Here is a 54557-nt window from a genome sequence, read left to right on the forward strand (position 1 = left end):
CGACTGGAGAATTCATCTTATTGCACCGCTCAGTGAGCGTCATTATCAGCGACAAGGTGAAGGGCATTGGGTGCTTTATGAAAAAGGTATGGGGTTTGCTTAACACCACACCTGTAGAGGCTGGAACGAGTGGATTAAATGACATTACCCACGGATGAAAACGGTTCAGTCTCTTCAAGTGCGGCGGCGCTGAAAGCAGAAGCGCATTAAAAAGCGACTAGCCAACCCGCGTAAGGCTTTGATAGCAGCGGCGGGGTCTCGCATAGCCGGGGTAGCGTCCGGCCCGCACTACAGACAAGTTGAGCAATCAACGCGCTTAGCGGTTTTCTGTTATCCGCTGTCTGGAAAAACCGAACTTGAAACAGGAGAACTTAAATGCTGCACATGCTGATAACAATGGAGATACACGAGGTTATAAAACTGGAAGTTCCAGAAGAAGTAAACGGCTTCAATAAAATAACCCGTGTTCCTAACGGCTGGATATACAGCACGAATAGCTATGGCGTCTTTGTTCCTTTTAATAGTGAATGTAACATGGAGCGGCGTAAAGATGCTCTTCAAGGCTAAGAAGAAAAAGCCAAAAATTGATAAAAGCCAGTTGGCTATAGGGCTACCCAAAAAGTTTGGGATAATAGACAAGACTAAGCTCTTTGTTGATTGCGTCGTTCGCTTTAGAGACCCGGCATACCTAAAGAGCTTTAAAGGTGCAGCCTGCTTTGCATGCGGGATTATCGATGGGACTATAATAGCAGCCCACATACGCCCCGGCTGGTACGCAAGAAGCAAGCCGCACGATTTTTGGACGATTCCACTTTGTAGCCGCTGCCATGCAATTGAAGGCAAAAACCCTACAAAATTTTATGCCGCTTTAGGCTACACGATTAAGCAGATCAAACGGATTGCATACAGTCGTTATAGGAGTTGGTTAAGTGGCTAAGATTTTTCTAAAAAAAGACCTCGGCATACTACGCCCTGCTGACAGCATAGCAGAAGAATATATCCAGGGTATTGGTTTTGGGAAGCTTCTTGAATGCGCCATAACACAGCCCCGAAACATTAAACACCACAGAAGATACTGGTCAATGGTGGGCCTGATTTTCAAGAACCAGAGATATTTCCAGACGAAAGAAGATCTACATAACGCCATCAAAATCAAAACTGGATATAGCACTGTATATCAGTTCAAAGACGGCACTTACTGGCATAGCCCCGGTTCAATTAAATTCAGGAGCATGGATCAAGTCGCTTTTGAGATTTTTGAAAACAAAGCGGTCAACTTTATCACATCAGAAGTAGTTCCGGGCCTATCGAGTGAATTACTTAAAGCAGAATTGGAGGGCTATTTATGAATAGGAAATTCAGAGAAGGGCTTCAACGCCAAGCCGAAATCGCCAACATGACTAACGACCAAAAGGGCTTTTATCTTTTGAATGCTGTCAGGCAATTATCATTTCAAGGCGGCGACCCAGAAGAAGAACTTATTTGGATGCTGGTGGATCGGGGCGGCATTTTGCAAGGCATACTTGCGGCGGCTCAACTAGAAAATGAAGGCACTTTACAATGAGTGACATACACCCAAAGCAATTAGAGAATGTGAAGGCGGATATTCTGGCAGTGCTTGAGAATGGGCCAGAGGTAACGAAAGGGAACTTCACGGAGCGACTCGAGGCGGTTGCAGAGGCAGCCACTCGGGCTGCGTTTAGGGTGCTGCCGATTGAGGATGCACCGAAGGATGGAACTAAAGTTCTGGCTTTTCAAAAAGGTAACGAGAATGCTCGAAACTTTAACGCTCGCATTGATACGTTTAGAACGGATACGTTTGTGGCAAACAGAGGCGTTTGGTGGAGGGAACTTCCAGAAGCACCTTATGCTGGTTTTATCCCAATACCAACACAGGAGAGTGAGTGATGGGTGACTGTGTGCAGTTTTTAATGGATTCCGTTGAGTACGCCAAGGATTCTGAGCAGGTTCAAGCCCTCCAGCAAGAAAACGCTCAGCTAAGAGCATTCTTGTTTACACTGTTCAAAAGAAGCCATCTTCACTGTCAAAAAGGCACAGACAGCTTCCTAATGAAACAGGCACATTTTGATAATTGTATGGATATTGAGATGATTTTAAAAGGTGGTGGTGATGACGACTAAAGTTTTTCTTAAAGGTGAAGCGGGAGAGGTTGAGGTATCCGATTGCAAGGATTTTTCAGGTGACCTTGGCGCTGATAGTCCCAAAAAATTAGTTGACGAAGCTATAAGAGCTTACAAGGCGCTCCAGCCGCAGCCAGATTATGAAGTAACTTACACCCCAGAGGAATCATGGATAAAAAGATAAAAGCCTATCTGGATAGCTTGCATCCATCAGAGTTGAAATTTTGTTCAGCAATAGATTGCTGGTGTACAGGCTGTATCAGAAACAGAGAAGTAACCCCCCAAGACCTTACTGATTACATGAGAGAACGCGGGTTGCAGATGGAAGTGCAAGGGCCTGATGTGTCGCAAGAGGCCCAAGCGGTAATATCAGAGAAACTATGGAAAAAGAAGAAAGGAGAGTAGATGGACACCCTAAAAGCACTCAACAAAATGGAAACCAAGCTTAGCGGCTATCAAACCACCTTGAGGCAAGCAGCCGAAGAGATTAAGCAGCTTCGCGAACTTCTGGGTGAGGCGGTTGAAATTGTCTCCGAGGATGACCCAAACAGAGACCATCCAACATACTCTAATGTCATTAGGAGAGCTGAATTACTTCTCAAGAGGAAGTTTTAGAAAGGAGAGTAGATGAAAGCACGTATCGAGCCGCGAGGCTTGCCTATTGAATTAGCTGCCCAATATGTCGGATTATCACTTTCGACATTCTCTGCAGAGGTAAAGAAAGGGCTAGCACCAGAACCGACATGGTTGACCAAAAACCGCAAGGTGTGGTTGCGTGAAAAGCTGGATGATTACTTAGACCGTAAAGATAAGGGTATGGAGGTATCTGAAACATGGTCAGACAGGATAGCAAAACTTCGCTCAAATACATCTGGCGCCCAAAAGCAAAAGGCAAGCAATACACATACTACCGCAGGGACAAGCAAACGATCCGTATAGAAGGTGAGTTTATGTCATATGAATTCCTGTGTAACTATCAGGATATTCACGCCACATTTGAAGATCCAGGCAAAGCACCCGCAGCCAAAGGCACTTGGGCAAAACTGATAGAGCAGTATAAAGAATCCCGTTATTTCGAAAATCTGTCTGAGCAGTCCAAAAGCAGTTACCGAACATATCTCTCTTTGCTTGAAGAATATTTTGGCGACATCCCTGTCGCGCTCCTGACAACACCTGAAGTCTATGACCTCCAAGAAGCCCTTCAGGATACACCCCGCAAAGCAGATTATGTTATTTCAGTATTGAGCCGCCTCATTACATACGGAATAAAAAAGGGATACAGAAACGATAACCCTGCCCTAAAGGTTGAGAAGATCAGCAAGCCGGAAGGCCACCGCCCTTGGGAAGATTTTGAAATCACCGCATTCAGAAAGAAATGGAAGCCTGATACGGTTGAGAGAATCGCCTTTGAGCTCCTATTATCCACCGGACAACGCGGCGGCGATGTTATAAAGATGACCCGCCAGTTTTACCGTAAAGGCTGGATAAAGGTTAGGCAGGAAAAGACAGACGAGCTTGTAGATATCCCCGCGGCAAAAGCCCTAGCAGACATCCTTGACCCTTGGCTGGAAAATCACCCCCACATGATGCTGATAACAAACAGCAGAGGTGCACAATTCAAGAAACGTAACTTCCAAAAAATCATGAGGGACGCATATAAGGAGTGCGGATTTGGTCTGGATGTAACCACACACGGCCTCAGATACACCGCAGCTACTATCCTCCATGAATTGGGTCTGGATTGGGAAGTTATCGCCTCAATTACAGGCCACTCAACCATGCAGATGGTGAAGAAATACACCCGTAAAAAACGACTCGCTGCAAGGGCAATTGCCAAGCTTGACGAGAACCAAATAGGAACCAAACTGTAAAACCGCTTTCGAAAAAGTGTAAAACCGGATTTTTCGGAAAAAACAAAACCCCCGAAATTACTATGAATTTCAAGGGGTTGTATGGGGCGAATGACCGGGATCGAACCGGCGACCTCCTGAGTCACAGTCAGGCGCTCTAACCAACTGAGCTACATTCGCCATAAATGAGGCGCCCTATTTAGCCCCCATCCGCTGGTGGGTCAAGGCGATTTCTTCAATTTGCTTTAAAAAATTGATCCAGCCTTTCAATCGCTTCGCTCAAGACTTCCTCTCGCTTGCAAAAACAAAAGCGCACAAAATTGGTTTTCGCCCCCTCTGATGCGTAAAATGCGCTGACCGGAACTGCCGCAACACCAGCTTCGGTCGTGATCTTCTTGCAAAATTCTTCGTCAGTTCCCTCAAAGCCAATAGAATTGATATCAGCATTGATAAAATAGGTGCCGTCGCAATCTGCTGTCTCGAACCCGATGGATTGCAGGCATTTTTGATAAAGTCCCGCTTATGTTGCATGCTGTCTTTTAAATTCTGATAAAATTCATCATCCTTACCAAGCCCGAAAGCAACAGCGTTCTGAAGTGCCGGCGGTGTCGTAAAGGTAACGAACTGGTGCGCTTTGGCAATTTTGGCTATCAACTCCTCAGCCCCGGTCACGTAACCTACTTTCCAGCCTGTCAGGGAAAAGGTTTTACCGGCGGATCCAATACGCACGGTGCGATCTCCCATTCCCGGTAATGTGGCGAGAGGAATATGCCGGTTCAAACCGAAAACAATATGCTCATAGACCTCATCACAGACTGCATAGGCGTCATATTTCTGAACATATTCAGCGAGCAATTCCAACTCTGATAGTGTGAAAACCTTTCCAGTCGGGTTCATCGGATTGTTCAGAAGAACCAGTTTGGTTTTTTCTGAAAAAGCAGCATCGAGCCTGTCTTTTTGCAGCCCCCAGTGAGGCGGGTCCAGCCGGACTGATTTGACAATCCCTCCCGCCCTTAGGACCAGCGGCAGGTAACAGTCATATAAAGGCTCCAGCAGGACAACTTCATCCCCCGGATTTATCAACGCCATCAGACAGTCATTAAGAGCCTCAGTAGCACCAGACGTGACCAATACACCACTGTCGGGCTCAACAGCAATTCCATAGAAACGATGATTTGCATCCGTTACAGCCTGGCGGAGCTCTGCTGTTCCCATCATCGGAGGATACTGGTTAGGACCGTCCATCAAACCTTTTGCTGCCATCGCACGTATATCTTCGGGCCCATCTTCATCGGGAAAGCCCTGACCCAGATTTATTGCTTTATGCTGTATGGCAAGCTTGGACATGACTTCAAAAACAGTCGTTCCAAAACCCGATAACACGTCATTTGATTGCTTCACCATTGCCTGTCCCAATCTTTCCTTGCAGTCAATCTGCTAACAGGCATATCTTCACATTCAAATTGAAGCAAGCAATTAGGATAAGGATGAAATGACAGTTTCTTCCAAAATGTCAAAACTGGGCACAGAAAGCGCATTCGATGTGCTGGCCCAAGCGGCTCGACTTGCGCAAACAGGGCGAAATATTATTAATCTGGGCATTGGTCAGCCTGACTTTCCAACGCCAGATCATATCGTGGAAGCCGGAATAAAAGCGCTGAAAGACGGCCATCATGGTTATACTGCCGCCAATGGAATTCCCGAGCTCAGAGAAGCTGTCGCCGCGGATATTCTGAAACGTCGCGATGTTGAAGTTTCACCTGAGAATATCCTCATCATGCCGGGCGGCAAGGTCACCATGTCATTTGCCATCGAAATTTTTGGAGAGAGTGGCGCAGAAATACTGTATCCAAACCCGGGCTTTCCAATATATGAAAGCATGATCCGCTACTCCGGTGCACAGCCGGTACCCATCCCCCTTATCGAGGAGAAAGGGTTTTCGTTCGATGCGGATTATGTACTCTCAAAAGTAAATGACAGAACACGGCTCATCATTCTCAACACGCCGGCCAATCCAACAGGCGGCGTCATCCCGCCAGAAGAACTTTCAAAACTGGTAACTGGGCTGCAAGACTGGCCAAATGTCTATATTCTTTCTGATGAGATTTATAGCAGGATGACCTATGACGGGCTGCAGCATCACAGCCTTCTTTCCCATCCGGAAATTCGGGATCGTCTGATTATTCTCGATGGCTGGTCAAAAACTTACGCCATGACAGGATGGCGCCTTGGATGGGGATTATGGCCCGACTCCCTGATTGAATATGCCAAAAGGCTGTGTATCAACTACCACTCCTGTGTGAATGCTGCTGCGCAGTATGCGGGTATTGCTGCCCTGAGCGGTGATCAGTCGCCTGTCGATCACATGATGACTGCTTTTGATGCGCGCCGACATTTGATCCATGAGCGGCTGAACGCGATGGCTGGTGTATCCTGCATTATGCCAAAAGGCGCATTTTATGCCTTTGCCAATATCAGCAAAAGCGGACTGAGCTCAAAGGAATTTCAGAATAGACTCCTTGATGAAGAAGGGGTTGCCGCAATCGCGGGTACAAGTTTCGGCAAGGATGGAGAAGGATATATACGCTTTTCCTATGCCAGCTCCATCGAAAATATTGAAGACGCGATGGGGAGAATGAACCGATTTATGGATAGAGTAAAAGCCTGAAATGACTGAAACCGAATTTGACAAGCGGCTGACCGCACTTGAGCTGAAATTGATGGATCAGGATCAAATGATCACTGACCTCAGTGATATGGTCAATCGACAGTGGCAGGAAATTGAAAGTCTGCAAGCGAAACTCAAAACCGCCCATAGCCGGATTGTCTCTCTAGAAGACAGCCTTCCCGCACCCGGCGCATCAGCAGAAAAGCCGCCGCATTATTAAAAATTCCGAAAAGTTTTTCCAAAATATTCTCAATAATCAAAGATACAATTCATGACATCTGACCAATTGAAACAAGCTTGCAAAATATACGTTATCAATCGGCAGCAGGACACAGAGCGAAGAGAAAGGGTGACTTCAGAACTTCGCTCGTTGGGTTTGGATTGTGAGATTGTTAGAGCTATTGATGGATATGCAATTGATGCGCATAAAGCCCCGGAATATGACGCTAAAAAACGATTGAGATATTTTGGGCGGCATATGACCGAAGGGGAAATCGGTTGCCTGATGTCACACCGTAAAGTCTACAAGACCATGCTCGATCAATCGGTTTCCCATGCTCTGGTCCTTGAAGATGACGTTCATTTTGAAAGCGATCTGCCGCAAACTCTCGAGCAACTTATCAACAATGCGGATAACTGGGACATAGTGCGTTTCATAAACAAACTTAAAGTGCTGAAAAGTTGGCACACCACATTCGACAGGCTTGAAAATAAATATGCGCTCGAATTGCTACAAGCCGCACCGGGAGCCGCATATGCCTATATGATCAATGAAAAAGCAGCCAAACGTATTCTGGACGTTACTCAGACAAACTGGCTGCAAATAGATGTTACACACAGCCGTTATTGGAAAACGGGGCTAAAGACACTTTGCCTGATACCGGCACCTGTTACGCATGACTACGAAATCCAGTCTACGATCGGCGAGAAAAGATTTGATAAAAACCTGCAGATCACTGGTATTGCCAAACTTACACATATGCTGCACCGGTTCTGGTTCAAAGTCAGCAGTAGTTTTCTAAAGCGGGCGCACTATATATTCCAAAAATCGACATATCGCTATAAACCTTCACAGAAATAGGCTTGCACAGACCAAGGGGGCTCTATACAAGCTGCAAATCCTCAACCTCACGTGAATTGACAGGAACCAACCATGTCTGAAAAGACCAAAAAAGAAGCACCCGAAGATGATCCGGTCGCTATTTATATTCTAGAGGCGCTAGAATTTGGCGATGAAGTGTCCCCAAACACCATCGCGCAAACAATCGCCCGCGATAAAGCCAAAGAGACTTCTCCCCCTGATTTCTGGCGAAAATTCATGACAGCTGTTCGCCAGCAGGCAATCCATCTTGCTCGCAATGGCCGGATCGAAATTGTTCGTAAGGGCCAGGCTGTCGATCCCAACGACTTTAAAGGGCTCTACAAACTGAGATTGCCTAGAAAATGATCAACAAGGCAGCCTGATAGCGGGTTATTTCATTTTCATACCTTCTAATATTGAGCAAAAAATATACATTTGCCTATTTTTTATACACAAATTTTGTGCAATAAATTGGCATATAGTAATTAGTCGGTCCAAAAACCTACGAATTCTGTGCTGTAAAAAAAATTGTCGCTTACCTGAAAACTGGCACGGCTCGTGCTATATACAGTCACAGGCGCTGGTGCCGTAATTTGACGCAACTACCGAAGAAGTGACAAATGAAGAAAATCGAAGCTATCATCAAGCCTTTTAAACTGGACGAAGTGAAAGAAGCCCTTCACGAAGTCGGCCTTCAAGGAATTACCGTGACAGAAGCCAAGGGCTTTGGTCGTCAGAAAGGTCATACAGAGCTTTATCGCGGCGCCGAATATGTCGTGGATTTTCTACCAAAGGTGAAAATTGAAATCGTTCTGGAAGACGAGCTTCTGGAACGCGCAATTGAGGCCATTCAATCGGCTGCACATACGGGACGCATTGGGGATGGAAAGATTTTTGTCTCTTCCGTTGAAGAAGTCATCCGTATTCGCACCGGAGAGACAGGCAAAGACGCCGTCTGATTTGAACCCACCACCCTTGAATGGGACTAGTCGTAATAATTCTTAACAGAGAGACACAAACCAATGAGCACAGACGATATTTCAAAAGTTCTTGATATGATCAAGGAAAACGAAATCGAATATGTTGACCTTCGTTTTACAGACCCCAAGGGTAAGTGGCAGCATCTTGCAATGCATGCTGATGCCGTTGAAGAAGAAACATTTACGGACGGTATCATGTTTGACGGCTCTTCCATCACTGGCTGGAAAGCAATCAACGAGTCTGACATGACATTGAAGCTGGATCCAACTTCCGTAGTTGTTGATCCTTTTGCTGCGCGCCCGACAATTATTATCTTCTGCGATATTGAGGATCCAACAAGTGGTGAAAGCTACGAGCGTGACCCACGTTCTGTTGCCAAAAAAGCAGAAGCTTACCTTGCCTCTACAGGTATCGGCGACTCAGCATATTTCGGACCTGAAGCTGAATTCTTCATGTTTGATGACGTTCAATTCGCAAATGACAGTCACCACACATTCTACAAACTTTCAGATTCTGAAGCACCATACATGTCCGGTGAAGACATGGAAGGCGGCAACACAGGTCACCGTCCAGGCGTCAAGGGTGTTACTTCCCTGTACAGCCAGTTGACAGCGGTGCAGACATTCGCTCGGAAATGGTTTCAGTCGCCAAAGAAATGGGCCTGCGCGTAGAAAAACATCATCACGAAGTAGCACCATCTCAGCATGAACTGGGCTTCAAGTTCAATTCACTGGTAGGCGCCGCGGATGACATTCAAAAGCAGAAATATGTGATTCATAATGTTGCTCACGCCTATGGTAAAACAGCTACCTTCATGCCAAAGCCTGTCTCTGGCGATAATGGCTCCGGTATGCATGTGCATCAGTCAATCTGGAAAGAAGGCAAGCCTGCTTTCGCCGGTTCTGGCTACGCGGGTCTGTCAGAGTCCGCACTTTATTACATCGGCGGAATCATCAAACACGCCAAAGCAATTAATGCGTTCACAAACGCCTCCACCAACTCTTACAAGCGTCTGATCCCAGGGTTTGAAGCACCAGTTCTTCTGGCATATTCCGCACGGAACCGCTCAGCGTCCTGCCGTATTCCTTACTCTGGCAGCCCGAACGGTAAACGTGTTGAAATTCGCTTCCCTGATTGTACAGCCAACCCATACCTCGCCTTTGCTGCGATGATGATGGCCGGCCTCGATGGTATCCAGAACAAAATCCATCCTGGCGACGCGATGGACAAAGACCTGTACGATCTTCCAGCAGAAGAGCTGAAAGACATTCCAACAGTAGCAGGTTCACTGCGTGAAGCTTTGGAAGCACTTGATGCGGATCGCGAATTCCTCACAAAAGGTGACGTGTTCACGAATGACATGATCGACGGTTACATTGCCATGAAATGGGAAGATGTTTACCGCTTTGAACATGCCCCACATCCTGCTGAATTCGACATGTATTTCAGCGTTTAATACAGGTTGATATCTGAAATATTTAAGGCCGCATCTGTGTATGCGGCCTTTTTTATGACGTGCAACCTGTCACATTTCCATGAATATCCGAATGACAGCCGACTGTCCCCCGAGTAATCTTCGACTTCGTAGCGGGAGACATAATGTGAATTCTGAGGAAGAAGAATTTAAGGCAGCTCGTCGGAAGGTGAGAAAACTCAGGCATTTCTATAGCCACCTGAGCACATATGCCGTTGTCATAACATTTCTGCACATCATTAATCTCCTGACATCATCCTATTACTGGGCCATATGGCCTGCGCTTGGTTGGGGGTTTGGCCTCGCGATGCATGCCATAGGAACCTTCCAGTGGGCGCCGTTTTTGGGTCCCGAATGGGAAGAGCGACAAGTACAGAAATTGCTCGATCAAAAAAGACGGCAAAAAGAAAATGAAGGACCTGCAACCGATTAAGGCTTGGGAACTTCTCTTGGATTACCGTTCTCGTCAATGGCGACGAAAATGTACGTCCCCTCGGTCACTGTTATTTCTGTAGGGTCCAGCTTCCGTTGCACGATCGTTGTGAGTTTCACATGCATTGAAGTACGACCAACTTTTTCAATATAGCCATATATACTAACGATATCACCAACCTTGATCGGCTGCAGAAAAGTCATGGCTTCAACTGCAACAGTCACCACCCTGCCCTTTGCACGCCGCGCTGCCATAATGCCGCCGGCAATATCCATTTGCGAGAGCACCCAGCCCCCGAATATATCTCCGTTATTATTCACATCCCGTGGCTGAGGAGCAGTTCGAATGATAGGATCGCGTTTGTCTGTACTCATAAATGCAAATGTCCTAAAAAAATTAGTCTGTCTGGAAATTATACACTTTAATTGCTATCACATAACAGTATTCTAGGTCATCAACGTTTCAGTATCTTGATTAAGTGAAATTCAAAAATGTCTGATCTCTTTCAGCAGCCAAAATCCGAATCCAATGACTACTCAGCCAAGGACATTGAAGTTCTTGAAGGGCTGGAGCCAGTTCGTAAACGCCCCGGAATGTATATCGGTGGCACGGATGAGCGCGCACGCCACCATCTGGCCGCTGAAGTGCTCGACAATTCAATGGACGAGGCTGTTGCCGGATTTGCCAGTCGGATTGATGTTGAGCTTTTTGCCGATGGGTCAATTGCCATTCGCGACAACGGTCGGGGCATCCCAATTGATCCACACCCAAAATTTAAAGATAAATCTGCGCTGGAAGTCATTTTGACCACCCTGCATTCAGGCGGCAAATTTTCCAACAAAGTATATCACACAGCAGGGGGATTGCATGGTGTGGGTGTTTCAGTTGTAAATGCGCTTTCGTCAAGAACTGTCGTTGAAGTTGCCCGAGACAAGGAACTATGGCGGCAGGAATATTCACGCGGCATGCCAACAACTCCCCTTGAAAAGGTGGGCGCCGCCCCAAATCGGCGCGGAACCATGATTCATTTCCGCCCAGATGATGAAATATTTGAAGAAGGCACAGCGCTTCGTCCCGCCAAGCTCTATAAAATGGTGCGATCGAAAGCGTATTTGTTCCGCGGCGTTGAAATCCGCTGGAAAGCAGCACCTGAACTGATCAAAGATGACACCCCGGCAGAGGATAACCTGCATTTTCCCGGTGGACTGTCTGACTTTTTGGCAGCCACTTTGGAAAATCGGCAAACCGTTACAGCTGAACCTTTTGCCGGACGTGTTGAAATCGAAGGCGATAAAGGCCGTGTGGAATGGGCCATTGCCTGGCCGGCTGATAATCTGACTTTTCTGAATTCATATTGTAACACGGTTCCAACTCCCGAAGGTGGTACTCATGAAGCAGGTTTCCGATCTGTATTGCTAAGAGGCTTAAAAACCTACGGTGATATGATCAACAACAAAAAAGCCGCTCAAATTACAGCAGAAGATATTATGAGCGGTGCTTCCGCAGTCTTGTCAGTTTTTATTCCAGAACCTCAGTTTCAGGGGCAGACGAAAGAAAAATTGGCTACCCCGGAAGCAGGACGATTGGTAGATGCAGCTCTCAAAGATCATTTTGACAACTGGCTGGCCTCTGCACCAGATCAGGCAAATAACCTGCTGAACTGGATCATATCCAAATCCGAAGAACGACTGCGCCGTCGGGCTGAAAAGGATACGAGCCGCAAAACTGCGACAAGCCGTCTGCGCCTGCCCGGTAAACTGGCTGATTGCTCCAATAGTGGAACCGAAAATACTGAACTTTTCATCGTTGAGGGTGACAGTGCGGGCGGTTCAGCCAAACAGGGGCGCGATCGAAAAACACAGGCGATCCTTCCGTTGCGCGGTAAAATTCTGAACGTTGCTTCTGCTGGGTCCAGCAAAATCAAGGCTAATCAGGAACTCAGCGATCTAATTCAGGCACTTGGCTGCGGAACACGAGATAAATACAACCGAGAGGATCTGCGTTACGATAAAGTCATTATCATGACCGATGCGGACGTTGACGGGGCTCATATTGCGACCCTGCTGATGACATTTTTCTATCAGGAAATGCCTCAACTTATTCGTGATGGTCACTTGTACCTGGCGCAACCTCCGCTCTACAGAATCACGCAAGGCAGCAAAACGGCATATGCGATGGACGACAAGCATCGCGAACAGCTACTGGCCGAAGAGTTCACAGGACGCGGTAAAATCGACATTAGCCGATTTAAAGGACTTGGTGAAATGCCGCCTGCGCAGTTGAAAGAAACAACCATGAACCCTGAAAAACGCGTACTGCTCAGAGTTCAAATTCCAATGGAAGAGTTTGGCGAAACGGCAGATCGCGTAGAAAGCCTGATGGGCAAAAAGCCAGAGCTGCGGTTTTCATTCATTCAGGAAAATGCACGCTTCGCCGATAATCTGGATATTTAGAAACGACAGCTGTCTACCAGCTTAACCATTCACGCATGATTTTATTTGTCTCCATGGGGCGCTCCATGGTTGGCAGATGTCCACAATTATCAATAATGTGAAATTCCGAATCCGGAATTTTCTCTGCCATTTTCTGCTGGACAGGCGCTGGAATCAGAGCATCTTCGTTACCGCTCAGGACAAGCGTCGGACAGGATATACTGGATAGCTCAGCATTGCGGTCTTTGCGGTTAAGAATAGCTGTTTCCTGACGGATAAACCCGTCCCGACCGATATCCTGAGCCATTTTATAGATCCGCGAAGTAAGATCGGTATCCTGAAACCTGTCTGGATGTATCAGCATCGGCAGCAGGCTTTCCGTCACACCTTTAAATGTGCTCCCGCGTTCAACAAGCCTGATAAAATCCAGTCGCCGTTTTTTATCCTTTGGACTGTCTGCATCCGCACGGGTATCCATCAAAGCAAGCCGCTGGACCCTCTCAGGTGCGCGAAGGACAATTTCAAGCGCGATGTACCCGCCCATCGACAATCCGGCCAGTGAAAATTCATCCGGTGCCTGCTCAAGAATAGAGGTTGCAATTTCTTCAACTGTTTCGTGCTGATCATGACGGGCAACCGTGATTTCAGCCATGTCGCCAAGGGCCTGAATCTGATCACGCCACAAATCTTTCGTGCATAACAGTCCAGGAACCAGAATCAGCGGCGTTTTATTTGTCATTGTTACTCTCTTTTTGCATCACGTGAACTAACAACTATCACGCTTGGACCAAAATATTCTAGGGGCGACTCTAGAATATTTTCTGACTACACAAATTAGCAACATTTTGACGATATATTGCTCAAAACACTAGGAAAACCCTGAAAAAGGCAGGAAATGTTTGACAGAGCAACATATTTCACTAAATTGCCCAATGTTTTTACGTAGAATTAGATTATTGGTGGTAGTTTTTAACGCATGACATTTGCTGATCTCGGCCTTAGCCGGAAGTCCTCAAAGCAGTGGACGATTCTGGATACACCACACCGACCCCAATTCAGGAAAAAGCTATACCAACGGTACTGATGGGGCGCGATGTTTTGGGCATTGCCCAGACCGGAACCGGTAAAACGGCCAGTTTCACATTACCCATGATTGATATTCTTGCCTCCGGTCAGACAAAAGCCCGGATGCCTCGCTCGCTCATTCTTGAACCAACTCGTGAGCTTGCAGCGCAGGTTGCCGAAAATTTTGAAAAATATGGCAAATACAACAAACTCTCGATGGCTTTGCTTATCGGTGGTGTATCGTTCGCAGACCAGGAAGCCAAGCTCGATAAAGGGGTAGATGTTCTGATTGCCACGCCTGGGCGTCTTTTGGATCATTTCGAACGGGGTAAAGTTCTGCTAAACGGTGTAAAAACTCTGGTTATTGATGAAGCCGATCGCATGATGGATATGGGGTTCATTCCCGATGTTGAGCGCATCGTCTCTCTCATGCCACCCTTGCGTCAGACCCTGTTTTTCTCGGCAACCATGTCAAAAGAAATGCGCAAATTGGCGGACGCATTCCTGATGAACCCCAAAGAAGTGAAAGTCGAAGCGGTCTCACGCGCCGCGGAAACTGTCACACAAGGGTTGGTCAAAATCAAAAAACGTGAGAAGCGCCCTGCCCTGCGTCATATGCTCAAAGACGAGGCTGTCAAAAACTCGTTCATTTTCTGCAATCGAAAAAAAGACGTAGATATTCTGCTAGGCTCGCTGAACAAGCACGGTTTTAACGCCGGCGCCTTGCATGGCGATATGTCACAATCCCACCGAATGGAAACACTGGCCAAATTCAAGTCTGGTGAAATATCTCATCTGGTCTGTTCTGACGTCGCTGCACGTGGAATTGATATTTCAAATGTCAGCCATGTTTTCAATTTCGATGTTCCGATACATGCTGAGGACTATGTTCACAGAATTGGGCGTACGGGCCGCGCAGGTCAGGAAGGTCATGCCTATACATTGACCTGTAAAGGTGATGAAAAACATCTTGCTGCTATCTATAAAACCATCGGCCGGGAAATTCCTGAAATCCAACTGGATAATGCCTATGAAATTGCCGAAGAAGGCAAGGAAATCGAGAATCGCAGCAAATCCGCAGGAAAAAACAAATCTGAAGGCCGTGGCCGAAATAACTCTCGCAGCAGACATTCTGAAAGCTCGGTGGAAATGGAAAAACCAGCACGCAGTACGGCTTCAAAATCGCGTAATCAGTCAAAATCACGCAAGTCACGCTTTGCCAAGGATGAAGATGATACGCCGGTTATGGGACTTGGAGATCATGTTCCTGCATTTTTCCACATTGCTTTCCCAAAAACGCCGAATAATCTGAATTCATGAGCATTTGTCGAGACAGCATTCGTGCTGTCTTTTTCGTTTTTGCCTCCCTGTCCTGAACGTGCTAACACAGTGTAAAAGGCAGATTAAAGGATACTGGAATGCAAACAATTTTTATCATGGTCAAATGTGATCTGGGCAAAGCCTATGTCGTTGCCAATAAGGCAATTGAAATGGTGGAAAATGTTTCTGAAGTTTATTCCATCTCTGGAAAATATGATCTCATGATGAAATGTTATTTATCCGAAGATATGGATATTGGTCATTTTGTGAATGAGCAGATCCAGACACTGCCTCATATCAAGGACACATTTACAATGATAACGTTCAAGGCTTTTGCCTAGATTGCATTGTGCTCCCTACTCTTATTCACATCAATGATCGGAGTTTCAACTAACGCCAGATCATAACTTCAGGCATAAAAGTTACCAGCATCAATACAGCCAGAATGATTGCAGCAAATGGCAAGACAGATCGGCAGATCAATGCAAATGGTTCTTTGAAAGCTGTCATGGCGACCATCAGATTTATACCGATGGGTGGCGTTAAAAACCCGATTTCCAGATTGATGACCATCAAAATTCCCAAATGAACCGGATCAATACCAAATCCCGATGCAATGGGTAACAAAATCGGCGCGAGCACGAGAATTCCGGCATTGATGTCCAGAAAACAGCCTACGACCAGAAGCAGAACGTTAATGGCGACGAGAAATGCAAGTGGACTGTCCACATGTTGAGTTACCCAAGCCGTTAAATTCTGGGGGACTTCCTCTGCTGTGAGCAGAATATTCACACTCATAGCCATGGCGAGAAGCGGGTAAAGAGCACCCAACAGCTTTGCCGTAGATAATGAAATCTCATAAAAGTCAGATAATTTCATATCCCGATGGATGAAGATTTCAACAACAAGTGCATAAGCGAGTGCCACTGCAGCGGCTTCTGTTGGGGTAAAATATCCGGAATATATTCCCCCTAGCAAAATAATCGGCATCAATAGCGACCAGATACCATCCTTCAGGGCCGAGAGCAGTTCTTCCAACCGAACGGAAACTTTGGGCATATTTCGGTTTCGATAAAGCGCATAACCACTCATGATTACAGCCAGCACTATACCGGGAATTACACCTGCCTTGAACAGGTCCGTGATTGAAGTTTCAGTGACGATGCCAAATAAAATCAAAGGGATAGACGGCGGAATTACAACACCAAGCGTTCCGCCCGCGGTTAAGGCACCCAGGCTGAACCGTCTATCATAGCCCGCATCTTTCAATGCCGGATACAGAACCGCCCCCACGGATAGGAGCGTCACTGCAGAAGACCCTGAAATAGCTGCAAAAACGGTGCAGGAAATGATGGTGGCTACCGCAAGCTCCGGGAAGTGGTGCAGTCACAATTCGAACAACTGATATGAGCCGCTGGGCAATCTGTCCCTTGGACATGACATTGCCGCACAAAATAAAGAGCGGCACCGACAAAAGGACTTCCTTATCAAGTCCGATCCACATGTCCTCGATAATATATTCAAGAACACCATCCCCATAAAAATAATGGACATAAGCCGCCACTGCGAACAAGAGAATAACCAGATTCTGCCGCAGCAGTAAAAGCAGCAGGATCAGTAAAATCAAAACAGCTTCAAGCATACAACGCCTTTCCAACCCTGTTCATGAACTGCTCTTTAAACTCGGGGGAGATGGCGAAAGCAAAATACCGAATACCCACCGCCAAAAAGGCATAAGGCAAAATCATCTGAATTGGCCAAAGCGGCCAGTCCAATACAGCGGCTATTTCCTCATTTTCATAACTTGCCTGAACAAAACCAACAGCCAAATAGAATAGAATCAGATAAATCCCGCTGGACACAAAATCAGCCAGACGATCCACAAAAGCGTTCATTGACCGCGGAATGATACTATCCAGTATCTGGGGACGGATATTTTCGCCCTCTGCTGCGGCCAAAGACATTCCCAGAAACCCGGCAACAATCGCGGCATAAACGGCAAATCTTTGCGCCCCCCAAATGCCTGTATCAAACAGCTCTCTTCCCACAACATCACCCAACAGACTGATTGCCGTTGCACCGTAAGCAACCATGGTCAATGTCGCTTCCATCCGGTGATGGAGAAGACTTAATTGCAGCAATTTCATAAAGGGAAACACCCACTTAGAGGAGTTAAAACCCTAAACACCACAAGCCTGCTTGGCTTTTTCGATCTGTGCCTGAATATCCGCAGCATCACCGCCGATTTCCTCAATCAATTTTTGGCGTGACTGGGCGGAGCGATTGCGCCATTCCGATACCTCCGTGTCGGACAATTTTATGATTGTCCCTCCCTCGCTCGCGAATTTGTTCAACAAAGCGGCTTCAGCTCCCCTGACCTGCTGCCTCAGCTTTTCGGGCTTAACAACAGCATTTTCAAATGCGTCTCGCCCCTGTTCATCCAATCGATCCCATACCTTTGTACTCATCAGGACAAGACCGACCTGATGAGAGTGGTTGGACTGGACCCAATTACGGGCAATCTTTGACAGGCCCAGCGATGTAAAAGCCAGTCCCGGCAGATCAGCACCTTCGACAAGGCCCGTCTGCAGTGCTGCTGCAACTTCTGTAATGGGTAAAACGACGGAATTGGCACCGAAGCCATCTGCTGTGATTGAGGAGGCTTTGGTTGGTGCTACCCTCAATTTCTTGCCAGAGAGGTCCGCAAGGCCGGATACCTGAGAGGTAAAGGCGTATCCCATATTCCCAACTTCGCTCCACCCCAGAATTTTCAACCCCTTCTCTTCAAAACGGGTCTGAAAAACGGGGATGAGATGATTATCCAGTGCGCAGTCAGCCTGCTTTATACTATCCCAAAGATAGGGTGCGGCAAGCAATGCAATTTCCGGCACCATCAAGCTGGCTGCCGTATTGGAAAACGAGCCCATTTGAATGCGTCCTTTTGCAACCTGACGGATCACATCCTGCTCATTTCCCAACTGGCTTCCTGGAAACACCCTTACATTGATACCACCATTTGTAGAGTGAGAAACCTTTTCGGCAATTTCGTGGGCATAAGCGGCCCAAGGTGTTTTCTCTGGCGCTGCAAGGGCGAATTTTAACTTCGTACTGGCATTTACTTCCTGATTTGAAAATAAAATCACACATCCCAACAGTGCATAAGACAGTATGCTTAGTTTCATAATTGCGCCCCTTGTAATGCTGTTGAACCATTTTTTGGAAAGGAAGTTGGCTCCAACAGGGTTATTTTATTCAATCTATAGTTTTATTCGCTCATATACGCTCGCTACTATTTTTCACCTTTTTATGATTTGATGATTCAATTGATTTCTGTCGGTGAGTTAAGTTTCAATTGACATTCTTAAATTTCCATATCCATAATAATAGTTATCATTCGTATATTTTTCAAGTTTTTTATTATATTTGAATTCGCATTTACTCCCTTACAAATTGCGACTAGAGTTACCAGGCTTTTCAAGTTGTATTTTAAATTTAATGGAACGCGATATGTCATCTACTCATGAAGGCCAAATTTCTTCCCCTGCTTCTGATGGGATAAAACCAGCCCACCAAAGCCGCAGCAAGCAACGTCGGGACGAATTGATTAATGCCGGCATGGAGCTTATGTGTCATAAAAATTTTGCGGATATTTCAATCATAGAGCTAACGGCCAGTTGCGGTTATTCAGTCGGAACTTTCTATAGCCGCTTTCATGATAAGGACAGTTTCTTCAAAGCCGTTCAAAGTGAAGCAATCTCGCGTTGTCATGCTGAGCTACGCAAAAGCTACTCTGGCGAGTTTTGGAAGACCATGTCAAACGAAGACTTCTTTCGCAAAATGGTAGATGTTTTGATTGATGGCCTTTCCGGACCTTTTCGCGGTGTCGTTAAGGCTTCAATCATTATGTCAGCGTCAAGCCGTGAAGCCTGGGAGCCAATCCGGCAATCCGGCCTTGTCATCCGTAACTTAATTATTGACCTGGTTAAGGATCGGTTTTTAAAGGATGATCCAAACAAAAGTATTCGATCAATCGAATTTGCCTTGCAGATGTTCTTTGGAACCATTGTTCAGGCAATCCTCAATAATCCCGGCCCTGTTCATCTTGAGGACGAGGAGATGCGCGAAAATCTTACACGTATGCTTGTCAGATATACAGAACTTGAGGAACGGTAAAGCCGCTCCTCTTTCAAAAACACATGTGAATTTATATAACCATAGTTATTATTAGGAAATCAGGATGACCTATACCCATTTTACAGTTGAAACAGCTACACCTAGCATTGGCGCTTATATAGCTGGCATTGATTTGAACTCGGAACTGCCAAAACAGGCGTATGATGAGCTCAAACACGCGCTTGCGACTTACAAGGTGATTTTTTTCAGGGATCAGGACTTGAGCAATAAAAAGTTTCATGAATTGGGGGCCAACATGGGTAATCTGGAAATCCATGAGTTTTTCCCGCAACTTGAGGAATTTCCGGAAATTCATGTTATTCAAACCAAAGGCGGAAATACAGGCACAGACCGCTGGCATACAGATGTGACCTTCAGAAAGGAACCATCCTACGCCAGTATCCTTCGTGCAATCGATATTCCCACTGACGGCGGCGGCGATACCATGTGGTTAAGTACTCACGCCGCATTTGAAGATTTATCCACCCCCTTGAAAGAACTGCTCCTGCAGGTACAGGGTGTACACGACATGAGATACGGAATGACAGGATATCTCGACACCGAAACCGTGGAAAAGAACGTAGCAAAAAATCCCCCTATGTTGCATCCAGCAGTAATTTCCCACCCTATTACCGGCAAACCCCATCTTTTTATCAACTCAATCTGGACCCCTGCCATAAATGGTTTGAAGCGCGAAGAAAGTGAGGCGTTGATTAAATTTCTGCATGAGCATGTCAAAAAGCCAGAGTTTCAGGTGCGGTTCAAATGGCAAAAAAACTCCATCGCGATTTGGGACAACATCGCAACCCAACATTACGCGGTTGGTGATTACAATTATCCAAGAGTGATGAACAGAATGATCGTCAACGGAACAAAGATTGAAGCGTACAAAGCATAAAATAACGCGGAGCAGTATGCCAAATCAAATATTACAAAACATTACATTTTAACTGTGTTATGCTCAACATTAAGTGAATCGGAGCTGTCAAAAACCTCAAAACAGAGCTTAAAAAGTCGATTGTAATCTGGCTTTTGACGAATTCAATCAGCTCATACGTATTTTTTCGGTGAGATTTTAGAAAAATAATCTCTTCAGAGGAATTCCCTCATCCCTATTATAAATAGTAATACTTATTTCCCCTCTGATTGATCTCAATTAGAAGTTTGTGACTGTCATCCACAAATTTTTCAGCCCCTTTTAGACTTGAGAAAAGCAGTATTTTTTAGGATTTAACTAATAAAGTACTTATAAGAAGTACAAAAACACACTATAAAACATACGCTTATTGGCGTCCCGCTTTACAGTGCTTGTGAAAAATTTCCGCTATTGGCTTTTTTGCGAAACCCAAACGATAAAATTTTAGATAAAAATTAATCATATTTTTCCAGAAGAACTGACCTGCACTACTTAAGTTCTAGTCCGAGACCCATTAATATTACTTAAATGTAATTTTTTGTTACATTAGTATATTTAAATTAACTTATTGGTAAGAAGTATAGGCACATATTCGCGCATCGGGATTTGCAGCCAATCATAAGGTAGCACCCAACCCAATTTTGCTTATTAAATGAGGTAAGCCGTGACCACAGCCGACTGCTTTGAAAAAGCGTCTCTAAATGCCCAGAAGACTATGGCATTGCTGGAGGACCGCCAAATTAAACCAATCCCCCAGAATTTTACCATATGGTTTGAATATTTGAGTGGGGACAACCCTGCGATAAACGAGCTGGTAAATCGGCTCATTTCTGAACAGGGCAAGTTTACGGAAACAGTTGCGAAACAGATTTACAACGAGTTTTTCTCTCATGAAAAAGAAAGTCGGGAAATCCGCGAAACCAACAGGCTAATCCAGCAATCAATGGAAGCAGCCTTGCAGGAAATCAGAAGTTCAACCAGCGGGCTTGAAAATTACGGAGAAAGACTGGAAATTTTCGCAGATACAGCAGATGAGCTGAGTGTCAGTGATTTGCAGGAAACTGTTAAAATTGTGGTTGCAGAAACCCGCGCCATGTCAGAACAGTCAAAAAACCTGAATAAAAGCCTGCAAAAAGCGTCAGACGAGATTGAAGACTTAAAAGCAAGGCTGGAGCAGGTTGAAAATGAGAGCTTGACCGATCCGCTCACAGGAATTGCCAATCGCAAGAAGTTCGACAGGGAGCTTCTTCGGGCAACTTCCAAAGCCAAGTTTAGCAACGAGAGCCTGTGCCTTGTGATGTCGGATATAGATCACTTCAAGAAATTCAACGACGAACATGGCCATGTTTTCGGCGATCAAGTGCTTAAGCTGGTGGCCACAACACTGGATAGTGGATTGAGCGATGCAGGTATTGCTGCACGATATGGCGGTGAAGAATTTGGAATTATCCTTCCCAACACATCGCTTGCCAAAGCCAGACAGTTCGCTGAAAAACTCAGACAAAATGTATCTGCCAAAAAGCTGGTGAAACGCAATTCTGGTGATGACGTTGGCAAAATAACCATGTCTTTTGGAGTTGCAAAATATGTCACCGGTGAAGACATGGACAAATTTGTAGCACGGGCAGATACAGCCCTATATTGCGCCAAGCACAAGGGCAGAAATCAGGTTTCTGTTGATCAGGAAGCTATGGCCCTCACCGCCTAACCCACCAAAACTATATCTTGTACATTTTTAAGCGGCATTGATTTCAGTGATGCCGCTTAATCTGTATTTATGATACAAAAATTCCTGTTTTTTGAAAATAACTGTGTTATTTTAATCCAAAATAACTGCAAAACTCGGGAGCGAAATAATGACACTTGAAACGATCCTATTTGAAATCAACGATGGCGTTGCAACTGTCACGTTAAACCGTCCCGACAAGATGAACTCATTCAGTGAGAAAATGCATGAAGAGTTGCGTTTAATTAGAGACGATATCGAAAGCGACAAGGTACGCGCCGTTCTGATCACTGGTGCTGGCAAAGCATTTGGTGCAGGTGCGGATTTAACGGAAACATCCCCAGCAGATGGACCATTTGACGCTGGCGAAACACTGGAGAGAAATTACAATCCTTTGATCCTGTTTCTTAGAGATCTGGAAAAACCGGTTGTTTCTGCCGTAAATGGGGTCGCCGCTGGGGCTAGTATGAGCCTTGCGCTGGCTGCAGACATCTGTATAGCAGCCCGTTCTGCCTATTTTCTACAAGCCTTTTGCCATATTGGACTTATTCCGGATGCTGGAAGCACGTATTTTCTGCCAAGACTTGTTGGTTCCGGAAAAGCGATGGGCCTCGCTATGCTTGGAGATAAAATTCCCGCGGAAGAGGCTGAAAAAATGGGGTTGATCTGGAAAGTGGTTGATGATGATCATTTACTCACAGCAGCTACAGAACTCGCTCAGAAGTTGGCAAAAGGTCCGACAAAAGGTCTTGGCAAAATTAAGAAAGCAATGAATGCCAGCCTCGTCAATGATTTGCGCACTCAACTAACTGTGGAAAGAGACCTGCAGCGCGAAGCCGCCAGAACAGAAGATTTCATTGAGGGCGTTCAAGCATTTGCCCAAAAACGAAATCCACAATTCAAAGGCAAGTAAATTGACAGAAGTCTCATCCACCCCGTCACCAGATGAGCTGGCGATGCAAGTTGCCCGCAAAATGTATGAAGAAGATAAAGCTTCGCAGCATTTGGGAATGGCGCTTAAAGAAATAGCACCTGGTAAAGCGGTCATGACCATGCGTGTAACCGAGCAGATGCTTAATGGTCATAAAACCTGTCACGGAGGGTATATCTTCACCCTGGCAGATTCCGCATTTGCCTTCGCCTGTAATTCCTACAATCAAAACACCGTGGCTCAGGCAGCGCAAATAAACTTCCTCCGCCCGGTTCCCGTGGGTACCTTGCTAAGGCTCAAGCCAAGGAAATTAATAGAACAGGGCGAACCGGCTTATATGATGTTGACGTTTTTAACGAAAAAGACGAACTTGTGGCTTCCTTTCGTGGGAATTCACACACAATAAAGGGGCAGATTTTGACGCCTCCTGACCAAGAATAAAGAAGAAAAGATATGAACAACGCTTATATTTGTGACGCAATCAGAACCCCCATTGGCCGTTATGCCGGTTCATTATCTGCAGTGCGCACTGATGATCTTGGAGCCATTCCAATCAGCGCCCTGATGAAGCGCAACCCTCATGTCGATTGGACCAAGGTTGACGATGTCATTTATGGTAATGCCAATCAGGCAGGTGAAGACAATCGAAATGTTGCCCGCATGAGCGCCTTGCTGGCAGGTCTTCCGGACACCGCCCCCGGATCAACGGTAAACCGCCTTTGTGGTTCTGGACTGGACGCAACAGCAACTGCAGCCCGCCAGATCATGACCGGTGAAGCCAACCTGACCCTGTCTGGTGGCGTCGAGAGCATGAGCCGGGCCCCATTTGTGATGAGCAAAGCAACAAGTGCTTTTTCAAGAGATGCAAATATTTTTGATACAACCATTGGCTGGCGGTTTGTCAATAAACTGATGAAAGAACAGTATGGTACGGACAGCATGCCCGAAACCGCTGAAAATGTGGCTGACGATTATGGCGTAAAACGCGAAGATCAGGATCTGTTTGCGCTGAGAAGTCAGGAAAAAGCATCAGCTGCTCAAGCAAACGGAAATTTGGCCGAAGAAATTACAGCGGTCACCATTCCCCAGCGAAAAGGCGATCCCATTGTTGTAGACAAGGATGAGCACCCCCGCGCTACATCACTTGAAAAACTGAGCGCGCTTCGCCCGATTGTACGGCCAGATGGAACTGTAACGGCCGGCAACGCTTCAGGCGTCAACGATGGTGCCTGTGCCCTTCTTCTGGCATCCGATCAAGCCATTAAGGATTATCAACTGACGCCTCGGGCTCGTGTGGTAGCGGCTGCTGTCGCTGGTGTACCGCCACGGATTATGGGTATCGGACCAGTTCCGGCATCGCGAAAAGTTCTGCAAATCGCCGGTTTGAGCATCGAAGATATGGACATCATTGAGCTCAACGAAGCCTTCGCAGCGCAAGGACTTGCTGTCACACGGGAACTGGGTATTGCCGATGATGATCCCCGCGTTAATCCACAGGGCGGTGCCATTGCACTGGGTCATCCACTTGGCATGTCCGGAGCGAGACTGGCGACAACGGCAACCTATCAGTTACAACGCACAGGCGGTAAATACGCGCTATGCACCATGTGTATTGGTGTTGGGCAAGGTATCGCCATGATTATTGAGCGTGTCTGATTAAGTACACGCATAAAACAGGGAGGGAAAATGTCACGCTTAACACCCCCTAAGAAGGAAGAGCTTGACCCAATAGAAATCGCGAGCCGAGATGAAATCTCGGCTCTACAACTGGAACGACTACAGTGGTCTGTGGGCCATGCCTACAACAATGTTCCGCTATTCAGGTCACGCTTTGACGAAGCTGGCGTTCATCCCTCCGACCTTAATAGTTTGCAAGACCTGGCCAAAATGCCGTTTTGCAACAAACAGGATCTTCGCGACAATTACCCATTTGGAATGTTTGCGGTTCCCCGCAAAGACATCGTGCGTCTGCATGCGTCTTCGGGGACCACGGGCCGGGCAACTGTTGTCGCTTATACTCAAAAAGATATTGATAATTGGGCGGACCTTGTAGCGCGCAGTATTCGCGCTTCCGGTGGCCGAGCAGAGCATATGGTACATGTCACATATGGCTATGGTCTGTTTACCGGTGGATTGGGCGCTCATTATGGTGCTGAAAGACTGGGATGCACCGTTGTTCCGTTTGGCGGCGGGCAAACTGAACGCCAGGTACAACTGATCAATGACTTCAAACCAGACATCATCATGGTGACCCCCTCTTATATGATGGCCTTGGCAGAAGAATTTGACCGACAAGGATTGATCCCCGAAAATCTTCACTTAAAGCAGGTATATTTGGTGCTGAACCATGGAGCGAGGCCATGCGCACCAAAATTGAAGACCGATTTGATATGGATGCGTTGGATATCTATGGCCTTTCAGAAGTGATGGGACCGGGTGTTGCCAATGAATGTATTGAAACAAAAGATGGTCTAACCCTGTGGGAAGACCATTTTTACCCTGAGATCATAAATCCGGAGACAGGTGAAGTTTTACCGGATGGCGAAAAGGGTGAACTTGTCTTTACAACCCTTACCAAGGAAGCCTTCCCCGTTATCAGATATCGCACGGGTGATTTGACCCGCCTTCTGCCCGGGACGGCAAGATCGATGCGCCGCATTGAAAAAATCACAGGTCGCGTGGATGACATGTTGATCATTCGGGGCGTGAACCTGTTTCCAAGCCATGTCGAAGATTTGGCCGTTGCCACCGATGGACTGACCGCGCATTACGTGCTTGAAGTAACCCGCGAGGAATTATGGACGAATTGACGGTCAAGGTGGAACGAGACCCTCAGTCAGCGACCAGTGAGGCGACAAGCAAAGAATTGCAGCATAAAATCAAGTCCATCCTTGGCGTTACTGCGAAAGTCGTGATTTGCGAACCGGGTAAACTGGAACGGTCTGGTGGTAAAGCCAAGCGCGTCATTGACCACCGAAAACTTTAACAGTACAGGTGTTGAAATGGGCAATGAATTCAATGGGTTTTCAAAAGAACTTGTTACCTTTTATGAAGAGCTGGCCCAAAATAATAATCGCGACTGGTTTCAAAAAAACAAGCAGCGTTACAGGGATGTAGCGTTGCACCCCATGTGCGATTTTATTTCTGATTTCGCCGATCATCTGGAGGAAATTGCACCCCGCTATATCGCTGATCCTCGCCCCAATGGGGGGTCTGTTTTTCGTATTCATCGTGACGTCCGCTTTGCGAAAGACAAAAAGCCCTATAAAGAACATTTGGCCTGCCAATTCAGGCATCAGGCGGGCAAGGATGCACATGCACCCGGTTTCTACCTGCATATAGATCTTGAGGGTATTCGGTATGGCGGCGGTGTCTGGTTGCCTTCGCCTCCAAAGCTGGCATTAATCCGGCAGTCAATTGACGAAAATCCGGGAAAATGGCGAGCGATCAGAAATGATCCGGACATTTTAAGTGAATTTGGAGGTGTTCAAGGGGATGGGCTGAAAACTGCCCCTAAAGGATATGCAAAAGACCATCCTGATATTGAAGACCTGCGCCGAAAGACCTTCTTTTTAATGAAGAGAGCGCCAATTTCTGCCATTCACAGCAGATCTCTCATTGACGAAGTGGCAGACACTTATCGCAAAGCCATCCCATTTATGAAGTTTCTGACCAACGCCGTTGAACTGCCTTATTAGGCAAAACAGATGCAATTCAGGTCGAACTTACGAGTTATTAACATTTACGCACTAGACTCATGACTAGAGTTAAAGAGTTCCAGCAGGAGCAGTGCCATGATGAATGTTATTGAATTTCAGCCAGATTCCACGGTAGATCTATACAGCACTGCGCATTTCATGATTATGCAGCAGGGTGAAAACGCGGTGGATCTATTGGATACCGAAGCTCGCTCACTCCGCGAAAGAGGAGCCACTGAAGAACTCAGCGCGTGTCTGCATCTCCTTCGGGTCGTAAAAGAACTCATTGAAATGGAATATAAGGGGCCCATTCACTAACAGGCCCTCTGCCTCCATAAAATATGAGATCAGTTTTTCAGGACCACCCGGCCCAGAACATTCCCTTTTGCAAGATCTTTAAGCGCGGTATCCGCTTCGTTCATGGGTCGCTCATCAAGTTTGAGGGACTGCAATTTTCCGCTTTTCGCTAAATCGAGCAACTCGTTCATCTCATCAAGGCTGCCAACAAAAGAGCCTTCCACAGCGATTGCTTTCATGGGAAAGAGCGGTACCGGCATGGAAAAACCACCACCAAATAACCCTACGATGACCAGCTTACCGCCTTTTGCAAGAACACTGGTTCCGAATTTGGCACTGCTTTCTGCCCCTACGAAATCAATCGCTGCATTTACACCGCCACCTGTCAGCGCCATTAACTCTTTGAACTGGGCACGATCGGACGGATCGAAAGCCGCCTCTGCTCCTGCGTCCAGACCCAACTGACGTTTATCCGGATCGATATCGGCGACATATACAGTTGCATCGGTTACAGACTTTACCATGGACATGGCAGCAAGCCCAACGCCCCCACAACCGATAATCAGTAAAGACCCTCCGTCGGCGCGCCGTTTTGCTTTTTTAAGTGCACCATAGGCTGTAAGCCCCGAACAGGTATAGGTACAGGCAAGTTCATGTGGAAGGTTTCCATAATCAAGCAGGTATTTTTCATCGGGCACCCGAACGTGATCGCTATACCCGCCATCGACATCAACACCAAGCGCCTGCGGTCGGTTGCACAAATGACCATTTCCGCTTTCACAAGTGGAACAGGCGTCACATCCGATCCATGGATAAGCTACCCGTTTATCGCCAACTTTAACGCCGGATACATCACCGCCGACAGCAACAACCTCCCCTACGATTTCATGACCTAGTGTAAAGGGCAGCTTGCGGCCACCGGTAATATCCAGCTTATGACCGCCGCCCATGTCGAAATATCCTTCCCACAGATGAACATCACTGTGACAGACCCCACAGGCTGATATTTTAAGCAAAACCTGTTTGCCAGACACAGTGGGTGCCGACATTTCGTTACAGACCAATGCGGCACCATATTCTTCAAATTGATAGCTTTTCATCCCATTTTCCCTTTATTCCCAAAACGCCAAGCGTTCCGTTTGTTGTTGTTATCGGGTGTTTTTCCTCCCCAAGAGATTATGCCAGCTTATCCAATGCTGCGGGAATATTAAAGGCTAACTTTTTGAAAAACTTACAAGGTGGAGAAGTTTAAATCTGACTTAATTCAATTGAACCTTGCTGAACAGTTTCAAGTTCTGAATAATGAACATCTGCTCTATGCGTTTCACAGCATCGGTAAAATTCTAAAATGGCCGAAAACCTTACCATTACGCATCTAAAAACATTTTTGATGGTGGCCCAGCTGGGCAGCTTTCGCCAGACTGCCGAGCAAATGCAAACCACGCAACCAGCCATATCTTCGCGAATTGCCAAGTTGGAAGATATCCTGCAGACAAAGCTTCTGGACAGATCAACAGGACATATCAGCCTGACAAAGACTGGACAGGCCCTGCGCCCCCATGCGGAATCGATGGTTAAAATGGCTGATCGCCTGGGTGAATATATCCGGGATAATAATGCAGTAACAGGGCGGATCTCCCTCGGCGTTACAGAATTTGCAGTACACACATGGCTTCCCGCATTTCTGGAAAATGTCAAAATTGTCTTTCCTGAGTTGACCCTGGACCTGCAAGTGGACACCAGCCATGTACTTAAAAAACGCCTTCTAAGGGGTGATCTGGACATTGTTTTTATCCTCGGTCCTGTCGGGGATGAGAGGATACAGGCTTTAAAATCGCCACTCATGATTATGGCTGGTATGCCTCTCCTAATGCAGGGCTCTTAAAGTATAATTTTTACTCAATACCCGAACTTGCCGACCAATATTCCCTCATAATGGACACAGCAAACTCTTTGGTACACAGAGAGGTGCGCGCTTATCTGCAAGCAGCGGATATTTACGAGCCCAATATCGTGTCCTGTTTTTCCAGTGCATCAGCAATTCAAATAGCAACGCTTGGCAACGGCATTGCCGCCCTTCCAAAACGGCTAGCCAGACCTGCAGTCGACGCAGGCCTCATTATTCCGCTGATGACAGACTGGAGCCCGTCAGCCATGCATTTTTCCGGATGCGTTTTAGCCACTTCATGTGAAGAGCAGCATGTCCGACTGATCCATTTCGTTAAATCCCTGCTGTAACAGGTATCGCCACCTTTTCAAACCTATCCCGATCATGCGGAGCATCCAAATCCTGCAAGGGTCCCACAGGAACGATACGGGTCGGGTTTATGCTATCGTGACTGCCGTAATAATGTCGCTTGATATGCTGCATATTCACAGTCTCTCTAACCCCGTCCATCTGATGCAACTCACGCAGATAATTATACAGATTTGGATAATCTACGATGCGCTTCAAATTGCATTTAAAATGCCCATAATACACGGGATCAAACCTGATGAGAGTTGTGAAGAGCCGCCAATCTGCTTCAGTCAGAACTGAACCTACGAGATATCGATTTTCGGAAAGGCGGTTTTCCAGCCATTCCAGCGTTTCAAACAGTGGGAAAACAGCTTCCTCATATGCTTCCTGGGATTGCGCAAAACCAGATTTATAAACCCCATTATTCAAGCTGACGTAAACACGTTCATTAATCTGATCAATCTCTTGTCGCAACTCTACTGGATAATAATCACCCTGTGCTGCGCCCAGTTGATCAAAAGCACTATTGAACATTCGGATTATTTCAGCAGATTCATTAGAAACGATGGTCTCGCGCTGCTTATCCCATAAAATCGGCACAGTTGCGCGTCCAGTGTAATCCGGGTCGGCCAACTGATATATCTGATGAAGGTAATCAGCCCCATTGATCGGGTCTTGAACAGAGTCTTCATCACCTTTGAATGTCCAGCCCATATCACCCATCAACCAATGGGTGGACGAAATGGAGATAATATCCTCCAATCCTTTGAGTTTGCGAAAAATGGCAGTCCGGTGGGCCCAGGGGCACGCATGGGAGATATAGAGATGATACCGTCCACTTTCCGCCTTAAAACCGTCAGTACCGGTTGGGCCAGCCGAACCGTCCGGTGTAATCCAATTGCGAAAATGCGAAGCTTTACGGACAAACTTCCCATCACTGGTTTTTTGCAGCAACTCATCCGTTTGCCATTGACCATTTACCAGTTGTCCCATAGCGCCCTCTTAAAACCTTCCGTTTTGGTAATCATCGAAAGCCTGCAAAACTTCCTCTCTCGTATTCATGACAAAGGGGCCACCACGCGCTACAGGCTCGTTCAACGGTTTTCCGCCGACAAGGAGAAAACGGGCTGAACCATCAACGGCTTTCAGAAACACTTCGTCACCATCTCCAAGCACTACAAGCGTACCAGAGGTTAGCACATGATCGGTTGATCCGATTAACCCTGCTCCCTCAATGACATATATGAATACATTATGTGCTTCATCCACCGTTTGATGAAGTTCCTGATTTTTCCCGAGCCGAATATCAAGATAGAGTGGCTCTGTGTGCTGGTTCTTTACAGGCCCGACAGTACCCGCATTTGTTTTGCCTGCGACAACATTAATAGACCCACCTGCACTCAATTCTTCAACCGGCATTTCTTCGGGAGGAAATTCCTGATATCCCGGAGGCCCCATCTTGGCGGACGCCGGTAAATTGATCCAAAGCTGAAAACCGCGCATCTCGCCTTCGGTTTGCTCAGGCATTTCTGAATGAACGATACCCTTTCCAGCGGACATCCATTGCACACCACCAGGAATAATCACACCTTCATTTCCAGCGTTATCTTTGTGGCGCATTTTTCCTGCAAGCATGTATGTAACGGTTTCAAACCCGCGATGCGGATGCGAAGGAAATCCGCCGATATAATCGCTGGGCTCATCTGTTCCGAAAACATCCAGCATCAGAAACGGATCAAGAATATTTAGCTCATGAGTTCCAATATACCGTCTGAGGCGCACGCCATCTCCGTCTGAGCCTTCATGCCCTTCAGTAATACCCAGTATTTCTCTCACTTTATTACTCATCTTCTGCACCTTTCAAAAATGCTGGAGACCTTCTTCACAGAATATTTAATGTTTCCAATATGCAGAATAAAGTATAAATACTGGAACATACTGTTCACAAATTGAGAACAATAAATGGGTAAGCTCGAGGATATGGCGTTATTCGCCAAAATAGTGGAAAGTGGTAGCATCACGGCTGCAGCCAACCAAATGGGGATGGCGAAGTCAGCCGTTAGCAAAAAACTGGCGGATCTTGAAAAACAGATCGGCACTCAACTGATTAACAGAACAACACGCAAATCGAGCCTGACTGAAAGCGGTCAGCTTTACTATAACCAATCCCAAAAAATATTACAGGATACGGATGATCTGCTGGCCGTGGTGGGATCCTCGAAGTCCGAACTTTCCGGAGCACTTCGTGTTGGTGCGCCTTTATCTTTTGGCTTAAAGCACCTGTCCCCGGTCATTAGTCAGTTTGCACGCAAACATCCGTCATTATCAATTGATCTCAGTTTTGCTGATCATCAGGTGAACCTGATTGAAGATGGAATTGATGTGGCGATCCGCATTGCAAATTTGGAACCGTCAAGCCTGGTGGCACGGCGTTTTACAACCATACGCCACTGCATATGCGCAAGCCCGGATTATCTCCTGAAGTACGGTGAGCCGGAACATCCCAGTGAATTGGCCAGCCACAAAATCCTGAGATACAAGAGCCCCAGCGGTCTCAGTCATGTAATTTCCGACAATAACGGTGAACAATATGAGGTTCCCACCCAAAGTGTTCTGATGTCAAACAATGGTGATTTCCTCAAATCAGCGGCGCTTGACGGTTTAGGACTATATTTCTGTCCAACTTTCCTCTGCTCTGACGACCTCAAAACAGGCTTGCTTGTCCCGGTTTTGCGCGAATTTTCTTTGGTGGAACTGGGTGCCTATATCATATATCCGCAAACGAGGTATCTCTCTTCACGGGTTCGCCATTTTATTGATCATGTGGTTAAAAGCTTCGCCGATCCACCTCATTGGGATTTGGACACCCTTGAAAGTGCGCCCCTATCTAATAGCTCGCAGCACCATCAGGCGCGCGATAAACATCCGTTATAACCGATTTCCAGTTTGTATCTGTCCAGATATCAGTTGGATCCGAGAACTGGATGTCACGTCGCTTCAAATCAGCGGAAAAAATATCAACGACCATCTGCGGATCAAGATCATGACTGTGATCATCATATGAGGCGGCCATTGCTTCATTTTCAAAGCAATAGGCTTTCCACAAAATGGATATGCGCACATCCCCGTAATCAAACTCCGCGCAAGTTTCTTCATTTTCAATAACTTGCCACTTGTTTTCACTGTTTAATCTTAACACAGCATCATAGCCGATATTGTCATATTTCCCCTGCTGCTCCAGCGGCCCAACGGCGCCAACTCTGTGATACATATATTCATTATCAGCGAGGACACAGCTGTTCGAATAAGGCGGGCTTTCCGTTAGCGAAGGGGCGTCCAACCCATCTGGCCAATATTCAAATTCACCACCGACGCGTCGTAAAACCAGGTAATCGCAGACGCAACGGGAACTGCCCATTCATGAAACAAGCCTGAATATCCCATCGGGGCAAGAAGCCAACTTGGAACTTCCCTATTTTGACATCCCCTGAAAAACGGGAGGTCCAGATGAAAAGGGGCCCCCTTGGCGGGCAAGTTCAGGTTCGTCATCATAGCCACAGGGCGAATAACTTCAGCGCGAAATGACTGTTTGGCAGCCTCAATAAACCGCTTATTGTAAAAATACGGCTCCGCTCCCTCAAAAATCACCTTACCCCCTAACGCCCAGAAATTTCGAAACCAACCGCCACTGGTCTCCCCTTTATTTTTATGGACTGCCGACAGAGTTTTGTAAGGACTGCCCTTTTTTATCAAATCCTGAATATCTTCGGGATTATCAAAGGCCTTCTCCAGTTTGATCGGTGGGGCCAACAAATTTTTGGGACGGGTAATCCGTGAAGAAGGGCCATTCATTTTATTATCCTTTATTGAGGCTTTTTTTCTTAAATACAGGCTAGCACAATGTTCTATATTTGCAAAATCTGAACTTATCCTGTCTTTACCTGTCACAACATGTTGGATAGAAGCGTTATGTGTTTTTAGACACTCGCCATACAGGATCATTCAAATGCGGCTTCTTCATCTGTTTGTTTTAATCTGTTTCTTCGGGGTCACTCTGACACCCCACGCAACCGCCCGCCCCCGTGTATTTGAAGGTCCCTACCCTGCGGAAATTTATTATATTACGGATGGGGATACTTTCTTTGCCCGGGTACATATTTGGCCGGGCCTGAATAGTGATGTCAGTATCCGAATTAACGGCATAGATACACCAGAAACATGGCGCCCAAAATGTGAGGGGGAGGAAATAGCAGGCAAAGCCGCAACCGAATTTCTGATGAAGCTTTTTGACAGCCCCTACAGAGGAGCAGTGCTGGACAAACCGATGGCAAAGGTTGAGCTGAGAAATGTCAAACAGGGAAAATTCGCAGGTCGAATTCTTGCCGATGTTTTTTACAACGGCAAAAATGTGGCTCAGCAACTTCTGCAATCAGGTCATGCCCGTCCGTATGACGGCGGCACCCGAACTGGCTGGTGCTAACAATCAATAAAAAAGCTTCTGATAAATATCCAGATTTTCCGGAGGAGGCTCACCTCTGTCTTTACTACCTATCGCTTTAAAAAAGTAACTTATTCCCTCAGTGCGTATCTTCTTTCGTTCCGGTGCACAATAATAACCTAAAAGCCTTTTGGTTCCTTCTGCGACCCCGAAATCGCTGGAACTATGCCCAGTCTCGTTGACGAATGTTAAACATTCCGAACCGTCAACGCTAAAAATTGAATACTCAAAATCCGCAAATTTGCTAGACTTTGACGGCGGTGCAATATTGTTTGCATTTTTAAATCTAGGATAAAGCTGCCGTAAATTCTGGAGTTTATAGCTGTCGTTGAAGAAATAATTTGGCGCCAGTTCAACAAGATGAACTACAGAGAAAATACGATTAGATCGCGTTGATTTAGAGACAATAAAAAACTGCCTTGTAGAGTAGTCCGCATTCCAACCTGTTTTTAGATACACTTTTTCAACGTTGGCGGAAAAATACAGGGGAATTTCTTCTGCATCAGATTGTTCTGCAGCAAATACGCCACCTGCGCTTAAAAGAAACCCGATCAAGCCAGCAGTTAATGTAATGAATCTCATACCCCCTCCTAGTCACTCACTACCATTATTAGCTTTGTTATAATTTATCATACATCAATTAATAGTAGGCATACCACAAAAAAAACCCTCGAAACCGTTTGGCTTCGAGGGTTTTGTAAATCTGGCGACCCCTGCACGATTCGAACGTGCGACCTACAGATTAGAAGTCTGTTGCTCTATCCAGCTGAGCTAAGGGGCCGGAATGTTATCCCCGGACGCGGGTATAACTGAAATTGTCAGCATATGTCTTGATGTTGAGCTTTCGCTCCTTCGGTTCAGAAACGCGATATTCAATACCATTTGCTTCGCAATAAGCAATAGCACTTTCTTTATCATCAAATTTGAGCGTGACTTGCTGATCCGTGTCAGTGGAACCAGTCCACCCCATCAACGGGTCTGCAAAACGCGCCGCAGAAGGAGTGAATTCCAACACCCACTTCCTGATTTTACCGCGACCTGACTGCATTGCATTTTTGGCAGGTCTGTAAATTCTAGCAACTTTGTTCATGCTCATTCATTCCCGGTATGCGCAAAAGCCGAAGCCGGCACATAATCAATTTCTTCTGGCCCCGGAGGATCCCAATAAAGTTCCAGCGTGGCCGTATTCTTCTTCTCAAAGTAAAGAATATGCACCGGATACCAGCCCGGCTCCGAAATCTCAAGCTTTATTTCTTCAGAAAATCGATCTGCGTGAACTTCCGGGTCCTCATGGATCATTACACCGCCGATTGTCACACGAACACCGTCGTTGGAGTGAACCATAACGGTATAAGTACCGACCTTGTCGAAATTGATCAGCCCCCTGATATCGGCTCCCATCAGATCTGTGGCTGTAGTGGTCAGTATATTACCCTGCCCCACTTGATAGTTCAGCATTGGAATGGGTTCGCCGGGTTTGCCGTCTTCATAGTCCATCCATTCCAGCAGTTGTGTAATGCTGTTGAACTTGGCCCCGTAATAGGTCACGGCCAGCCCCGGTTTCAGCATATCCGCTGATGGCTGCGGGTGAAGCGGCTTGAGGTTATTAAATGCAGATGCACTACTCAATGTAGCCAACAATAATCCGCCTAATAACAGGGTTTTGGCAAATCCCGCTGCCATCGGTTTCCCAATTGCCTTAACTTTCATAAATCCCAACCTCCCACAGTTTGTGGGGTCATATTGTAAAATCCAATTATGATAAAGCAAAGACTATTGAGCGTTTCTTAAAAAGATTTGTGAAACTCTGCGCGCTTCCAATAGCAAAAAAGCCTCTTAAGCTATTTGCTTAAAAGGCTTTTTGATGGTCGGGGCAGCAAGATTCGAACTTGCGACCTCTCGCTCCCAAAGCGAGCGCACTACCAGGCTGTGCTATGCCCCGATTGGCGTGTGGCGATGAATTACACTTTTGATGCCGAGCCTGCAAGTGATAAATTCATTTTTTTCAGAAAAATTTCAAAATTACCTATCCGGCTTTGGATCGCTCACTGAATTTCTCTGGGCGGATATACTGAAAAATGGCGTCTGTGCGAAAAACCGGATGTCCACCAACCTTCAAAATGCCTCTCACGAAACCGAGTGTGCGCGTATCGCGAGTCACCTCACAATAGGCTTCCACAAAATCCCCTTCTTTTACAGGGCGCAGAAATTCCGAACTCATTTTCAAAGTTACCCCGCGCTTGCCAGTTACATGATTGATAGTTCTGGCAAGGGAAGAGTCCGCGAAACTCATCAACATACCCCCATGAACGAAATTCACCCCGTTCAAATGCCGCCGGTCCGCTAAAAAGCCGCGAATAAGGCGATTTTCAGTATCTATCTTTTCAAAATAAGGACCGTTACGCGTCGCGAACGCTGCGTGACCGTGTACTTCTTCAAATCCGTCGGGAATACTGTTGTTATCTTTACCCATATTTTTCATTGTTCTCTTTGTCATTTATGAGTTGTATCGATGCGATCACCGACCTGAATAGACATCTCTTTTATAAATCCTGCATTTACTTCCAATACCCATCTTGCAGGTTTGTGGGAAGAAATAATTGTCAGATCGTGGGGAATTGCCCCTTCATGGAGTTGAAAAATAACACCATCAGCATCGGCAAAAAGCATATCCAGTGCGATTTCGGTATTTTTCATCCACATGTAAACAGGTCGCTCTTTATGAAAATCAAACAGCATACCTGTCCCTTTGGCAAGGCTTTCACGGTACATGAGCCCTTTACTTCGGCTCGTTGGCGTAGCGACGAGTTCAACAGGCAGCGTCACGTCAACATGTTTTCCACTAATTTGAATAAGCTGCATCTCAGCCGTTGACGGCGAGGAAAGTGACAGAAAAAAGAACGTAAATAGAAAGGCTTTAAAATTTTTGTAAAACTTCTTTTCCATCCAGATCATTTTCCCTATAGTTGGCGCAACCTCGGGGGGAGCCATTGGTGCTGAGAGGTTCCATATCGGAACGACCCCTGGACCTGATCAGGTTAAAACCTGCGTAGGAACGAGAATATTAATGGTCGCGAACGATACGGATGCAGCCCTCCTCGCTGCACAGAGAGGCAAACCCTCACCCCGCCTGGCTGGAGCAAATCTCCCGCCTGTTGGTGTGCAGATCAATCTTTCACAAATTGCTTTTTCCGGCAAACCCATTCTTGAGGATTTATCACTAACCCTCACCGCTGGTGAACACACTTGCCTTCTGGGCCCAAGTGGCGTTGGCAAAACCAGTATTTTAAAATCGCTTGCAGGCTTAATTCCGATGGCTGAAGGGAGCTCTATTCAAACGACCGATGACGAGCCAGTTGTTGGTCGTATTGCTTATATGGGCCAAAGTGACCTGCTCCTTCCCTGGGCAAGCGTGCTTGACAATGTCCTTATTGGACAGAAGCTCAAAGGTGAACGCCCTAATGAAGGCAAGGCAATTGAACTTCTCAAGCTTGTGGGTCTGGCCGCAAACCTGGCAGATCGCCCTGACACCTTATCTGGCGGCATGAGGCAAAGGGTAGCACTTGCCCGCACCTTGATGGAAGATGCGCCTATCCTGCTTGTCGATGAGCCTTTCTCGGCGCTCGACGCAATTACACGACATAAATTGCAAGCCCTTCTGTGTGACCTGACCCGGGATAGAACTGTGCTGATGATTACCCACGATCCGATGGAGGCATTAAGGGTTGCTGATCAGATTATTGTCCTTTGTGGTCAGCCAGTAAAAGCTGTCAAAATCGAAAAACTTGCAACCGCTGCGCCCAGAGATCTGGGCAGCCCGGACATCAGCGACAGATATGATCAGATCATGTCACTATTGGAACTTGATCTGCGGGACATGCCATGAAACGTATTTTTCAGATTAGCATGACAATATCGGGTTTGTTGGGGCTTTGGGCTCTTATTGTCTGGCTGACCGACCTGCCAAAATTCATTCTGCCTGCCCCGCTGCAGGTTTTGCAAAAATTTGTGCAGCGCTACCCTGTCATTCTGGATAACGCAGCAACCACACTGTTGGAAATCATACTGGGTTTGTGTTTTGGAATTTTGCTGGGTATGTCAACAGCGCTCATCGTCTCCTTAAGTCGCAATCTGCGCCAATGGATATTACCAGTGCTGATTGCCAGTCAGGCCGTTCCGGTATTCGCGATCGCGCCATTGCTTGTTCTGTGGTTTGACTATGGCATCACTTCAAAAGTGGTTATGGCGACACTGATTATCTATTTTCCCGTAACCGTCGGCTTTCTGGATGGGCTCAATCGCACATCTACAGACTGGCAGGACTTGGCCCGGATCTATCAGCAGGGAGCCAACTCCTCAGCGCTCGCATCTATGGCCCGACTCTATTGGTATATTAAAGTACCCTTTGCTCTTCCCTCACTCGCATCAGGAGTGCGTGTGGCCACTGCAGTTGCACCTATTGGGGCCGTTGTAGGGGAATGGGTTGGCTCATCTTCGGGGCTTGGTTACCTCATGCTTCATGCAAATGGACGCATGCAAACCGACCTGATGTTTGCCAGCCTTCTCACTTTAACTGTTATCTCTATCACCTTGTATTATCTCGTCGATTTTCTTCTCAAACGAGCCATATCCTGGCAGCAGACAGAAGATCAGTTCACTTAAGCGGAGTTAAGAAATGAAATTGAAATTTGCCATCTTTGCGTTGGCATCCCTGCTCGCTACAGCCCCTGTGCAGGCGGCAGAAAAACTGGAAGTCCTGCTCGACTGGTTTGTAAATCCCGATCATGCCACGCTGATTATCGCGAAAGAAAAAGGCTATTTCAAAAACCATGGTCTGGATGTGGAACTCATCGCGCCCGCTGATCCTAATGATCCGCCGAAACTGGTGGCTGCAGGAAAAGCCCCGCTGGCAGTTTCCTATCAGCCGCAATTGCAAGTGCAGGTTAGTGAAGGCTTACCCCTCAAACGGATTGGAACATTGGTTGCAACTCCGCTTAACAGCCTAGTTGTCCTTGAAAGCGGTCCCATCAAATCTATCGCCGATCTGAAAGGCAAAAAGGTCGGTTATTCTGTTGGAGGCTTTGAAGATGCTTTGCTCAAAGCCATGCTGAACAAACATGGCCTCAAGCTTTCAGACGTTGAAATGATCAATGTGAATTTCAGCCTCTCCCCGTCAATACTGGCTGGTAAAGTGGATGCTGTTATTGGTGCGTTTCGGAATTTCGAGCTAAACCAGATGGATATTGAAGGAAACCCCGGACGGGCTTTCTTTCCAGAAGAGGAAGGTGTGCCAGCTTATGATGAGCTGATTATTGTCGCCAATAGCGAAAAATTATCGGACAAACGTTTGCGTCCGTTCTTGGCTGCAATCGAAGATGCCACGCAGTATCTGGTTAATCATCCAGAAGAAGGCTGGAATATATTCATCAAAGCCTACCCGGATTTAAATGACGAGCTCAACAAACGAGCTTGGCGCGATACACTTCCGCGTTTCGCTCTGCGTCCGGCTGCGCTTGATAGCAATCGCTATGATCGGTTCGCGACTTTTCTGAAAGAAGCAGAGCTGATCAAAGACGCAGCAGACGTTTCTGCCTACGCGGTTGAGCTAAAATAAAAGAAATTATGCGCCAGCGGTGCACCTGCTGTATCGCTGGCTCAAATTAAATAATGAAATGCATCAATCAAATATTCAGAAAATAAATCAGCCTTAGCCTTTTTCTATTTCAGCGGCTTGTGGCCCTTTATCACTTTCCGCAACGCGCACCCTTAGAGGTTGACCTGCCTGCACCGGCATAGCCCCTTCATTACGAATAGTTTCCATATGAATAAAGATATCCTGCGTTCCCTCCCCGCGGGTAAGGAAACCATATCCTTTTACCGGGTCGAACCATTTGACAACAGTATCAACAAATTCACCTTCCGCTTTTAGCGAAGGATGCTTTGCAACATTGGTCGGCTTGACCGGGCTTGGCTGAAACGGCACCGCCGTAGAGGTATCAATATCCAAAATCTTGATCGCCTGCAGACCTTTACCTCGTCTTGCAACCTGACAACTAATGGTCACCCCTTCTGCCACATATTCATGCCCACTTTCCCTTAGGCATGACAAATGAAGGAAAATATCGCCCTGATCATCTTCCGGCACGAGAAATCCAAAGCCTTTAACAGTATTAAACCATTTGACCCGGCCTTTTTTCTCAAACGTTTCTTCGTCAGAATTATAGGGCATCACGACTTCTGCACTCTTATGCAACTGTTCTACTTTACCAGACATCAGGACACTCCCACATTTTCTTGTGTTACCATCCCCCCAACTTTATAAGCTACATGCATAGACTTATAATTTCAATATTAGCTTAACCTTAATTTTATTTTTTGCATCTCAATTCAAAGAAACCAAAGAATTCCTTGGCAAATGGGAATTTAAATCGCGTTTTCCAGTCTAAAATTACACAATCAGAACTAAAATTTTAGAGAATCACCAGAAGTGCAGTTTTTATTGATAAGACGCAAATTATGCCTATTTAGGGTTAAATGCCGTATCTCGACTTGCGACTGACCTGTTCACGTGGCATACACGGTGCTAAAAAATCTATCGGGTTTGTATAAAGTCAAAGGGTGAGAACTTGAGAACAATTGGTCTTATTTTAGTCCTGTTTGCAGTCTGGCTGCTTTTCTCAGGGATATACACTCCCCTCATCATCAGTTTTGGGATTGTATCGTGTATACTTGTTGGTTGGCTGGCCCGCCGCATGGACGTTATCGACCATGAAGGCCTGCCGCTTCAACTGGGTATTCAAATCATTGTTTATTGGGGCTGGCTTGTTCTGGAAATTGTCAAAGCAAATCTTGACGTCGCGAAATGCGTGCTCTTTCCCAAAAAATACTTGCGGCCAAGCTTCTTCATCTCACGCATCACTCAAAAAAGTGATCTGGGGAAAGTCATCTATGCCAATTCGATCACCTTGACACCCGGCACAGTGACGGTTGATCTCTATGATGAAAATATTCTGGTTCATGCGCTTACTGAAGCTTCCGCTGAAGGGGTCAAGTCTGGCGAAATGGATGAAAAAGTAACAAAAGTGATGGGTGAAGCATGAGTATATTTGCTGTCAGCGCAATCGCTATTCTTGTGAGTGTAGCCCTTGCTCTCGCCCGCGCAATTATGGGGCCCACCGCTTATGATCGTATTCTCGCGCTCAATGCGATTGGGACTAAAACCGTGATGTTGATTGCGGTGGTCGGCTTCATGAATGGCAGACCCGATTTTCTGGATCTGGCCATCGTCTATGCTTTAATGAACTTTATTGGAACACTCGCTGTTCTGAAATATTTCAAATTTGGCACATTGCGCCGCGGATTTTCCCGCTCTAGCGGAGGGAAAAGCTAATGGATCTTGTTCTTGATATCGCCACATGGATTTCCATGCTGATTGGCTGCTTTTTTGTCCTGATTACAGGTTACGGTCTGTTAAAATTTCCAGACCTTTACACTCGTATTCATGCAGGTGGCATGGCAGATACATTGGCCAGCTTTCTTATTTTTGGCGGTTTGGCACTTCAAAGCGGTTTCTCTCTTGTCACTGCCAAGCTGTTTTTTATTGTCGCATTCCTGTTCCTGACCAGCCCAACAGCCACATACGCTTTGGCACAGGCAACTTTTGTTGCGGGCCTGAAACCCAAGCTTGATGGCTTTGGTGAGGAAGCAGACAACACTGAAAGCGAAACAGAAGACGGCGCTAAGCCGAACAATTCAGAAAGTAAAAGCGACTGATGGAAGAATTTACAACAGTTTTTCTAATGGCCTTGCTGGTCGCCGGCGCACTTGGTGTTCTGTACGTTCGAAACCTGTTCGTCGCCACGATGCTCTTGGGGGCGGTCAGTTTTTTAATGGCGCTGATCTTCATTATTCTGGACGCGGTTGATGTGGCCTTCACAGAGGCAGCTGTAGGCGCAGGTATCAGCACCGTTCTGTTTTTGGGAACTTTGTCACTTGTTGGCGCGGATGAGAAAAAATCCAGACCAAAAACAGTACTTCCGCTTCTTGTGTCACTAATTGTTGGCGGAACACTTGTCTATGCGACATTTGAAATGCCGGTTGTTGGCTCTGCTGACAATCCCGTGCAAACCAGCAACTTGACCACGAGATTTATCGAACAAAGCCCCAAGGAAATTGGCGTTCCCAATATGGTCACCTCAGTACTGGCGAGTTATCGTGGCTATGATACCTTTGGGGAAGTTACTGTGATTTTCACGGCTGGGATTGCTGTTCTGTTAATCCTGCGCCAATTGCGACGGCGCCGTGATGAACAAACAGAAGGCAGCTCCTCGGCGGAGAATACTGAAACTGGCGTAGAAAGCGGACCAAGCCCCAGCATTCATGATCTGGTTCCTCATGTCGTCTCCAAGCTCTTGATTCCGTTTGTCCTGTTATTCGGCCTTTACGTCCAGTTTCATGGTGACTTTGGACCGGGCGGCGGATTTCAGGCTGGTGTCATATTTGCGGCGGGCATCATTTTGTACTCCCTTGTTTTCGGACTTGAATATGCACAGAAATTGATCCCGTTATGGGCTGTTGAACTTTTGCTGGCAGTCGGGGTCCTGCTATACGGAGGCGTCGGTGTCGCCACAATGTTGTACGGCGGAAACTTCCTTGATTACAATTGGTTGTCTGCCGATCCTGTTGCAGGGCAGCATCTTGGAATTTTGCTTGTAGAACTGGGAGTTGGTATCACCGTGACAGCAGCAATGCTGGCAATCTTTTATGGGTTTGCCAACCGCAACGAATTTCGTGAAAACAGTGGGGAGTAGCTCAGTAGATGTTTTTCGACCACTATAGTTACTGGATCGTCATTATACTGTTCGTGATCGGGCTCTACACTGTTATGAGTCGTAGCAACCTGATCAAAAAAATGATTGGCCTTTCCCTGTTTCAGATCTCGGTTTTCCTGTTTTACATAACTATGGGCAAAATCGAAGGAGGCACAGCGCCGATCTTAGTCGACGCCCCTGATACAGTATATTCAAACCCCCTGCCGCATGTTCTGATCCTGACAGCAATTGTTGTGGGCGTTGCCACAACAGCACTCGGCTTGTCGCTAGTTGTTCGCATAAAAGAAACCTATGATACGATTGACGAAGATGAAATCCGCGACATGGAGGATGTAAAGTAAATGACTGCCTCCCTGTTTAGTCAGGCACCCATTCTTGCGGTTCTTATTCCCCTGCTAGGTGCCCCTGTCTGTGGTCTGTTGCGCGGTGGTATTTTTCCGTGGCTATTCACCACTGTTCTGAGTCTGCTGTCATTTTGGTTCAGTATCGAGTTGTTATTGCATGTGAATGCCAATGGCCCGATTTCCTATGAACTGGGAGGCTGGGCACCGCCATGGGGTATTGAATATGTTATTGATCCCTTAAGCGCATTTGTGATGCTGGTGGTGAGCGGGATCAGTAGTGGTGTTCTTCTCTATGCACGCGAAAGCATTCAAAGAGAAGTTGCTCCATCCGTCACGGGCTGTTTTTTGCGGCCTATTTGCTGGCGCTTGCCGGAATGATGGGGATTACCGCAACTGGTGATGCTTTTAACATCTTCGTCTTCCTGGAGATTACCTCCCTGTCTTCATATGTTTTGATCTCAATGGGAGAGAAATATGATCGGCGGGCTCTTTCCGCAGCATTTCAGTATCTTATTCTGGGAACCATTGGCGCCACCTTCATTCTGATTGGTGTTGGCCTTCTTTACCTGATGACTGGAACGCTGAACATCGCCGATATTGCACGTCAGTTTGACACCATCGAAGATACGCGTCCCATTCGTGCTGCCGTTGGTTTTCTGGTCGTTGGTATTGCCATCAAGCTTGCAATGTTTCCATTTCATAGCTGGCTTCCAAATGCTTATGCATATGCGCCAACCATCATCACAGCCTTTTTCGCAGGCACCGCGACGAAGGTCTCTGTCTATCTGCTGATCCGGTTTATCTTTACCATTTTTGGATGGGATTTCAGTTTCGGTAACCTACCGCTCAGCGATCTATTGATCCCCTTTGCCGTCATTGCCTTTATCAGCATGTCAATTGTTGCTGTTTTTCAGGACAACCTGAAAAAGCTGCTGGCTTTTTCGAGTGTTGCACAGCTTGGTTATATGACACTCGGCATCGCGCTCGCGTCCGAGAGTGGCTTGACAACGAGTATCGTTCATATTTTCAACCACGCGATTGTAAAAACAGGTCTTTTCCTGACAGTGGGAGCCATGTTCTTCATGAACGGAAGTGTATTGCTCAGTGATCTGGCAGGTGTTGGAAAAAGAATGCCACTTACGACATTTGCCTTCGTACTTGGCGGTCTTGCATTAATTGGTGTTCCGCTTACTCCGGGTTTTATCAGCAAATGGTATCTCATTCAGGCTGTGCTGGAGCGAGGTGACATGCTTGGTTACGCACTTGCGGTTACATTGCTTATTTCCTCTCTAATTGCCGTGATTTATGTTTGGCGAGTAGTTGAAATCGCATATTTCCGCCCCTCTCCAGATGGGACCACTGCGGGAGAAGCTCCGCTCAGCATGCTTGTGATTTGTTGGGTCTTTGTGGCCGCAATGTTCTATTTTGGTATTGATACATCCATGAGTGTTGATTTTGCGAATTCAGCAGCCTCCTTCATGATGGGAGGAACTGACTGATGTTTAGCCTTGAAACCCATCTTGCGCTCACTTTGCTAATTCCCCTGCTGGGAGGCATCGGCGTATTCCTGTTTGGCTCAATGCCAAATTTACGTGAAAGCGCTACATTGGGCGCCGCCGCTTTGTTGTTCCTGAACGTTTTGGTGATTTTACAGTCTGTTCTGTCTGGAACATATGCCCAGGTTGATCTGATTGATACGCTGCCAGGTCTTGGCATCTCACTGAAAGTCGAACCGCTTGGGATGATATTTGCCTGTGTTGCCTCCACGTTATGGATTATCAACTCCCTCTATTCCATAGGGTATATGAGAGGCAATAAAGAAGCCAATCAGACCCGCTTCTATATCTGTTTCACAATTGCCATATCCGCCGCAATGGGCATTGCCTTTGCTGAAAACCTGCTCACCCTGTTTATCTTCTATGAAGTGCTAAGCCTGTCTACCTATCCGCTTGTTACACATAAAGGAAATGATGCGGCGTTAAAAGGTGGGCGAATTTATCTGGGCATCCTTCTTGGCACCTCAATCGGCCTATTCCTGCCCGCTATAATCTGGGTTTGGACGGTAACAGGCACAACAGATTTCACCGCCGGCGGAATACTGGCAGGGCATGTCGGCGCCGGTATGACAGCATCATGCTATTTCTGTTTATGTATGGAATTGGCAAGGCTGCCCTAATGCCAATCCACCGGTGGCTTCCATCTGCAATGGTTGCCCCAACACCAGTGAGTGCTCTGCTGCATGCGGTTGCTGTGGTAAAGGCAGGCGTATTTTCAGTTCTAAAAGTAGTGGTCTATATATTTGGAATTGATTTCCTCGCCGAGACTGGCGCAGCTGACTGGCTCACCTGGATTGCGGGCTTTACGCTGATCAGCGCGTCTGTTGTCGCCATGACAAAAGATAACCTGAAAGCGAGGCTTGCCTATTCAACGATCAGCCAACTGGCCTATATTGTCCTGGCTGCGTCCCTCGTAACACCAATGGCAGTTGCTGGCGGTGCGTTGCAGATCGTTATGCACGCGTTTGGAAAAATCACACTCTTCTTCTGTGCTGGCGCTATTTATACTGCGACGAAGAAAACTGAAATTTCAGACATGCGTGGGCTCGGCCGAATAATGCCATTTACATTTGCAGCTTTTGCCATTGGCGCGCTGAGTATTATTGGATTGCCTCCTTTGGGCGGGAGCTGGGCGAAATTTTATATCATGCTGGGCGCCATTGATGCTGATCAGCTCATAGTACTGGGCATCCTGTTTATAAGCTCTCTACTGAATATCGCCTATCTTATGCCAATCGTAATCAGAGGATTTTTCTTCTCTCCACTTGGTACACAGCATCCACCTGTTGCTGTTGGTGAGGAGCAGTCTTTCATTGATCGCACAGCAATTAAAGAGGCCCCTCTTCTTGCTGTTGCTCCGCCAGTTCTTACGGCTCTTGCCTGTATCGCGCTGTTTTTTGCGGTTGATCCCATTTACCAACTCTTGCTGCCTGCACTTGGGAAATAGGAGACGCATAAATGTCATCATCGGATACCAAAATGAAAAAGACAGATTTGCCCACTGTTTCTGACAGGCTGCTAAAAATTCTGATCGTTCTTGCTGTATTGGTTGCACTTCCGGATATTTTATCCCTGTTTGGAATCCTCTACGAAATGCACCCCTATACGACACTTGAAGAAATACCGGCATTCTATGGGTTATATGCTTTGGTTGCGTTCCTTACCTTGCTGGCAATAGCCAAATTCCTTCAACCTATTCTGAGGCGGGAGGAGAACTACTATGATTGAGGGCTTGAATCCGGGTATTATCCTGATCCTTGGTGCTTTACTTGTACCGCTTACCAGTGGTGTAATCCGCAATATTTATCTTCTTTTGTTGCCCATTCTCGGTCTCAGCCAAATGATCAGCCTCGGACTGGGTAGCTGGGGGGAAATCGAGGTTCTCGGCATTGCTTTGACCTTGACCAAAATTGATGCCTTCTCACGGGTGTTCGGACTGATTTTCCATATTGCGGCTTTTGCCGGAATTTTATATGCCCTGCACGTTCGTGATACCATCCAGCAGGTTGCAACCCTGCTTTATGCAGGCGCCTCAATCGCTGCAGTCTTCTCAGGTGATCTGATTTCACTGTTCTCCTATTGGGAGCTAACAGCGATTTCCTCAGTTTTCCTTATTTTTGCCAGCCGAACAGAACGTTCTTACAATGCCGGGATGCGTTACCTGCTTATTCAGGTGAGCAGCGGTGTCATACTGCTAGCGGGCGTAATTCTTTATTATGCCGATCAAGGTCATGTGAATTTTGGTGCTTTGGAGCTGGATAGCTTGGCCGCTTGGCTGTTCTTGATTGCATTTGGCATAAAAGCAGGCTTCCCGCTTCTCAATAACTGGATACAGGACGCCTACCCGCAAGCAACGGTTACCGGAACTGTCATTCTATCCGCCTTTACAACCAAATTGGCTATATACGCTCTGGCACGCAGTTTTGCCGGCGAAGATATTCTGCTTTGGATTGGGGCCATCATGGTCATTTTCCCGGTCTTTCACGCGACACTTGAAAATGACCTGCGCAAAACGATGGCTTATTCACTGAACAGTCAGCAAGGCTTTATGGTTATTGCAATCGGTATCGGCAGTGAACTGGCGCTGAACGGTGTGGCAGCGCATGCGACCATTAGTGTCCTATATACCTGCCTCGTCTTTATGGGCACAGGTGCCGTTCTTTACCGAAACGGAACTGCAAAAATTACGGAACTTGGCGCTGTCTACAAATCGATGCCAGTGACCACCTTTTTTGTAATTATCGGATCACTCACCATTATCGCGTTTCCTCTCACAGGGGCATTCGCGACAAAATCACTTATCTTGTCCGCCTCGCTGGATATGAAACTGGTTCTGTTATGGTGTGTCATGCTGTTTGGTGCGGTTGCTGTGATTGACAATGTGGGGCTCAAAATTCCAGCTCTTGGCTTTTTCAAAAAGGACGATGGCAGACGCACGAAAGAGGCGCCGTTTCATATGCTTGCTGCGATGGGATTATTGTCAGCCTGTGCCATTTGGATTGGATTATTTCCGGCGAAATTTTTCGCGTTATTGCCGTACGAAATGGACTATCACGTCTATACCGCAAGTCATGTAGTCACGCAGCTACAACTTATTATTTTTGCTGCATTGGGATTTGCTCTTGCCCTGCGTCTGGGCGTTTATCCCGCAATAAGCAATAGCAGCTATCTTGATACAGACTGGCTCTATCGTCGCTTAACCAAGAAATGGACGATAAAAATTTCAGAATGGGTGTCTCTTGTATGGGCCTTTGTGATTAAAACAGGTCTCAACCTCGTTGACCGCATAATCGAAATTTCCAGACAGACGCACGGTATTTCAGGAACAATGGGACGTGGATTTTCATCCGCTGTATCCGTTTTTCTGATCCTGTTTATCTTAAGCATCTTTACACTGATTTTTTACGGATCATAAGATGAACAGACTGGCACTAACATCGTTTGTCGGTTTGTTTCTGCTTGGTGTAGCAGGCTGCGCACCGCGCGCAACCGATGACACGGCCTCAATCAGCGATGTGGCAGCAAACACCAATATCAATAGCCGTATTCAGGAAGCGGATTATGTCCTGCTAGGAGAAAAGCACGACCATCCCTTGCATCACGAAATTCAGGCGAAACTGTTAAAACATCACTTGAAATCAGGTGATCTTGTCGTGTTCGAGATGTTAAATCGGGACCAGCAATCGGTTATTGATCAGTATCTGTCCGATCAGATCCCGTTTGAGGAACTCCCCCAAAAATTGCGCTGGGAACTTTCTGGATGGCCTGACTGGTCCTATTATGCGCCGCTTTTTGAAGCGGCCAAATCATCCTCTGCTAAAATACTCTATGGCAGTTACCCCAAAGCGGAACTGATGCAGGTTTCCAAGCAATCAGCGCCACATGAAAATCCGTTGTCAGATATGCAAATGGAAGATCTGGACAAGCAAATCCGGCAATCCCATTGTCAGATGCTACCGGAAAACATGGTCCGTCCGATGAGTAACATCCAGATTGTTAAAGATCGCCTCATGGCCGCGCAATTACAGAAGAAAGAAAAGAACGCCAAAGCTTTTCTGATTGCTGGGAATGGTCATATTCGCAAAGACCGTGGTGTCCCCTTACATCTTCAACAAAATGCCCAGTCAAATATCTTTGCTCTTGGCTTGATTGAAGAGCAGGCTGAACCCGCAGAATGGGAGCTATACTCCGAATATGATGCCATATGGGTTGTGGGTAGCCTTGGCAAAACGATGGAAGATTACTGCCAAAGCCTGAAAGAGCGCTTTGGCAATAAAAGCTCCTAAATTATTTTTTCAAATCTTTCGAGCGCATTTTCTTTTTGGGAACCCAGCGGGTAACGGACCGTCCATCAGCGGTAAAACGTACCTCTTGCGAAGCTGCCGGAGCCGCATCAAGATTGGAATGTCCGGCATTGTAAGGAGATCCGTCCGGAAACTTGCTGACAAGGCCACTGCCATTCAGCGCCTCCAGCCCACCCGGATAGCGCCCGCCATCTCACCGACCAGTACTTCTGAATTTCGGCCTCGTTTGCGGGCATTTTTCAAGGCAATATCAGCTTCCAACAGTTTTTCAAGTCCGTCATCGCCCATTTCAACAAATGCTTCCCAGACACCCAGAAGAACCTCTTCCACCTGAGTTGAAGGTGCAACTGATTCCGTAATATTTACCCCATGCTCAAGCGCCAGGAACAAATCAGGTTCGATGGGGCCAACTTCGGTCGCCAGAAATGTTGCTGGCATCAGTTTGGCTTTTTTGTGCTCCGCTGCGTAAATGGCTTGCAGAAGATAGACAAGTTGCATCAGACTAGATGGCTCAAGGGCGATTTCCTCTTCAGCGGCTTTTGTTTCCAGCCAACTGACGATGTCAAAGGTTGATCGAATTGCAGGTCTCATGCATCTATTCCCAAATTATCTTATTAACCATCAATAAAGCTTAATGGTTAACCCCCAATTAACTTAAACTGAAGGCACTATTTTAAAATTGTGCCTTACAATTGGGATAGCGGGCGCATATCTCTTGCAGAGCGGTCAAGACATCCGCTAGAGTTTCAAAAAAGTAATAACACTGTGCGAGGTAGCAAATATGGAAATGAGCGGCGAAGAGCTGATTAACGCTCCAAAGTCTGTCGTTTGGGATGCGTTGAATGATCCCGAGATTTTAAAGCAGGCTATCCCCGGCTGTGAAAGCGTTGAAAAAGAGAGCGATACCGATTTTTCAGCGACCGTAAAGGTTAAGGTCGGTCCGGTAAAAGCGACTTTTAAAGGTCAGGTAACCTTGAGCAATATAGATGCACCTAACGGATATACAATTACTGGCGAAGGCAAAGGTGGTGCCGCCGGTTTTGGTAAAGGCGGTGCAGATATCAAACTAACAGAGGCAGACGGCGGCACCTTACTGTCCTATGATGTCAAGGCATCAGTCGGGGGTAAAATGGCGCAAATCGGTTCGCGATTGATAGATAGCACCGCCAAGAAACTCGCATCGGAGTTTTTCGCAACCTTCAATGAACTTGTCAGCAGCAAAAGTGACGGGGCATCAACCGAGCAAACTTCGGCGCCAGCGGGTGAAGAAGAAATTATTACCGCAGCGGAAGTTATCGAAAATCCGGACGTGGCCGAACCAACACATGTGGACACACCTGAAAAATCATTATTTCAAAAACCGGGATTTCTTGTCGCTGCCGGCATCCTGATAGTTGCAGTCCTGTATTATCTGTCACAGTCAGGTGGGGCGAACTGAAGATTTCATATTTCTTTATCTTGACCGGACGGTCAAAGAAGACAAAACTAAAATAAGGGTCCACTGGAAAAATTCAGTGGATTTAAGGGGCAAAACAAAACCGGCAGTGGCAAAACACTGCCACGTCTGACTAGGGAGGAAACTACATGACATCCGTTTCAATGACGGTAAATGGCAAAAGTGTAACGGCGGACGTCGCACCAAATACACTTCTTGTCCAATTTATTCGTGAAAACCTTCGCCTGACTGGCACACATGTGGGTTGTGACACCAGCCAATGCGGTGCATGCACCGTCCATGTGAATGGCGATAGCGTGAAGTCCTGTACCATGCTGGCCGTTCAGGCTGATGGTGCTGAAGTGACCACAATTGAAGGGCTTGCAAATGGTGCCGACCTTCATCCAATGCAAGAAGCCTTTAAGGAAAACCATGGGCTGCAATGCGGCTTTTGTACTCCGGGCATGATTATGAGCGCTGTAGATCTGGTCAAGCGCAACCCCAACCCGTCTGAAGAGACAATTCGTAAGGAGCTGGAAGGCAACATCTGTCGCTGTACTGGCTACCACAATATTGTCAAATCCGTGAAACAGGCATCGGAGAATATGGGAGGGTGATAAATGTCAGTAGAAAATGGAATTGGAGCTTCTGTTAAACGTAAAGAAGACCAACGCTTTATTACAGGTAACGGCAATTACCTCGACGATATTAACAAAGCTGGGCAGACCTACGGATATTTTCTAAGGTCACCTCACGCATTTGCCAAAATTAAAGGGATTAACCTTGACGCAGCGAAAGCAGCGCCCGGTGTTGTCGACATCTTTACAGGCGCGGATATGGCTGCAGACGGTGTTGGCGGCCTGATTTGTGGCTGGGGGATCACCAGCAAAGATGGAACCCCTCATGCGGCCCCTCCTCATCCATGTCTTGCAACTGATACCGTCAAGCATGTTGGTGACCAGGTTGCTTTTGTAGTCGCGGAAACGCTTCAGCAAGCCAAAGACGCAGCAGAATTAATTGAAGTAGATTACGAAGAGCTGACACCTGTAACAGACATTCAAAAAGCTCTAGAGCCCGGTGCTCCTCAAATTCATGAAGAAGCCGCTGGAAACCTTTGTTATGACTGGGAATTGGGTGACAAAGAAGCAGTTAATGCAGCCTTTTCCAATGCGCATCACATCACAAAAATGGATCTGATAAACAACCGTCTGGCGCCAAATCCGATGGAGCCAGAGCAGCGCTTGGCGAATATGATGCAGGCACAGGTGAATATACTCTGTATACGACAAGTCAAAACCCACATGTTGCTCGTTTGATCCTGTCGGCTTTTGTTGCTATTGCACCTGAACATAAATTACGTGTCATCGCTCCCGACGTTGGGGGAGGTTTTGGCAGTAAAATCTTTGTGTATGCAGAAGAAACCACAACCATCTGGGCCGCGAAACGCGTCGGGCGTCCTATCAAATGGACCGCGGATCGCTCAGAAGCATTCCTAACGGATGCCCACGGGCGTGATCATGCAACCCATGCAGAAATGGCTTTCGATGCAGATGGACATATTCTGGGGTTCAGAGTCTCAACCAAGGCGAATATGGGCGCCTATCTGTCCACATTCGCCTCAGCAGTACCAACCTATCTGTATGCAACATTGCTCAATGGGCAATATAAAATGCCATGCATTTACGCTGAGGTGATGGCGGGTTTCACCAACACGACTCCCGTAGACGCATATCGCGGAGCTGGTCGCCCTGAAGCCACATATGTGGTGGAGCGGATGATGGAGCGGGCTGCGCGGGATATGAATATGGATCCAACAGAACTCCGGATGAAAAACTTCATTTCACCTGATGCGTATCCATATGAAACTCCGGTCATCATGACCTATGATTCCGGTGATTACCCACTCACCATGAACACCGCCAAGAAGATGATCGACTATGATGGTTTTCAGGCGCGAAAAGCAGAATCCGCTTCCCGTGGTAAACTCCGCGGTATTGGGTCCGCCGCCTATATTGAGGCATGTGGTATCGCGCCATCTGCTGCAGTTGGCTCTCTTGGGGCAGGCGTTGGCCTTTGGGAAAGCGCGGAGGTCCGCTTCAACCCAACAGGCTCAGTTACAGTCTTTACCGGAAGCCACAGCCACGGTCAGGGTCATGAAACCACGTTTGCTCAATTGATCGCCGACAAGCTTGGTGTTCCATTTGATCAGGTAGAGGTGGTGCATGGCGATACCACAAAAGTACCGTTTGGTATGGGAACCTATGGGTCCCGTTCACTTGCCGTTGGCGGTTCAGCAATCGTCAAGGCGGCGGACAAGATCGTCGAAAAGGCGAAGAAAATCGCTGCTCACCTCATGGAAGCCTCGGCTGATGATATTGAGCATTCTCATGGCGTCTTTTCTATCGCTGGCACTGACAAACAAATGACAATTGGTGAAATTGCATTTGCAGCCTATGTGCCGCACAACTACCCCGAAGATCTGGAGCCGGGACTAGCTGAAAATGCTTTTTATGATCCTCTGAACTTTACATTCCCAGCCGGAACCCACATCGCAGAAGTGGAAATTGATCCGGATACCGGGATCGTTGATATTGTGGATTGGGCAGCGGCCGATGACTTTGGCAACATCATCAATCCGATGATTGTGGAAGGTCAGGTTCATGGCGGTGTAGCTCAAGGCATTGGACAGGCGCTGCTTGAAGGAGTTGTCTACGATGATACCAGCGGCCAGTTACTGACCGGGTCCTATATGGATTACTGCATGCCACGTGCAGACGATCTGCCAAGTTTCAAGGTAGAAGCGACCAATACCCCCTGCCCCAGTAATCCGCTGGGCGTGAAGGGTTGTGGTGAAGCCGGAGCCATTGCAGCCCCAGCGGCACTCATGAATGCGATTACCGACGCACTTGGAAAAGAAATAGACATGCCTGCAACACCGGAAAAAGTGTGGCAAGCGGCGCAAAGCGCCTGATAGGGAGAAAAATAAAATGTATTCATTCGAATATGAACGCCCAAAAGGGATCAGCGAAGCAGTTGGTGCTGTCGGCGAGGATGACAAGTTTCTCGCTGGTGGCCAATCATTCCTGCCAACTTTGAAATTACGCCTCGCCCAGGTTGACAAACTGGTTGATCTTGGCAGCATTGCAGAGCTTAAAGGAATTACTGTAAGCGGAAATGAAGTCAGTATCGGCGCCATGACAACCCATGCGACGGTTGCAAGTTCCGCGGATGTAAAATCATCCATTCCGGCGCTTGCTCATCTGGCAGCGCATATCGGCGATGCACAAGTGCGTAACCGAGGCACTATTGGGGGATCAATTGCCAATAATGATCCGGCCGCAGACTACCCATCCGCTTTGGTTGCGTTAGGGGCAACTGTTCACACGAACAATCGTACAATTGCAGCTGAAGACTTTTTCGTGGACCTGTTTGAAACTGCGTTGGAAGAAGGTGAACTGATCACCAAGGTGACATTTCCAATTGCAGAGAAAGCTGGCTACGCCAAGTTTCCAAATCCGGCATCCCGGTTTGCACTTGTCGGTGTCTTTGTTGCGAAAACCGCGTCTGGTGTCCGGGTTGCTGTCACTGGCGCGGGTCCATCTGTCTTCCGTCAAGGAGACATGGAAGCAGCACTTGATAGCAATTTTTCACCGGATGCCGTCAAGGGGATTAAGACTGACGCAAGCGGTCTGAACTCGGATATTCATGCTTCAGCGGAATATCGGGCGCACCTGATTTCAGTTATGGCTTCGCGGGCAGTTGCGGCCGCCTCCTAAGCCTGAACATCAGACCTTTTTGGGGGAAGCCTATCGCTTCCCCCACTTTTATGACTTCCGTTACAGGTGATTGGGGCGATCATTGTCGCGGAAACTTTGATCCTGTATTATTGCCATTTAAACAGACGAGTATTCATTTCATGAGCGCGACTGCCCCGAATCTAAATTCCATCGATGATGTTCAGGACCTGTTGATATCAGCCAATTATGTCGCAGACAGAAGTCTTGCAACGGTGCTGTACCTGTCACTGAAAATGGGGCGTCCCCTATTTCTTGAAGGCGAAGCTGGAGTGGGCAAGACAGAAATTGCTAAAGTACTCGCAAATCAGCTCAATCGCCCTTTAATCCGTCTACAATGTTATGAGGGTCTGGATGTATCCTCGGCCGT

General features: G+C 46.9%; 66 protein-coding genes, 3 tRNA genes, 6 pseudogenes and 1 riboswitch (2 of these 76 cut by a window edge). Of the genes and pseudogenes, 54 read left to right on the forward strand and 21 right to left on the reverse strand.

The window, feature by feature from the left end:
• From JCM23214_RS11605 to JCM23214_RS11660, 12 genes are all read left to right on the forward strand, one after another.
• On the forward strand, positions 1–103 hold the 3' end of the coding sequence (locus JCM23214_RS11605; RefSeq protein WP_025899087.1) for a hypothetical protein. Its footprint begins 230 nt before the window's first position; 103 of the gene's 333 nt are visible here — the last part of the coding sequence; the start codon falls outside the window, past its left edge; it ends in the stop codon at positions 101–103.
• A gap of 272 nt (positions 104–375) precedes the next feature.
• Positions 376–567, forward strand: a complete 192-nt coding sequence (locus JCM23214_RS11610; RefSeq protein ID WP_025899088.1) for a hypothetical protein — start codon at positions 376–378, stop codon at positions 565–567.
• Positions 551–937 carry a DUF968 domain-containing protein gene (locus JCM23214_RS11615; RefSeq protein ID WP_025899089.1) on the forward strand — a complete coding sequence of 129 codons (387 nt, stop codon included), beginning with the start codon at positions 551–553 and terminating at the stop codon, positions 935–937. The genes JCM23214_RS11610 and JCM23214_RS11615 overlap by 17 nt, the downstream gene beginning before the upstream one ends.
• Positions 930–1349 (forward strand): DUF1367 family protein, encoded by a 420-nt coding sequence (locus JCM23214_RS11620; RefSeq protein WP_025899090.1) that lies wholly within the window; start codon positions 930–932, stop codon positions 1347–1349. The genes JCM23214_RS11615 and JCM23214_RS11620 overlap by 8 nt, the downstream gene beginning before the upstream one ends.
• Positions 1346–1564, forward strand: a complete 219-nt coding sequence (locus JCM23214_RS11625) for a hypothetical protein (protein ID WP_025899091.1) — start codon at positions 1346–1348, stop codon at positions 1562–1564. Before JCM23214_RS11620 ends, JCM23214_RS11625 begins: the two co-directional genes overlap by 4 nt.
• Positions 1561–1908: a hypothetical protein gene (locus tag JCM23214_RS11630; protein WP_025899092.1), complete on the forward strand. Its 348-nt coding sequence runs from the start codon at positions 1561–1563 to the stop codon at positions 1906–1908. Before JCM23214_RS11625 ends, JCM23214_RS11630 begins: the two co-directional genes overlap by 4 nt.
• Positions 1908–2141 (forward strand): hypothetical protein, encoded by a 234-nt coding sequence (locus JCM23214_RS11635; protein ID WP_025899093.1) that lies wholly within the window; start codon positions 1908–1910, stop codon positions 2139–2141. The genes JCM23214_RS11630 and JCM23214_RS11635 overlap by 1 nt, the downstream gene beginning before the upstream one ends.
• A complete protein-coding gene (locus JCM23214_RS11640; protein ID WP_025899094.1) occupies positions 2131–2325 on the forward strand; it encodes a hypothetical protein in 195 nt (64 codons plus the stop codon). Before JCM23214_RS11635 ends, JCM23214_RS11640 begins: the two co-directional genes overlap by 11 nt.
• The gene (locus JCM23214_RS11645) at positions 2310–2546 is read left to right on the forward strand and encodes a hypothetical protein (RefSeq protein WP_025899095.1); all 237 of its coding nucleotides are present in this window, start codon (positions 2310–2312) and stop codon (positions 2544–2546) included. The genes JCM23214_RS11640 and JCM23214_RS11645 overlap by 16 nt, the downstream gene beginning before the upstream one ends.
• Positions 2547–2756, forward strand: coding sequence for a hypothetical protein (locus tag JCM23214_RS11650; protein WP_025899096.1), 210 nt, complete (start codon positions 2547–2549; stop codon positions 2754–2756). It abuts the gene before it with no gap.
• A 12-nt stretch (positions 2757–2768) separates the two neighbouring features.
• The gene (locus JCM23214_RS11655) at positions 2769–3080 is read left to right on the forward strand and encodes a helix-turn-helix transcriptional regulator (protein ID WP_025899097.1); all 312 of its coding nucleotides are present in this window, start codon (positions 2769–2771) and stop codon (positions 3078–3080) included.
• Between the two features lie 11 nt (positions 3081–3091).
• Positions 3092–4012, forward strand: a complete 921-nt coding sequence (locus tag JCM23214_RS11660) for a tyrosine-type recombinase/integrase (protein WP_025899098.1) — start codon at positions 3092–3094, stop codon at positions 4010–4012.
• A gap of 82 nt (positions 4013–4094) precedes the next feature.
• Here the strand turns inward: JCM23214_RS11660 and JCM23214_RS11665 are convergent.
• Positions 4095–4171: transfer RNA gene (locus tag JCM23214_RS11665), tRNA-His, on the reverse strand.
• A 55-nt stretch (positions 4172–4226) separates the two neighbouring features.
• A pseudogene (locus JCM23214_RS20455) lies at positions 4227–5392 on the reverse strand (aminotransferase).
• A gap of 91 nt (positions 5393–5483) precedes the next feature.
• On the opposite strand from JCM23214_RS20455, the gene JCM23214_RS11675 reads away from it, so the two are divergent.
• From JCM23214_RS11675 to JCM23214_RS11705, 7 genes and pseudogenes are all read left to right on the forward strand, one after another.
• Complete coding sequence (locus tag JCM23214_RS11675) at positions 5484–6659, forward strand: pyridoxal phosphate-dependent aminotransferase (protein WP_025899099.1); 1176 nt, start codon at positions 5484–5486, stop codon at positions 6657–6659.
• 1 nt (position 6660) lies between these two features.
• On the forward strand, positions 6661–6879 hold the full coding sequence (locus JCM23214_RS11680; RefSeq protein WP_025899100.1) for a SlyX family protein: 219 nt from the start codon (positions 6661–6663) through the stop codon (positions 6877–6879).
• A 51-nt stretch (positions 6880–6930) separates the two neighbouring features.
• On the forward strand, positions 6931–7740 hold the full coding sequence (locus JCM23214_RS11685) for a glycosyltransferase family 25 protein (RefSeq protein ID WP_025899101.1): 810 nt from the start codon (positions 6931–6933) through the stop codon (positions 7738–7740).
• Between the two features lie 72 nt (positions 7741–7812).
• Positions 7813–8106, forward strand: coding sequence for a DUF3253 domain-containing protein (locus tag JCM23214_RS11690; RefSeq protein WP_025899102.1), 294 nt, complete (start codon positions 7813–7815; stop codon positions 8104–8106).
• Positions 8107–8360: 254 nt separating this feature from the next.
• Complete coding sequence (locus tag JCM23214_RS11695) at positions 8361–8699, forward strand: P-II family nitrogen regulator (RefSeq protein WP_025899103.1); 339 nt, start codon at positions 8361–8363, stop codon at positions 8697–8699.
• Between the two features lie 63 nt (positions 8700–8762).
• Positions 8763–10177, forward strand: a pseudogene (gene glnA, locus JCM23214_RS20460) (type I glutamate--ammonia ligase).
• Positions 10178–10322: 145 nt separating this feature from the next.
• Positions 10323–10628 (forward strand): 2TM domain-containing protein, encoded by a 306-nt coding sequence (locus JCM23214_RS11705; protein WP_025899104.1) that lies wholly within the window; start codon positions 10323–10325, stop codon positions 10626–10628.
• On the opposite strand, the gene JCM23214_RS11710 is transcribed toward JCM23214_RS11705, so the two are convergent.
• Positions 10625–11002, reverse strand: a complete 378-nt coding sequence (locus JCM23214_RS11710) for an acyl-CoA thioesterase (protein WP_025899105.1) — start codon at positions 11000–11002, stop codon at positions 10625–10627. The genes JCM23214_RS11705 and JCM23214_RS11710 overlap by 4 nt on opposite strands.
• Before the next feature lie 117 nt (positions 11003–11119).
• Here JCM23214_RS11710 and parE point away from each other — a divergent pair, with 117 nt between their 5' ends.
• Complete coding sequence (gene parE, locus JCM23214_RS11715) at positions 11120–13081, forward strand: DNA topoisomerase IV subunit B (RefSeq protein ID WP_025899106.1); 1962 nt, start codon at positions 11120–11122, stop codon at positions 13079–13081.
• A gap of 13 nt (positions 13082–13094) precedes the next feature.
• Here the strand turns inward: parE and JCM23214_RS11720 are convergent, their stop codons facing one another.
• Complete coding sequence (locus JCM23214_RS11720; RefSeq protein ID WP_025899107.1) at positions 13095–13799, reverse strand: alpha/beta fold hydrolase; 705 nt, start codon at positions 13797–13799, stop codon at positions 13095–13097.
• Between the two features lie 281 nt (positions 13800–14080).
• Here JCM23214_RS11720 and JCM23214_RS20465 point away from each other — a divergent pair, with 281 nt between their 5' ends.
• On the forward strand, positions 14081–15445 hold the full coding sequence (locus tag JCM23214_RS20465; protein ID WP_199899538.1) for a DEAD/DEAH box helicase: 1365 nt from the start codon (positions 14081–14083) through the stop codon (positions 15443–15445).
• A 98-nt stretch (positions 15446–15543) separates the two neighbouring features.
• A complete protein-coding gene (locus JCM23214_RS11730; protein WP_025899108.1) occupies positions 15544–15786 on the forward strand; it encodes an Lrp/AsnC ligand binding domain-containing protein in 243 nt (80 codons plus the stop codon).
• 49 nt (positions 15787–15835) lie between these two features.
• Here JCM23214_RS11730 and JCM23214_RS20470 read toward each other — a convergent pair.
• From JCM23214_RS20470 to JCM23214_RS11745, 3 genes and pseudogenes are all read right to left on the reverse strand, one after another.
• Positions 15836–17087, reverse strand: a pseudogene (locus JCM23214_RS20470) (TRAP transporter large permease).
• Positions 17080–17592: a TRAP transporter small permease gene (locus JCM23214_RS11740; RefSeq protein WP_025899109.1), complete on the reverse strand. Its 513-nt coding sequence runs from the start codon at positions 17590–17592 to the stop codon at positions 17080–17082. The pseudogene JCM23214_RS20470 and the gene JCM23214_RS11740 overlap by 8 nt, the downstream one beginning before the upstream one ends.
• A 33-nt stretch (positions 17593–17625) precedes the next feature.
• On the reverse strand, positions 17626–18627 hold the full coding sequence (locus JCM23214_RS11745; RefSeq protein WP_025899110.1) for a TRAP transporter substrate-binding protein: 1002 nt from the start codon (positions 18625–18627) through the stop codon (positions 17626–17628).
• A gap of 325 nt (positions 18628–18952) precedes the next feature.
• On the opposite strand from JCM23214_RS11745, the gene JCM23214_RS11750 reads away from it, so the two are divergent.
• From JCM23214_RS11750 to JCM23214_RS11790, 9 genes and pseudogenes are all read left to right on the forward strand, one after another.
• Positions 18953–19618: a TetR/AcrR family transcriptional regulator gene (locus JCM23214_RS11750; protein ID WP_159104351.1), complete on the forward strand. Its 666-nt coding sequence runs from the start codon at positions 18953–18955 to the stop codon at positions 19616–19618.
• A gap of 64 nt (positions 19619–19682) precedes the next feature.
• Positions 19683–20516, forward strand: coding sequence for a TauD/TfdA dioxygenase family protein (locus JCM23214_RS11755; RefSeq protein WP_025899112.1), 834 nt, complete (start codon positions 19683–19685; stop codon positions 20514–20516).
• Between the two features lie 682 nt (positions 20517–21198).
• Positions 21199–22242 (forward strand): GGDEF domain-containing protein, encoded by a 1044-nt coding sequence (locus JCM23214_RS11760; RefSeq protein ID WP_025899113.1) that lies wholly within the window; start codon positions 21199–21201, stop codon positions 22240–22242.
• Between the two features lie 148 nt (positions 22243–22390).
• Complete coding sequence (gene paaG, locus JCM23214_RS11765; protein WP_025899114.1) at positions 22391–23173, forward strand: 2-(1,2-epoxy-1,2-dihydrophenyl)acetyl-CoA isomerase PaaG; 783 nt, start codon at positions 22391–22393, stop codon at positions 23171–23173.
• Position 23174: 1 nt separating this feature from the next.
• On the forward strand, positions 23175–23597 hold the full coding sequence (locus JCM23214_RS20475) for a hotdog fold thioesterase (protein WP_199899541.1): 423 nt from the start codon (positions 23175–23177) through the stop codon (positions 23595–23597).
• A 47-nt stretch (positions 23598–23644) separates the two neighbouring features.
• Positions 23645–24847, forward strand: a complete 1203-nt coding sequence (gene pcaF, locus JCM23214_RS11775; RefSeq protein ID WP_025899115.1) for a 3-oxoadipyl-CoA thiolase — start codon at positions 23645–23647, stop codon at positions 24845–24847.
• Between the two features lie 30 nt (positions 24848–24877).
• Positions 24878–26177, forward strand: a pseudogene (paaK, locus tag JCM23214_RS26700) (phenylacetate--CoA ligase PaaK).
• Positions 26137–26889: a DUF2461 domain-containing protein gene (locus tag JCM23214_RS11785; RefSeq protein ID WP_148301860.1), complete on the forward strand. Its 753-nt coding sequence runs from the start codon at positions 26137–26139 to the stop codon at positions 26887–26889. Before paaK ends, JCM23214_RS11785 begins: the two are co-directional and overlap by 41 nt.
• A gap of 96 nt (positions 26890–26985) precedes the next feature.
• The gene (locus tag JCM23214_RS11790; RefSeq protein ID WP_025899117.1) at positions 26986–27207 is read left to right on the forward strand and encodes a hypothetical protein; all 222 of its coding nucleotides are present in this window, start codon (positions 26986–26988) and stop codon (positions 27205–27207) included.
• Positions 27208–27236: 29 nt separating this feature from the next.
• Here the strand turns inward: JCM23214_RS11790 and JCM23214_RS11795 are convergent, their stop codons facing one another.
• Positions 27237–28286, reverse strand: coding sequence for an alcohol dehydrogenase (locus JCM23214_RS11795; protein ID WP_025899118.1), 1050 nt, complete (start codon positions 28284–28286; stop codon positions 27237–27239).
• 248 nt (positions 28287–28534) lie between these two features.
• Between JCM23214_RS11795 and JCM23214_RS26010 the strand changes: the two genes are divergently transcribed.
• Positions 28535–29071 (forward strand): LysR family transcriptional regulator, encoded by a 537-nt coding sequence (locus JCM23214_RS26010; RefSeq protein ID WP_025899119.1) that lies wholly within the window; start codon positions 28535–28537, stop codon positions 29069–29071.
• Entirely contained in the window at positions 29020–29424 is a 405-nt protein-coding gene (locus JCM23214_RS26015) for a LysR substrate-binding domain-containing protein (protein WP_084264764.1), read from the forward strand. The genes JCM23214_RS26010 and JCM23214_RS26015 overlap by 52 nt, the downstream gene beginning before the upstream one ends.
• On the opposite strand, the gene JCM23214_RS11810 is transcribed toward JCM23214_RS26015, so the two are convergent.
• The gene (locus tag JCM23214_RS11810) at positions 29408–30418 is read right to left on the reverse strand and encodes a glutathione S-transferase family protein (RefSeq protein WP_025899121.1); all 1011 of its coding nucleotides are present in this window, start codon (positions 30416–30418) and stop codon (positions 29408–29410) included. The genes JCM23214_RS26015 and JCM23214_RS11810 overlap by 17 nt on opposite strands.
• Before the next feature lie 9 nt (positions 30419–30427).
• Positions 30428–31273 carry a pirin family protein gene (locus JCM23214_RS11815; protein WP_025899122.1) on the reverse strand — a complete coding sequence of 282 codons (846 nt, stop codon included), beginning with the start codon at positions 31271–31273 and terminating at the stop codon, positions 30428–30430.
• Between the two features lie 114 nt (positions 31274–31387).
• On the opposite strand from JCM23214_RS11815, the gene JCM23214_RS11820 reads away from it, so the two are divergent.
• Complete coding sequence (locus JCM23214_RS11820) at positions 31388–32359, forward strand: LysR family transcriptional regulator (RefSeq protein ID WP_025899123.1); 972 nt, start codon at positions 31388–31390, stop codon at positions 32357–32359.
• On the opposite strand, the gene JCM23214_RS22510 is transcribed toward JCM23214_RS11820, so the two are convergent.
• Positions 32313–32765, reverse strand: coding sequence for a hypothetical protein (locus JCM23214_RS22510; protein ID WP_159104352.1), 453 nt, complete (start codon positions 32763–32765; stop codon positions 32313–32315). The genes JCM23214_RS11820 and JCM23214_RS22510 overlap by 47 nt on opposite strands.
• Positions 32747–33277, reverse strand: coding sequence for a hypothetical protein (locus JCM23214_RS22515; RefSeq protein ID WP_148301862.1), 531 nt, complete (start codon positions 33275–33277; stop codon positions 32747–32749). Before JCM23214_RS22515 ends, JCM23214_RS22510 begins: the two co-directional genes overlap by 19 nt.
• A 154-nt stretch (positions 33278–33431) precedes the next feature.
• Between JCM23214_RS22515 and JCM23214_RS11830 the strand changes: the two genes are divergently transcribed.
• A complete protein-coding gene (locus JCM23214_RS11830) occupies positions 33432–33905 on the forward strand; it encodes a thermonuclease family protein (protein ID WP_025899124.1) in 474 nt (157 codons plus the stop codon).
• A 3-nt stretch (positions 33906–33908) separates the two neighbouring features.
• Here JCM23214_RS11830 and JCM23214_RS11835 read toward each other — a convergent pair whose 3' ends face one another.
• The 7 genes from JCM23214_RS11835 to JCM23214_RS11865 form a co-directional block, all read right to left on the reverse strand.
• Positions 33909–34505 carry a hypothetical protein gene (locus tag JCM23214_RS11835; protein ID WP_025899125.1) on the reverse strand — a complete coding sequence of 199 codons (597 nt, stop codon included), beginning with the start codon at positions 34503–34505 and terminating at the stop codon, positions 33909–33911.
• 122 nt (positions 34506–34627) lie between these two features.
• A tRNA-Arg gene (locus JCM23214_RS11840) sits at positions 34628–34704 on the reverse strand.
• Between the two features lie 6 nt (positions 34705–34710).
• Positions 34711–35013, reverse strand: a complete 303-nt coding sequence (locus JCM23214_RS11845; protein WP_025899126.1) for an ETC complex I subunit — start codon at positions 35011–35013, stop codon at positions 34711–34713.
• Between the two features lie 2 nt (positions 35014–35015).
• On the reverse strand, positions 35016–35633 hold the full coding sequence (locus JCM23214_RS11850) for a PA14 domain-containing protein (RefSeq protein ID WP_025899127.1): 618 nt from the start codon (positions 35631–35633) through the stop codon (positions 35016–35018).
• Between the two features lie 155 nt (positions 35634–35788).
• Positions 35789–35865: transfer RNA gene (locus JCM23214_RS11855), tRNA-Pro, on the reverse strand.
• Positions 35866–35949: 84 nt separating this feature from the next.
• Positions 35950–36420, reverse strand: coding sequence for a PaaI family thioesterase (locus tag JCM23214_RS11860; RefSeq protein ID WP_025899128.1), 471 nt, complete (start codon positions 36418–36420; stop codon positions 35950–35952).
• Complete coding sequence (locus JCM23214_RS11865) at positions 36417–36869, reverse strand: DUF192 domain-containing protein (RefSeq protein WP_025899129.1); 453 nt, start codon at positions 36867–36869, stop codon at positions 36417–36419. Before JCM23214_RS11865 ends, JCM23214_RS11860 begins: the two co-directional genes overlap by 4 nt.
• Positions 36870–36893: 24 nt before the next feature.
• Positions 36894–36996: riboswitch (TPP riboswitch) on the forward strand.
• On the opposite strand from JCM23214_RS11865, the gene JCM23214_RS11870 reads away from it, so the two are divergent.
• The 3 genes from JCM23214_RS11870 to JCM23214_RS11880 all read left to right on the forward strand — a co-directional run bounded on the left by JCM23214_RS11870 (position 36991) and on the right by JCM23214_RS11880 (position 39537).
• The gene (locus tag JCM23214_RS11870; RefSeq protein WP_025899130.1) at positions 36991–37809 is read left to right on the forward strand and encodes an ABC transporter ATP-binding protein; all 819 of its coding nucleotides are present in this window, start codon (positions 36991–36993) and stop codon (positions 37807–37809) included. Its footprint overlaps the riboswitch before it by 6 nt.
• Positions 37806–38585, forward strand: a complete 780-nt coding sequence (locus JCM23214_RS11875) for an ABC transporter permease (RefSeq protein WP_025899131.1) — start codon at positions 37806–37808, stop codon at positions 38583–38585. Before JCM23214_RS11870 ends, JCM23214_RS11875 begins: the two co-directional genes overlap by 4 nt.
• Before the next feature lie 13 nt (positions 38586–38598).
• Entirely contained in the window at positions 38599–39537 is a 939-nt protein-coding gene (locus tag JCM23214_RS11880) for an ABC transporter substrate-binding protein (protein ID WP_025899132.1), read from the forward strand.
• Positions 39538–39630: 93 nt separating this feature from the next.
• Here JCM23214_RS11880 and JCM23214_RS11885 read toward each other — a convergent pair whose 3' ends face one another.
• Positions 39631–40197, reverse strand: coding sequence for a cold-shock protein (locus JCM23214_RS11885; protein ID WP_025899133.1), 567 nt, complete (start codon positions 40195–40197; stop codon positions 39631–39633).
• Positions 40198–40549: 352 nt separating this feature from the next.
• Here JCM23214_RS11885 and JCM23214_RS11890 point away from each other — a divergent pair, with 352 nt between their 5' ends.
• The 11 genes and pseudogenes from JCM23214_RS11890 (at position 40550) to JCM23214_RS11935 (ending at position 48940) form a co-directional block, all read left to right on the forward strand.
• A complete protein-coding gene (locus JCM23214_RS11890) occupies positions 40550–41023 on the forward strand; it encodes a Na+/H+ antiporter subunit E (protein ID WP_025899134.1) in 474 nt (157 codons plus the stop codon).
• A complete protein-coding gene (locus JCM23214_RS11895; protein ID WP_199899543.1) occupies positions 41020–41313 on the forward strand; it encodes an MrpF/PhaF family protein in 294 nt (97 codons plus the stop codon). The genes JCM23214_RS11890 and JCM23214_RS11895 overlap by 4 nt, the downstream gene beginning before the upstream one ends.
• The gene (gene mnhG / locus JCM23214_RS11900; protein ID WP_025899136.1) at positions 41313–41696 is read left to right on the forward strand and encodes a monovalent cation/H(+) antiporter subunit G; all 384 of its coding nucleotides are present in this window, start codon (positions 41313–41315) and stop codon (positions 41694–41696) included. Before JCM23214_RS11895 ends, mnhG begins: the two co-directional genes overlap by 1 nt.
• Positions 41696–42733 (forward strand): Na(+)/H(+) antiporter subunit B, encoded by a 1038-nt coding sequence (locus JCM23214_RS11905; RefSeq protein WP_037493269.1) that lies wholly within the window; start codon positions 41696–41698, stop codon positions 42731–42733. The genes mnhG and JCM23214_RS11905 overlap by 1 nt, the downstream gene beginning before the upstream one ends.
• Positions 42734–42741: 8 nt before the next feature.
• The gene (locus JCM23214_RS11910) at positions 42742–43095 is read left to right on the forward strand and encodes a cation:proton antiporter subunit C (RefSeq protein WP_025899138.1); all 354 of its coding nucleotides are present in this window, start codon (positions 42742–42744) and stop codon (positions 43093–43095) included.
• Positions 43096–43476, forward strand: coding sequence for a hypothetical protein (locus JCM23214_RS24585; RefSeq protein WP_199899544.1), 381 nt, complete (start codon positions 43096–43098; stop codon positions 43474–43476).
• The gene (locus JCM23214_RS20490; protein ID WP_199899545.1) at positions 43473–44597 is read left to right on the forward strand and encodes a monovalent cation/H+ antiporter subunit D family protein; all 1125 of its coding nucleotides are present in this window, start codon (positions 43473–43475) and stop codon (positions 44595–44597) included. Before JCM23214_RS24585 ends, JCM23214_RS20490 begins: the two co-directional genes overlap by 4 nt.
• A pseudogene (locus tag JCM23214_RS26705) lies at positions 44597–46101 on the forward strand (proton-conducting transporter transmembrane domain-containing protein). Before JCM23214_RS20490 ends, JCM23214_RS26705 begins: the two are co-directional and overlap by 1 nt.
• Before the next feature lie 11 nt (positions 46102–46112).
• A complete protein-coding gene (locus JCM23214_RS11925; RefSeq protein WP_025899139.1) occupies positions 46113–46382 on the forward strand; it encodes a hypothetical protein in 270 nt (89 codons plus the stop codon).
• Entirely contained in the window at positions 46375–48069 is a 1695-nt protein-coding gene (locus tag JCM23214_RS11930) for a Na(+)/H(+) antiporter subunit D (protein ID WP_025899140.1), read from the forward strand. The genes JCM23214_RS11925 and JCM23214_RS11930 overlap by 8 nt, the downstream gene beginning before the upstream one ends.
• A 1-nt stretch (position 48070) precedes the next feature.
• The gene (locus JCM23214_RS11935; RefSeq protein WP_025899141.1) at positions 48071–48940 is read left to right on the forward strand and encodes a ChaN family lipoprotein; all 870 of its coding nucleotides are present in this window, start codon (positions 48071–48073) and stop codon (positions 48938–48940) included.
• A gap of 174 nt (positions 48941–49114) precedes the next feature.
• On the opposite strand, the gene JCM23214_RS22520 is transcribed toward JCM23214_RS11935, so the two are convergent.
• The gene (locus tag JCM23214_RS22520; protein WP_025899142.1) at positions 49115–49549 is read right to left on the reverse strand and encodes a hypothetical protein; all 435 of its coding nucleotides are present in this window, start codon (positions 49547–49549) and stop codon (positions 49115–49117) included.
• Positions 49550–49739: 190 nt separating this feature from the next.
• On the opposite strand from JCM23214_RS22520, the gene JCM23214_RS11945 reads away from it, so the two are divergent.
• The 5 genes and pseudogenes from JCM23214_RS11945 to JCM23214_RS11965 all read left to right on the forward strand — a co-directional run.
• Complete coding sequence (locus JCM23214_RS11945; RefSeq protein WP_025899143.1) at positions 49740–50396, forward strand: SRPBCC family protein; 657 nt, start codon at positions 49740–49742, stop codon at positions 50394–50396.
• A 146-nt stretch (positions 50397–50542) separates the two neighbouring features.
• Positions 50543–51010, forward strand: coding sequence for a (2Fe-2S)-binding protein (locus JCM23214_RS11950; RefSeq protein ID WP_025899144.1), 468 nt, complete (start codon positions 50543–50545; stop codon positions 51008–51010).
• Positions 51011–51013: 3 nt separating this feature from the next.
• A pseudogene (locus tag JCM23214_RS20505) lies at positions 51014–53364 on the forward strand (xanthine dehydrogenase family protein molybdopterin-binding subunit).
• A 16-nt stretch (positions 53365–53380) separates the two neighbouring features.
• The gene (locus tag JCM23214_RS11960) at positions 53381–54169 is read left to right on the forward strand and encodes an FAD binding domain-containing protein (protein WP_025899145.1); all 789 of its coding nucleotides are present in this window, start codon (positions 53381–53383) and stop codon (positions 54167–54169) included.
• Between the two features lie 140 nt (positions 54170–54309).
• Positions 54310–54557, forward strand: the start of a protein-coding gene (locus tag JCM23214_RS11965; protein WP_025899146.1) for an AAA family ATPase. 682 nt of this gene lie beyond the right edge of the window; the window shows 248 of its 930 coding nt (coding positions 1–248); the start codon lies at positions 54310–54312; the stop codon falls past the right edge of the window.

This window comes from Sneathiella glossodoripedis JCM 23214 (genome assembly GCF_000616095.1).
Classification (GTDB): domain Bacteria; phylum Pseudomonadota; class Alphaproteobacteria; order Sneathiellales; family Sneathiellaceae; genus Sneathiella; species Sneathiella glossodoripedis.

Excerpts from the sequence above, each read along its gene's own strand:
- JCM23214_RS20490 (WP_199899545.1), top strand. The coding sequence starts at position 43,473 with ATGATGGGGATTACCGCAACTGGTGATGCTTTTAACATCTTCGTCTTC.
- JCM23214_RS11910 (WP_025899138.1), top strand. The coding sequence starts at position 42,742 with ATGTTTTTCGACCACTATAGTTACTGGATCGTCATTATACTGTTCGTG.
- JCM23214_RS11960 (WP_025899145.1), top strand. The coding sequence starts at position 53,381 with ATGTATTCATTCGAATATGAACGCCCAAAAGGGATCAGCGAAGCAGTT.
- JCM23214_RS11655 (WP_025899097.1), top strand. The coding sequence starts at position 2,769 with ATGAAAGCACGTATCGAGCCGCGAGGCTTGCCTATTGAATTAGCTGCC.
- JCM23214_RS11750 (WP_159104351.1), top strand. The coding sequence starts at position 18,953 with ATGTCATCTACTCATGAAGGCCAAATTTCTTCCCCTGCTTCTGATGGG.
- JCM23214_RS11680 (WP_025899100.1), top strand. The coding sequence starts at position 6,661 with ATGACTGAAACCGAATTTGACAAGCGGCTGACCGCACTTGAGCTGAAA.
- JCM23214_RS11740 (WP_025899109.1), bottom strand. The coding sequence starts at position 17,592 with ATGAAATTGCTGCAATTAAGTCTTCTCCATCACCGGATGGAAGCGACA.
- JCM23214_RS11950 (WP_025899144.1), top strand. The coding sequence starts at position 50,543 with ATGACATCCGTTTCAATGACGGTAAATGGCAAAAGTGTAACGGCGGAC.
- JCM23214_RS11650 (WP_025899096.1), top strand. The coding sequence starts at position 2,547 with ATGGACACCCTAAAAGCACTCAACAAAATGGAAACCAAGCTTAGCGGC.
- JCM23214_RS11685 (WP_025899101.1), top strand. The coding sequence starts at position 6,931 with ATGACATCTGACCAATTGAAACAAGCTTGCAAAATATACGTTATCAAT.
- JCM23214_RS11640 (WP_025899094.1), top strand. The coding sequence starts at position 2,131 with ATGACGACTAAAGTTTTTCTTAAAGGTGAAGCGGGAGAGGTTGAGGTA.
- JCM23214_RS11925 (WP_025899139.1), top strand. The coding sequence starts at position 46,113 with ATGTCATCATCGGATACCAAAATGAAAAAGACAGATTTGCCCACTGTT.
- JCM23214_RS22515 (WP_148301862.1), bottom strand. The coding sequence starts at position 33,277 with ATGAATGGCCCTTCTTCACGGATTACCCGTCCCAAAAATTTGTTGGCC.
- JCM23214_RS11615 (WP_025899089.1), top strand. The coding sequence starts at position 551 with ATGCTCTTCAAGGCTAAGAAGAAAAAGCCAAAAATTGATAAAAGCCAG.
- mnhG (WP_025899136.1), top strand. The coding sequence starts at position 41,313 with ATGGATCTTGTTCTTGATATCGCCACATGGATTTCCATGCTGATTGGC.
- JCM23214_RS11745 (WP_025899110.1), bottom strand. The coding sequence starts at position 18,627 with ATGAAACTAAGCATACTGTCTTATGCACTGTTGGGATGTGTGATTTTA.
- JCM23214_RS11885 (WP_025899133.1), bottom strand. The coding sequence starts at position 40,197 with ATGTCTGGTAAAGTAGAACAGTTGCATAAGAGTGCAGAAGTCGTGATG.
- JCM23214_RS11870 (WP_025899130.1), top strand. The coding sequence starts at position 36,991 with ATGGTCGCGAACGATACGGATGCAGCCCTCCTCGCTGCACAGAGAGGC.
- JCM23214_RS11810 (WP_025899121.1), bottom strand. The coding sequence starts at position 30,418 with ATGGGACAACTGGTAAATGGTCAATGGCAAACGGATGAGTTGCTGCAA.
- JCM23214_RS22520 (WP_025899142.1), bottom strand. The coding sequence starts at position 49,549 with ATGAGACCTGCAATTCGATCAACCTTTGACATCGTCAGTTGGCTGGAA.
- JCM23214_RS11635 (WP_025899093.1), top strand. The coding sequence starts at position 1,908 with ATGGGTGACTGTGTGCAGTTTTTAATGGATTCCGTTGAGTACGCCAAG.
- JCM23214_RS24585 (WP_199899544.1), top strand. The coding sequence starts at position 43,096 with ATGACTGCCTCCCTGTTTAGTCAGGCACCCATTCTTGCGGTTCTTATT.
- JCM23214_RS11905 (WP_037493269.1), top strand. The coding sequence starts at position 41,696 with ATGGAAGAATTTACAACAGTTTTTCTAATGGCCTTGCTGGTCGCCGGC.
- JCM23214_RS11675 (WP_025899099.1), top strand. The coding sequence starts at position 5,484 with ATGACAGTTTCTTCCAAAATGTCAAAACTGGGCACAGAAAGCGCATTC.
- JCM23214_RS11710 (WP_025899105.1), bottom strand. The coding sequence starts at position 11,002 with ATGAGTACAGACAAACGCGATCCTATCATTCGAACTGCTCCTCAGCCA.
- JCM23214_RS11815 (WP_025899122.1), bottom strand. The coding sequence starts at position 31,273 with ATGAGTAATAAAGTGAGAGAAATACTGGGTATTACTGAAGGGCATGAA.
- parE (WP_025899106.1), top strand. The coding sequence starts at position 11,120 with ATGTCTGATCTCTTTCAGCAGCCAAAATCCGAATCCAATGACTACTCA.
- JCM23214_RS11865 (WP_025899129.1), bottom strand. The coding sequence starts at position 36,869 with ATGGAAAAGAAGTTTTACAAAAATTTTAAAGCCTTTCTATTTACGTTC.
- paaG (WP_025899114.1), top strand. The coding sequence starts at position 22,391 with ATGACACTTGAAACGATCCTATTTGAAATCAACGATGGCGTTGCAACT.
- JCM23214_RS11720 (WP_025899107.1), bottom strand. The coding sequence starts at position 13,799 with ATGACAAATAAAACGCCGCTGATTCTGGTTCCTGGACTGTTATGCACG.
- JCM23214_RS11690 (WP_025899102.1), top strand. The coding sequence starts at position 7,813 with ATGTCTGAAAAGACCAAAAAAGAAGCACCCGAAGATGATCCGGTCGCT.
- JCM23214_RS11845 (WP_025899126.1), bottom strand. The coding sequence starts at position 35,013 with ATGAACAAAGTTGCTAGAATTTACAGACCTGCCAAAAATGCAATGCAG.
- JCM23214_RS11755 (WP_025899112.1), top strand. The coding sequence starts at position 19,683 with ATGACCTATACCCATTTTACAGTTGAAACAGCTACACCTAGCATTGGC.
- JCM23214_RS11660 (WP_025899098.1), top strand. The coding sequence starts at position 3,092 with ATGTCATATGAATTCCTGTGTAACTATCAGGATATTCACGCCACATTT.
- JCM23214_RS26010 (WP_025899119.1), top strand. The coding sequence starts at position 28,535 with ATGGCCGAAAACCTTACCATTACGCATCTAAAAACATTTTTGATGGTG.
- JCM23214_RS11930 (WP_025899140.1), top strand. The coding sequence starts at position 46,375 with ATGATTGAGGGCTTGAATCCGGGTATTATCCTGATCCTTGGTGCTTTA.
- JCM23214_RS11850 (WP_025899127.1), bottom strand. The coding sequence starts at position 35,633 with ATGAAAGTTAAGGCAATTGGGAAACCGATGGCAGCGGGATTTGCCAAA.
- JCM23214_RS11795 (WP_025899118.1), bottom strand. The coding sequence starts at position 28,286 with ATGAAAAGCTATCAATTTGAAGAATATGGTGCCGCATTGGTCTGTAAC.
- pcaF (WP_025899115.1), top strand. The coding sequence starts at position 23,645 with ATGAACAACGCTTATATTTGTGACGCAATCAGAACCCCCATTGGCCGT.
- JCM23214_RS11935 (WP_025899141.1), top strand. The coding sequence starts at position 48,071 with ATGAACAGACTGGCACTAACATCGTTTGTCGGTTTGTTTCTGCTTGGT.
- JCM23214_RS11790 (WP_025899117.1), top strand. The coding sequence starts at position 26,986 with ATGATGAATGTTATTGAATTTCAGCCAGATTCCACGGTAGATCTATAC.
- JCM23214_RS11645 (WP_025899095.1), top strand. The coding sequence starts at position 2,310 with ATGGATAAAAAGATAAAAGCCTATCTGGATAGCTTGCATCCATCAGAG.
- JCM23214_RS11695 (WP_025899103.1), top strand. The coding sequence starts at position 8,361 with ATGAAGAAAATCGAAGCTATCATCAAGCCTTTTAAACTGGACGAAGTG.
- JCM23214_RS11610 (WP_025899088.1), top strand. The coding sequence starts at position 376 with ATGCTGCACATGCTGATAACAATGGAGATACACGAGGTTATAAAACTG.
- JCM23214_RS11830 (WP_025899124.1), top strand. The coding sequence starts at position 33,432 with ATGCGGCTTCTTCATCTGTTTGTTTTAATCTGTTTCTTCGGGGTCACT.
- JCM23214_RS11880 (WP_025899132.1), top strand. The coding sequence starts at position 38,599 with ATGAAATTGAAATTTGCCATCTTTGCGTTGGCATCCCTGCTCGCTACA.
- JCM23214_RS11820 (WP_025899123.1), top strand. The coding sequence starts at position 31,388 with ATGGGTAAGCTCGAGGATATGGCGTTATTCGCCAAAATAGTGGAAAGT.
- JCM23214_RS11895 (WP_199899543.1), top strand. The coding sequence starts at position 41,020 with ATGAGTATATTTGCTGTCAGCGCAATCGCTATTCTTGTGAGTGTAGCC.
- JCM23214_RS11630 (WP_025899092.1), top strand. The coding sequence starts at position 1,561 with ATGAGTGACATACACCCAAAGCAATTAGAGAATGTGAAGGCGGATATT.
- JCM23214_RS11875 (WP_025899131.1), top strand. The coding sequence starts at position 37,806 with ATGAAACGTATTTTTCAGATTAGCATGACAATATCGGGTTTGTTGGGG.
- JCM23214_RS11730 (WP_025899108.1), top strand. The coding sequence starts at position 15,544 with ATGCAAACAATTTTTATCATGGTCAAATGTGATCTGGGCAAAGCCTAT.
- JCM23214_RS11945 (WP_025899143.1), top strand. The coding sequence starts at position 49,740 with ATGGAAATGAGCGGCGAAGAGCTGATTAACGCTCCAAAGTCTGTCGTT.
- JCM23214_RS11860 (WP_025899128.1), bottom strand. The coding sequence starts at position 36,420 with ATGACAAAGAGAACAATGAAAAATATGGGTAAAGATAACAACAGTATT.
- JCM23214_RS11625 (WP_025899091.1), top strand. The coding sequence starts at position 1,346 with ATGAATAGGAAATTCAGAGAAGGGCTTCAACGCCAAGCCGAAATCGCC.
- JCM23214_RS11835 (WP_025899125.1), bottom strand. The coding sequence starts at position 34,505 with ATGAGATTCATTACATTAACTGCTGGCTTGATCGGGTTTCTTTTAAGC.